The following is a 57340-nucleotide window of genomic DNA, read 5'->3' as shown; positions in this document are numbered from 1 at the left end:
GCGCGTCCAGCCAGTCGACCAGCTGACGGAACGACACGCATTCCACCTCGCTCTTCCCGCACACCGCCGCGATCGTCTGCTCAATGGCGCGCATGTACGTGCCGCCGTTCCAGGACTCGAAGTGGTTGCCGATGATCAGCGGTGCCCGGTTGCCCTGATATGCGCGCTCGAAGGCCTGGATCAGGCCGTCGCGCATCTGGTTGCCCCAGTACGCGTGCTTCGCGGGGTCACCCTTCGCGGTCCCGGACTGGTTGACCATGAAGTTGTAGTCCATAGCCAGCGTCTCGAAGGCGCGCCCGGGCACGGGGACCAACTGGAGCGAGAGGTCCCACAGGCCGAGTTCCTTCTCGGGCCAGACCTGGTTGTTGACACCACTGGTGTCGTAGCGGAAGCCCAACTCGCTCGCCGCACGTACGAAGTTCTCGCGCCCCTCCAGGCAGGGCGTGCGGGCGCCGATGAGTTCCTCGTCGTAGTCGAAGGGGAGCGGCTCCATGAAGGCCAGGTCCGCGTTGGTCTTCCAGTTCTTGACAAACGACTTGGCCTGGTGGATCTCGCTCTTCCACTCCTCGACGGACCAGGCGCCCACCCCTGTCCTGCCGCAGAAGTGGCCGTTGAAGTGCGTGCCCACCTCGTTCCCTTCGCGCCAGGCGGCACGCAGCTCACGAACGGTGTCCCTGATGCCCTCGATGTCGTTGAAGCCGATGTCGGAGCGGCCGGCCGCATGCTGCGGCGGGTTGTACATCGCCCGCTTCTCCTCGGGCAGGAGATAGACACCACTGAGGAAGTAGGTCATCGTCGCGTCGTACTTCTTGCCGACTTCGCGGAAGTGGGAGAACAGCTTCTGGCTGTCCTCACCGGCGCCGTCCCAGGAGAACACCACGAATTGCGGCGGCCTCTGACCGGGCTTCAGCCGTTGTGGCTTGAGCAGCCCCGGCTGAGCACCTGTGAACGCGGTGGAGCCGTCGCCGATGAGCCGTACCGCGCTCTTGGGGGCGGCAACGCCTTCCTTGCCGGCCGGACCGCCCGGCCCCTTGGCGCCGCCGGGGCCGGAGCACCCTGCGAGACCTGCGACCAGCGCCGTGGCGACCACGCCGACGGGGACGACCCTCTTCGTGGCGACCAACATCCGCCCACCTCATTCCTATGCCAATACGACTGTCTGACGGCGGTGCATACGGAGCCGACAAACTCGCATCGCGATGGCGGAAGAGGCCCGACGACGAGCCGTTATGAAATGACTAATCACCACATCGGGTGAAAGCCTGCCCTATTTGCCTCGAAAATAATGCCCGAGTCTTTACTCTGCATTACGATCCATTTACCGAACGTTTGAGTATCCCGCTGCTGCATGCCGTGACCTACGGCCGCGACCCCACAATCCGCGACCGCGCTGCCCCGGAGGAGACGGGAACCATGTCTTGCGTCCCCACCCGTACCGACGATGCTTCTCACCGGCCCGACAAACCCCCGAAGAACGACCCCGCCCGCTTGGCGCGACTGTCCCCCGTATCCCGATTCCAGCGTCCACACGGCCCGCCGCCCGGCGGCGACGGCCCCTTGCGCTTCCGCGGCGCCGATCTCTCCGCGTCGATCGCCGTCTTTCTGATCGCGCTGCCGCTCTCCCTCGGCATCGCCCTCGCCACCGGCGCACCGCTCCAGGCCGGTCTCGTCGCAGCGGCAGTGGGCGGCATCGTCGCCGGCCGGCTCGGCGGCTCGCCGCTGCAGGTCAGCGGGCCCGCTGCCGGACTGACCGTGGTGACCGCCGAGTTGATCCAGCAGTACGGCTGGCGCACCACCTGCGCGATCACCGTTCTCGCCGGACTGTGCCAACTGGTCCTGGCCGCCTTGCGGGTCGCCCGCTCAGCCCTTGCCGTCAGCCCGGCGATCGTGCACGGAATGCTTGCCGGCATCGGCGCCACGATCGCCCTCGCCCAACTGCACATCGTCCTCGGCGGCACACCGCAGAGCTCCGCCGTGAGCAACCTTCAGGGTCTGCCCGCCCAGTTGAGAGACCTCCACCCGGCCGCGCTCTCCGTCAGTGTCCTGACCGTCGCCGTGCTGCTGATCTGGCCGCGTGTCCCAGGCCGTGCGGGCAGCATCGTCCGGAAGGTTCCGGGCGCACTCGTTGCGGTGGCCGCAGCCACCGCGCTCGCGACGCTCGCAAACCTGCACCAACCGCTGGTCGACCTGCCGTCGTGGCGTTCGCACGCGCTGCCCGAGCTTCCCGAGGGCCCGGTCCTCGGCCTGCTGGCCGCGGTTCTCACCATCACACTCGTCGGCAGCGTGGAGTCGCTGCTGTCGGCGGTCGCCATCGACAAGCTGGCGTCGGCCCGCAAGAAGCCGGCCGTCCACCTTCCCCGTACCGATCTCGACCGCGAGCTCGCCGGTCAGGGCGCTGCGAACGTCGTGTCCGGCGCACTCGGAGGGCTGCCCATCACCGGCGTCGCCGTGCGCAGCTCGGCCAACGTGGCCGCAGGCGCGGTCAGCCGTAACTCCGCCATGCTGCACGGGCTGTGGATCGTGGTCGCGGCACTGCTGCTGGTGCCCGTCCTGGACCTGATCCCGCTGGCCGCGCTGGCCGCTCTGGTCATGGTCGTCGGCGTGCAGATGGTCAACATCACTCACCTGCGCAGTGTCAAGAAGAACCGCGAGATGCTCGTCTACGCGGCCACGCTGAGCGCGGTTGTCCTCACCGGCGTACTGGAAGGCGTCGTCATCGGCGTCGCAGTGGCTGTCGCGGTCGCGCTGCACCGGCTGACGCGGACCCGGATCACGGTGGAGGAGCATGACGGCGTCCACCGGGTCCGTGCTCGGGGCCAGCTGACGTTCCTCGCCGTGCCCCGACTGAGCCGGATGCTGAGCCATGTCCCCCCTGGTGCCGACTGTGTCGTCGAGTTGGACGGTTCCTTCATGGACCACGCGGCGTACGAGGCCCTGCACGACTGGCAGACCTCGCACACCGCCCGGGGCGGCAAGGTGGAGGTGACCGGGCGGGCCGGGGGCCGGATCAGCGAGCCCGCCGACGAGACCCATGGCTGCTGCCGCCCCTGGACGCCATGGCGCAACCACCATTGCGACGACCGGTCTCGCGAGACGGACGGGCATCATCTGGCAAGCGGGCTCAGCTCCTTCCAGCGCAACACCGCGCCGCTGGTGCGTGACGAGCTGGCGCGGCTGGCGCGCGAGGGCCAGCGTCCGTCACAGCTCTTCATCACCTGTGCGGACTCCCGGCTCGTGACCAGCATGATCACGGCAAGCGGCCCCGGCGATCTGTTCACCGTGCGCAATGTGGGCAATCTTGTGCCACTGCCCGGCGAGGAGAGCGCCGACGACTCCGTCGCAGCCGCAATCGAGTACGCGGTCGACATCCTCGGAGTGGACTCGATCACCGTCTGCGGGCACTCGGGCTGCGGAGCGATGCAGGCCCTGCTGAACAGCCCGCCGGACGACTCCCCCACACCGCTGGCACGCTGGCTGCGGCACGGCCGTCCGAGCCTGCGGCGGATGGAGAACCGGGACCGCGCCTGGGCAAGGATCTCCGGCCGTCTGCCGACCGACGCGGTGGAGCAGTTGTGCCTGACGAATGTGGTCCAGCAACTGGAGCACCTGCGGGCCCATGAGTCGGTCGCACGACGGCTCGCGGCGGGTTCCCTGCAACTGCACGGGATGTACTTCCATGTCGGCGAGGCCCAGGCGTATCTCCTCACGAGCACCGCGGAGGACGAGATCGAAGAGGTCTTCGACCGAGTGGCCCCGACCCCGTCGCCGCTGGAGAAGTCCCGGGTCTGACCACCACCGCAGCTCCCTCGCTCCGGCACGCCTGGGTCGCGCGGCTGAACCACTTGCGTCCCGGGTCCGTGAGAACGTGTGGCCCCTCGTCCCCACCGCCCGGGGACGAGGGGCACCCACAGGTCTAAACCAATATCCGGAAGGCCCTTGTCACCCGGGCCCTCTGGCTGATGAGCTATGGCCTGGGACACATACGCACAGAAGACGCCCTGGGAAAGGGAGATGTCGTGAGCAACGAAAGCCTGGCCAACCTTCTTAAGGAAGAGCGGCGGTTCCCCCCGCCGGCCGAGCTGGCAGCGAGCGCCAACGTGACGGCGGAGGCGTACGAGCAGGCCGCGGCGGACAGGCTTGGCTTCTGGGCCGAGCAGGCGCGTCGGCTCAGCTGGGCCACCGAACCGACCGAGACCCTCGACTGGACCAACCCGCCCTTCGCGAAGTGGTTCGCCGACGGCAAGCTGAACGTGGCGTACAACTGCGTGGACCGTCATGTCGAGGCCGGCCACGGCGACCGCGTAGCCATCCACTTCGAGGGCGAACCCGGCGACGGCCGCGCCATCACCTACGCGGAGCTCAAGGACGAGGTCTCCAAGGCCGCCAACGCCCTGCTCGAGCTCGGTGTCCGCAAGGGCGACCGGGTCGCCGTCTATCTGCCGATGATTCCCGAGGCCGCCTTCGCGATGCTGGCCTGCGCCCGCATCGGCGCCGCGCACTCCGTGGTCTTCGGCGGCTTCTCCGCGGACGCGGTCGCCTCCCGGATCCAGGACGCCGACGCCAAGCTGGTGATCACCTCCGACGGCGGCTACCGCCGCGGCAAGCCGAGCGCCCTCAAACCCGCGATCGACGAGGCCGTCGCCCGCTGTCCGCAGGTCGAGCACGTGCTCGTCGTACAGCGCACGGGCCAGGAGACGGCCTTCACCGAGGGCCGCGACGTCTGGTGGCACGACATCGTCGCCCGTCAGTCCGCGGAGCACACTCCCGAGGCCTTCGACGCCGAGCACCCGCTCTTCATCCTCTACACCTCCGGCACGACCGGTAAGCCGAAGGGCATCCTGCACACGTCCGGCGGCTACCTCACCCAGACGGCCTACACGCACCACGCCGTGTTCGACCTCAAGCCCGAGTCGGACGTCTACTGGTGCACGGCCGACATCGGCTGGGTGACCGGCCACTCGTACATCGTCTACGGGCCGCTGGCCAACGGTGCGACGCAGGTGATGTACGAGGGCACTCCCGACACCCCGCACCAGGGCCGCTTCTGGGAGATCGTCCAGAAGTACGGCGTCACCATCCTCTACACCGCGCCCACCGCGATCCGTACCTTCATGAAGTGGGGCGACGACATCCCCGCCAAGTTCGACCTGAGCAGCCTGCGGGTGCTCGGGTCGGTCGGCGAGCCGATCAACCCCGAGGCGTGGATCTGGTACCGGGAGAACATCGGCGCGGGCAAGACCCCGGTCGTCGACACCTGGTGGCAGACGGAGACCGGCGCGATGATGATCTCGCCGCTGCCCGGTGTCACCGCGGCCAAGCCCGGCTCGGCGCAGCGCCCGCTGCCCGGCATCTCGGCCACCGTCGTGGACGACGAGGCGAACGAGGTCCCCAACGGCGGCGGTGGCTACTTGGTCCTCACCGAGCCGTGGCCGTCGATGCTGCGCACCATCTGGGGCGACGACCAGCGCTTCCTCGACACCTACTGGTCGCGCTTCGAGGGCAAGTACTTCGCGGGCGACGGCGCCAAGAGGGACGACGACGGCGACATCTGGCTGCTCGGCCGGGTGGACGACGTGATGCTGGTCTCCGGCCACAACATCTCGACCACCGAGGTGGAGTCGGCACTGGTCTCCCACCCGAAGGTCGCGGAGGCGGCAGTCGTGGGCGCGGCGGACGAGACCACCGGACAGGCCATCGTCGCCTTCGTGATCCTGCGCGGAACGGCCAGTGAAGACGAGAACCTCGTGAACGACCTGCGCAACCACGTCGGCGCGACACTCGGCCCGATCGCGAAGCCCAAGCGGATCCTTCCGGTGGCCGAGCTGCCGAAGACCCGCTCGGGCAAGATCATGCGGCGGTTGCTCCGTGACGTGGCCGAGAACCGTGAGCTGGGAGACGTCACCACGCTGACGGACTCCTCGGTGATGGACCTCATCCAGTCGAAGCTGCCCGGCGCGCTCAGCGAGGACTGACCAGCGGCGATCACCCGTGCGCGGGGCCCTTGGGCAAGCCGGCCGGGGGCCTCGCGCGCATGCACGCGCCCCCGCCTGGCGGGCCTGTCCGGACAAGGCTTGGGTAGAGTGAAGAACGCGTCACTGACGTGATCGTGCAATCAAGGTGCGCCGGGAAGTCTGGTCGGCAAGTGTTCTGTGCTGCCCCCGACCGGAGGTTTCGCCCCGTGGCTTCGCCCAGCCCCAACCACAAGTTCCTTGGCCGCCTCCCCCTGCCCGAGCGGAACTACGTCGCGGACGCCCTGCGCACGGAGACCCTCGGCGGCGTCCTGCTCCTGCTCGCCGCAGTCGCCGCGCTGATCTGGGCGAACACGCCCCTAGGGGACAGCTACGCCTCCGTACGCGACTTCCACATCGGCCCCGCCTCACTCGGTCTCGATCTGTCGATCCAGCATTGGGCGGCCGACGGACTGCTGGCCGTCTTCTTCTTCGTCGCCGGCATAGAACTCAAACGAGAACTGGTCGCCGGTGAGCTGAGCGACTCCAAGGCTGCCGCGCTGCCCGTGATCGCCGCGCTCTGCGGCATGGTGATGCCGGCGCTCGTCTACCTGGTGGTCAACACCGCCGGTGGGGGATCCACCGCCGGGTGGGCCGTGCCGACCGCCACCGACATCGCGTTCGCGCTGGCTGTTCTCGCCGTCATCGGCACGTCGCTGCCGTCGGCGCTCCGCGCCTTTCTGCTGACCCTGGCGGTCGTCGACGACCTCTTCGCCATCCTGATCATCGCGATCTTCTTCACGAACGACCTCAACTTCGCGGCCCTCGGCGGGGCCTTGGGGGGTCTCGCCGCCTTCTGGCTGCTGCTGCACAAGGGAGTGCGCGGCTGGTACGTGTATGTGCCCCTCGGGCTGGTCATCTGGGGCCTGATGTACAACAGCGGCGTCCACGCCACCATCGCCGGTGTCGCCATGGGCCTGATGCTGCGCTGCAGCCGCCGCGAGGGCGAGGAGCAGTCACCGGGCGAGCACATCGAGCATCTCGTCCGCCCCCTCTCCGCCGGCTTCGCCGTACCGCTGTTCGCGCTGTTCTCGGCCGGCGTGGCCATCACAGGCGACTCGCTGACCGATGTGTTCACCCGGCCCGAGACGCTCGGTGTCGTCCTCGGTCTGGTGGTCGGGAAGGCCCTCGGAATCTTCGGCGGCACCTGGCTGGCGGCCCGCTTCACCAAGGCGGAGCTGAACGATGACCTGGCCTGGCCCGACGTCCTGGCGCTCGCCACGCTCGCCGGCATCGGCTTCACCGTCTCGCTGCTCATCGGCGAGCTCGCCTTCACCGGCGACCCGACACTGACGGACGAGGTCAAGGCCGCGGTCCTGATGGGCTCGCTGATCGCCGCGGTCCTCGCCGCGATCCTGCTGAAACTTCGGGTACGCACCTACCAGGCGCTGTCCGCGGAGGAGGAGCGCGACGAGGACATGTCCGGAATCCCGGACATCTACGAGCAGGACGACCCGGCGTACCACCTGAGGATGGCCGCGATCTACGAGGAGAAGGCAGCGGAGCACCGCAGAAGGGCGGAAGCGGCCGGTGCGGTGCGCAACAGCGGCGACAGTCCGGCATGATCTGACATCGGACCGTACGAACACCGGACCCGTGGAAGAGGAGAGGGAGTCAGCGATGAGCGACCCCGGCAACACCACAGCCAACGCTGTCGGCGCCGACCGCAGTCTCGGCCAGCTGGTCGCCTCGGCGACCGCCGAGATGTCCGCGCTGGTACACGACGAGATCGCACTGGCCAAGGCCCAGTTGCGGCAGGACGTGAAGAAGGCCGGGATGGGTGGGGCGGCTTTCAGCGCGGCAGGCGCGGTGCTGCTCTTCTCGCTGCCCATGCTGAGCTTCGCGCTGGCATACGGCTTCGAGGCCTGGACCGGCTGGAACCTGGCATGGTGCTTCCTGCTGTCGTTCGCGGCCAATGTCGTCCTGGCCGCTCTGCTCGGCCTCGTCGGCATGGTCTTCGCCAAGAAGGCGAAGAAGGGCAAGGGCCCGCAGAGGGCAGTCGCGTCGGCCAAGGAGACGGCCGCTTTGCTGGGCAACGCCAAGCCGCACCCACGCGGCGTGAAACTGACCAAGCCTGTCGGCAGCACGGCGTCCACCCGGGTATCGGACAAGGTTTCGGCGTGAGCCATGGCCCGGGGGTCGAGAACACGACGTCCCGGGTTGTGGCACGCTCATCAGCATGACCGTCCCTGATTCCACCCCGGGCAGCCTCGGCGCCCTCGGCAGCCCCGTACGCATCGACGGTCCCTGGACCCATCGCGACGTGGCGGCCAACGGTGCCCGCTTCCATATCGTCGAAATGGGCGACGGGCCGCTGGTGATGCTGTTGCACGGCTTCCCGCAGTTCTGGTGGACCTGGCGGCATCAGCTGACCGCGCTCGCCGACGCGGGATTCCGGGCCGTGGCGATGGACCTCCGCGGCGTGGGCGGCAGCGACCGTACGCCGCGCGGCTACGACCCCGCCAACCTGGCGCTCGACATCACCGGTGTCGTCCGGTCGCTGGGTGAGCCGGACGCTGCCCTGGTCGGGCACGACCTGGGCGGCTATCTGGCCTGGACGGCGGCCGTGATGCGGCCCAAGCTGGTGCGCCGGCTCGCCGTGTCCTCGATGCCGCACCCGCGGCGGTGGCGTTCGGCGATGCTGTCCGACTTCGCACAGAGCCGGGCCGGCTCCTATGTCTGGGGCGTCCAGCGGCCTTGGTTCCCGGAGCGGCAACTGGTCGCGGACGGTGCTGCCTTGGTGGGCGAGCTGATCGAGGGCTGGTCGGGTCCGCAGCCGCTCGACCAGGAGGCCGTCGACGTCTACCGGCGGGCGATGTTGATCCCGTCGACGGCGCACTGCTCGATCGAGCCCTATCGGTGGATGGTCCGGTCGCTGGCCCGGCCGGACGGCATCCAGTTCAACCGCCGGATGAAGCGTCCGGTGCGGGTGCCCACACTGCATCTGCACGGTTCACTCGATCCGGCGATGCGTACGCGCAGTGCGGCCGGTTCCGGTGAGTACGTCGAAGCACCGTACCGGTGGCGGCTGTTCGACGGTCTCGGTCACTTCCCCCACGAGGAGGATCCGGTGGCCTTCTCGAACGAGCTGATCAACTGGCTCAAGGACCCCGAGCCCGACCGGTAAGCCGCGGGGGCATTTCGCACACCGGAAGAACGGTTGTCCTACGAACAGCCAAGTGCCTGGCGCATAAGCCAATTGGCCGTCGCCGACACGGTTACCGACCATGGGGCCCGGGCACACGTCCGGGTATGGGCTGGACGCACGACTACGGTGATGCAGCACGCAACCGCCGCTCGGCCAGTGGGCCGATCACCCACGAGACAGGTGGCCTTCCGAGCGAGGACCACGAGCATCCGGGGCAGGGGATGGGGATTCCACTCATCCTCAGGCGCCGCGCGCGCTGGGTGTCCGCGCGCCTGCGGCATCATCCCCGGAACTGACCCACTACCGCGGCGCCCTTACAGTGCGCAGCCCTGGCTGTCGACCTGCTGGTTGGCGCTGCGGCCCAATTCGATGTCCTCGCGGATCTCGTCCGCCGTCAGGGCGTAGCCGGTGTCGGCGTCGTCCAGGGACCTGGCGAAGATGACACCGTAGACCTTGCCGTCCGTGGTGAGCAGCGGGCCGCCGGAGTTGCCCTGGCGCACGGTCGCGAACAGCGAGTAGACGTCGCGGCGGACGGTTCCCCGGTGGTAGATGTCGGGGCCGTTGGCGTCGATCCGGCCACGGACGCGGGCGGCGCGCACGTCGTACGAGCCGTTCTCCGGGAAGCCGGCGACGATGGCGCTGTCACCGCTCTCGGCGTCGCCTTCCTCGAAGTCGGTGAACTCGAGCGGGCGGGCCTTGAGGTCGGGGACGTCCAGGACGGCGACGTCGCGCTCCCAGTCGTAGAGGACGACCTTGGCGTCGTAGAGCCGGCCCTCGCCGCCTACCTGCACCGTCGGCTCATCGACGCCTCCGACGACATGGGCGTTGGTCATCACACGGCGCTCGTCGAAGACGAAGCCGGTGCCTTCGAGGACTTTGCCGCAGCTCGGGGCCGTACCGACGACCTTGACGATGGACTGCTTGGCGCGCTCGGCAACGGGACTTCCGGTGAGCGTCGGGTCAGGTGCCTGTACCTCGGTGATGGGCTCGTTGGCGAACGGGCTGAAGACCTGGGGGAAGCCGTTCTGGGCGAGTACGGACGAGAAGTCCGTGAACCAGGTGTTGGCCTGATCGGGCATCACACGGGACACACCGAGCAGCACCTTCGAACTGCGGACCTCCTTCCCCAGGGTGGGCAGCGAGGTACCGGCGAGGGCGGAGCCGATCAGCCAGGCGACCAGCAGCATCGCGACGACGTTGACCAGCGCGCCGCCCGTGGCATCCAGCGCGCGGGCGGGCGACCAGGTGATGAACCGTCGCAGTTTGTTGCCGAGATGAGTCGTGCACGCCTGGCCGACGGAGGCGCAGACGATCACGATGACGACGGCGACTATCGCGGCCGTGGTGGACACTTCGGTGTCGTCGGTCAGCGCGTTCCAGAGCACCGGAAGCAGATAGACCGCGACGAGTCCGCCGCCGATGAAACCGATCACCGACAGGATGCCGACGACGAAGCCCTGGCGATAGCCGACGATCGCGAACCACACGGCGGCGACCAGCAACAGGATGTCCAGCACGTTCACCGTCATTTGCCTCGCAGTGTCGTCGCCGGTGCTCCGTCCGGCTGGGGTGGGGCCACGGCGCGCCGCCGCGTTTCGATGCTGCGCTCCCGGCCGGGAACGCAGCTCTTGGTCAGCCTGTCATGCGTGCCAGTCCAGCGGCACCTGCTTGGTGTGGTCCCATGGTCGCTCCCAGCCTGCGAAGTGCAGGATCCGGTCGATGACTCCGGCCGTGAAACCCCAGACCAGCGCCCCTTCGACCATGAACGCGGGCCCTGCGTGACCGCGCGGGTGCACGGCCGTCGCACGGTTGGCCGGGTCCGTGAGATCTGCCACGGGCACGGTGAAGACGCGCGCGGTCTCGGCGGGATCGACCGCTCCGACCGGACTGGGGGTGCGCCACCATCCCAATACGGGCGTCACGACGAAACTGCTCACCGGGATGTAGAGCTTGGGCAGCACGCCGAAGGTCTGCACTCCCGCCGGGTCCAGACCGGTCTCTTCCCGGGCCTCGCGCAGCGCGGCCCGCAGCGGGCCGGTCGTCGCAGGGTCGCCGTCCTCCGGGTCGAGCGCGCCGCCGGGGAAGGAGGGCTGGCCCGCGTGCGAGCGCAGGGTGCCGGCGCGCTCCATGAGCAGCAGTTCGGGCCCCTTGGCCCCCTCGCCGAAGAGAACGAGGACGGCGGACTGGCGGCCGTGTCCGCTCGCGGGCGGCAGGAAGCGGCTGAGCTGGTGCGGCTCCACGGTCTCGACGGCGCTCACCACGGGCTCGAGCCACTCGGGCAGTCCCTCGGTGGTGACGACCACGTCACCGTCGACGACCACCTCGCCGTCGCCGTGCTGTTCGAATCGCTGGTACGTCTCTTCTCCTGTGCGTGTCATCGGCACCCCCTCACCACAACGTCACAAGGGGCTTCGATCGTTCCGCAGGCGGGGAGCGTCACTCGATCGCGCCCAGGGCCGGGGCCGGTTTTCCCGGGTAGTCCGGGGGTGGCTTGAGACGCTGGCCGGGCTGGCCGCCCTTCTCGTACTTCAGGAGCTTCCTGGCCTTCTCGGGGTCGGTCTCGCCCTCCCCGTACGCAGGGCAGAGGTGCGTGATCGGGCAGGCGCCGCAGGCGGGCCTGCGCGCGTGGCAGATCCGGCGACCGTGGAAGATGACTCGGTGCGAGAGCATGGTCCACTCGCTCTTGGGGAAGATCGTGGCGATCTCGGCCTCGATCTTCACCGGGTCGTCCTGGTCGGTCCACTTCCAGCGGCGGGCCAGCCGCATGAAGTGTGTGTCCACGGTGATGCCGGGGACACCGAAGGCATTGCCCAGTACGACGAACGCGGTCTTGCGGCCCACACCGGGCAGCGTCACCAGGTCCTTCAGCCGACCGGGGACCTCGCCGCCGAAGTCGTCACGGATGGCGGCGGACAGCCCCATGATCGACCTGGTCTTGGCGCGGAAGAACCCGGTCGGGCGGATGATCTCCTCGACCGCCTCCGGCTCCGCCGCCGCCAGGTCCTCGGGGGTGGGGTACTTGGCGAAGAGAGCGGGCGTCGTCTGGTTGACCCGGAGGTCGGTGGTCTGCGCGGACAGGACCGTCGCGATCAGCAGCTGGAAGGCGTTCTCGAAGTCGAGCTCCGGATGGGCGTACGGATACGCGTCGGCGAGTTCGCGATTGATGCGGCGGGCACGCCGGACCATGGCCAGCCGTGATTCCGGTTTGGGCGTTTTGTTCCTTTTGCCCGAGGTGGGCGACAGCTGTTCGCCCAGAGCGGAATTCTGCTTACCGGACACGCTCCCAGCCCCCTCGGCCTGTGTTCTCACCGGCGAATTGGACACCCGGCCAGCCTAAAGGCCACCACCGACATCCGCCCCGGTCGCCCGGAATCAGGACCCGATCGGGCCCCTGCCGTAGGGAGACACGCGTCAGTGCGTCAAACTTGTTGTGATTGATCGCACGATTGTTTACCACCGGGGTCCCTGCCCCGGCGGAGCCCCACGGGGCACAGTGTCCCCAGGCCGGCACAGCACAGTCCGGCATCATGGGACCAACGTCCCCTGAGCAGGTCGACAAGGAGAGAACTCGTGGACGACGTTCTGCGGCGCGCCCCGCTCTTCGCGGCGCTCGATGACGAGCAGGCCGCGGAGCTCCGCGCCTCGATGAGTGAAGCGACGCTCGCCCGCGGCGACGCGCTCTTCCACGAGGGCGAACCGGGCGACCGCCTCTACGTGGTCACCGAAGGCAAGGTCAAGCTCCACCGCACCTCCCCCGACGGCCGCGAGAACATGCTGGCGGTCCTCGGCCCCGGCGAGCTGATCGGCGAGCTGTCCCTCTTCGACCCGGGCCCGCGCACCGCGACCGCCACCGCGCTGACCGAGGTCAAGCTGCTCGGGCTCGGCCACGGTGACCTCCAGCCCTGGCTGAACGTCCGGCCCGAGGTCGCCACGGCGCTGCTGCGCGCGGTCGCACGCCGGCTCCGCAAGACCAACGACCAGATGTCCGACCTGGTCTTCTCCGACGTCCCGGGCCGTGTCGCCCGTGCGCTCCTCGACCTGTCGCGCCGTTTCGGTGTGCAGTCCGAGGAGGGCATCCACGTCGTCCACGACCTCACCCAGGAAGAGCTGGCCCAGTTGGTCGGCGCCTCCCGCGAGACCGTGAACAAGGCGCTGGCCGACTTCGCGCAGCGCGGCTGGCTGCGGCTCGAGGCGCGTGCGGTGATCCTGCTGGACGTGGAGCGTCTGGCCAAGCGTTCCCGCTGACGCCACAGGCCCACACGGCCTGTACGACGCCGAGAGCCGCCCGCACGATGCGGGCGGCCCCACGTCATGCCACGTGTCCGTGACGGCCGGACGGGCCTAGCCAGGACCGATGAGTCCGTGTTCCCGCAGGTATTCGAGCTGGGCCCGTACGGAGAGCTCGGCGGCCGGCCACAGGGACCGGTCCACCTCCGCGTACACCTTCGCCACGACCTCGGAGGCCGTGGTGCAGCCGTTCTCGACCGCCGTCTCCACCTGCGCCAGGCGGCTCGCGCGGTGCGCGAGGTAGAACTCGACGGCGCCCTGGGCGTCGTCGAGCACCGGTCCGTGGCCCGGCAGCACGACGTGGATGCCGTCGTCGACGGTGAGCGAGCGCAGCCGCCGGAGCGAGTCGAGGTAATCGCCGAGCCGTCCGTCGGGGTGCGCGACGACGGTCGTGCCGCGGCCGAGAATCGTGTCGCCCGTGAGCACGGCCCGGTCCGCGGGCAGGTGAAAGCTGAGCGAGTCCCCGGTGTGGCCGGGCGTGGCGACGACCCGCATCTCGAGACCGCCCGTGGTGATCACGTCGCCGGGGGCGAGCCCCTCGTCGCCGAGCCGCAGCGCCGGGTCGAGTGCCCGGACGTTCGTACGGGTCAGCTCGGCGAGACGCGACGCGCCTTCGGCGTGGTCGGGGTGGCCATGGGTGAGCAGGGTGAGGGCGATCCGTTTGCCCGCCCGTTCCGCTGTGTCGATCACGGCACGCAGGTGGCCGTCGTCGAGCGGCCCGGGGTCGATGACGACCGCGAGGTCGGAGTCCGGCTCGGAGACGATCCAGGTGTTGGTGCCGTCGAGGGTCATCGCGGACGGGTTGGGGGCGAGGACGTTCACGGCGCGGGCGGTGGCGGGCCCCGACAGCGCACCGCCGCGGGGCTGTCCCGGCAGAGTGGCGGCGTCGGTCATCGCGGGCCTCCGGTGGGGACGTGCTTGGTGAACTCGTCGTGGCCCGGCCAGCTCAGGACGATCTCCTCGTTCTCCAGCCGGGCCTCGGCCAGGACCGGGGTGAGGTCCTGGCCCGCCGCCGCCTCCAGGACCTGCGCAGCCGTCGCGTACGGCTGGAGAGTGCGGAGCGTCGCGACGGTCGGCGGCATCATCAGCAGGTCGCCCTTGTCGTACCCGGCCACGGCGTCGGCGGGGCTGGTCCAGACGGTGGTCTCGGCCTCTGTGGAGACGTTGCGGGTGCGCTGGCCCTCGGGGAGGGCAGCCACGAAGAACCAGGTGTCGTACCGGCGCGGCTCGAACTCCGGCGTGATCCAGCGCGCCCACGCGCCCAGCAGGTCGGAACGGAGCGCCAGCCCCCTGCGGTCCAGGAAGTCGGCGAACGACAGGCCCCTGTCGACCAAGGCCTGACGGTCGGCCTCCCAGTCGTCGCCCGTCGTGTCGCCGACGACCGTGTCATGGGTGGGGCCGGCCAGCAGGACACCGGCCTCCTCGAACGTCTCGCGTACGGCCGCGCACACGATGGCCTGGGCGGACGCGGTGTCGTCGACGCCGAGGCGCTCCGCCCAGGTGTCCAGCGAGGGGCCCGCCCAGCGCACCGGCCGGTCGTCGCGGGGGTCCACACCACCGCCCGGGTACGCGTACGCGCCTCCGGCGAAGGCCATGGAGGCGCGTCGGCGCAGCATGTGGACGACGGTGCCGTGGGTGGTGTCGCGCAGCAGCATCACCGTGGCGGCACGCCTGGGGGCCACGGCGGTGAGCTCACCGCTCGCCAGGGCGCGGATGCGGTCGGGCCATTCCGGCGGGTACCACTGACCATTGGACATGGGGCGGATGCTATGCGCTTCCGCGCCGATGTTCGAGAGCCGCCTTTCCGGTGCCGGGCCTCGACGGCAACGGCCCCGTGCCCGCCGGGAAGCCGACGGGCACGGGGCCGTGGAGACGTGGACGGGCGCTCGGTCAGCTTCCGTCCTGGACGAGTTCCACCTGGATCTCGATCTCGACCGGAGCGTCCAGCGGCAGCACCGCGACACCGACCGCGCTGCGCGCGTGCACTCCCTTGTCACCGAGCAGCTCACCGAGCAGTTCACTCGCACCGTTGAGGACCGCGGGCTGGCCGGTGAAGTCGGAGGCGGACGCCACGAATCCGACGACCTTCACCACACGTGCGATACGGTCCAGGTCGCCGGCGACCGACTTCACGGCCGCCAGGGCGTTCAGCGCGCAGGTGCGGGCGAGCTCTTTGGCCTCCTCGGGGGTGACCTCGGCCCCGACCTTGCCGGTCACCGGAAGCTTGCCCTCCACCATCGGGAGCTGGCCCGCTGTGTACACGTACGCGCCGGAGACCACCGCCGGCTGGTAGGCGGCCAGCGGCGGCACGACCTCGGGAAGCCGCAGGCCGAGTTCGGCGAGCTTGCCCTCGATGGCGCCGCTCACTGCTTCTCCCGCTTCAGGTAGGCCACCAACTGCTCGGGGTTGTTGGGCCCGGGCACGACCTGGACGAGCTCCCAGCCGTCCTCGCCCCAGGTGTCCAGAATCTGCTTCGTCGCGTGCACGAGAAGGGGCACGGTCGCGTATTCCCACTTGGTCATGGAGCCGACTGTAGCCGCAGCCCCGGCATGCTTCGTGACCCAGCCCGACGCATACGTGACGCAGCCCGCAGGCAGCCTCGTGCGTAGGGCGGGGTGCGACTGGTTAGGCTCGAATACGTGAGCAGGCTCCAGGTCGTCAGCGGCAAGGGCGGGACCGGTAAGACCACGGTTGCCGCCGCACTCGCGCTCGCCCTCGCGACCGAGGGAAAGCGGACTCTTCTCGTCGAGGTCGAGGGCAGGCAGGGCATCGCCCAGCTTTTCGAGACGGAGGCTCTTCCTTACGAGGAGCGCAAGATCGCCGTCTCCTCCGGCGGTGGCGAGGTGTTCGCACTGGCCATCGACGCCGAGCGGGCCCTCCTCGACTATCTCCAGATGTTCTACAAGCTCGGCGGCGCCGGCCGCGCCCTGAAGAAGATCGGTGCCATCGACTTCGCGACGACGATCGCGCCGGGCGTCCGTGACGTGCTGTTGACCGGCAAGGCTTGCGAGGCCGTCCGCCGCCGGGACAAACAAGGGCGGTTCGTCTACGACTACGTGGTCATGGACGCCCCGCCCACCGGCCGCATCACCCGCTTCCTGAACGTCAACGACGAGGTGGCGGGCCTGGCGAGGATCGGTCCGATACACAATCAGGCGCAGGCGGTGATGCGGGTGCTCAAGTCCCCGGAGACGGCCGTCCACCTGGTGACCCTGCTGGAGGAGATGCCGGTCCAGGAGACCGCGGACGGCGTCGCCGAACTGCGTGCCGCGGGCCTCCCGGTGGGCAATGCCATCGTGAACATGGTCCGCCCGCACCTCCTCGACGAGGACGCGGTGCGCGACGCGGAGAACGGCCGGCGGGAGGCCATCACCAAGGCCCTCACGGCGGCCGGTGTGTCCGGTGGGGCAGCGCTCGTCACACCGCTGCTGGAACAGGCGGCCGAGCACGCGCAGCGTGTGGAGCTGGAACGGGAGCAGCGCAGGGCGCTGAACGTCCTGGAGCTGGGCGCGTACGAACTCCCCATGCTGACCGAGGGCGTGGACCTGTCGGGCCTCTACCAACTGGCCAAGGAACTGCGTAAGCAAGGGGCGGGCTCATGACCCTGGACTCGTCGGCCCGGCTCGAGGTCGACCCGCTCATCGAGGACCCGGCCACGCGCATCATCGTGTGCTGCGGCGCCGGGGGCGTCGGCAAGACGACCACGGCCGCGGCCCTCGGCGTACGGGCGGCAGAGCGCGGACGCAAGGTGGTCGTCCTCACCATCGACCCGGCCCGGCGGCTCGCGCAGTCCATGGGCATCGACTCCCTGGACAACACCCCGCGCAGGGTCGAGGGAATCAAGGGCGACGGCCAACTGCACGCCATGATGCTCGACATGAAGCGGACCTTCGACGAGATCGTCGAGGCGCACGCGGACGCGGAGCGTGCCCGCGCCATCCTGGGGAACCCCTTCTACCAGTCCCTGTCCGCCGGCTTCGCGGGCACGCAGGAGTACATGGCCATGGAGAAGCTGGGCCAGCTGCGGGCGCGGGACGAGTGGGACCTGATCGTCGTCGACACCCCGCCGTCGCGCTCGGCGCTGGACTTCCTGGACGCGCCGAAGCGCCTGGGCTCGTTCCTCGACGGCAAGTTCATCAAGCTGCTGATGACCCCGGCGAAGATGGGCGGCCGGGCGGGGATGAAGTTCCTCAACGTCGGCATGTCGATGATGACGGGCACGCTGGGCAAGCTCCTGGGCGGCCAACTGCTGCGTGATGTACAGACGTTCGTTGCCGCGATGGACACCATGTTCGGCGGGTTCCGTACCCGGGCGGACGCGACGTACCGGCTGCTGCAGGCCCCGGGGACGGCGTTCTTGGTGGTCGCGGCGCCAGAGCGCGACGCGTTGCGGGAGGCGGCGTACTTCGTGGAGCGGCTGGCGGCGGAGGACATGCCGCTGGCCGGTCTGGTGCTCAACCGTGTGCACGGCAGCGGGGCGGCGCGGCTGTCCGCGGAGCGGGCGCTGGCAGCCGCGGAAAATCTTGACGAAGCCGGCATTGTGGATCAGTGGCCCGGGAAGACTGGTGTTCGTGACACCGCGGCCGTCTCTCCCGAATCGCCGTCCGCGGGTCGCTCCCCCGAAGCTCGACCGGCAGCCGACCGACCCGCGGCCGGCGCGCCGGAAGTGGTAACGCAAGTCCCCGAGGCATCCGCAGAGCAGCAGAGCGTCGCAGCCGCGGGACAGACCACGCAGCAGATGACCGCGGGTCTGCTGCGTCTGCATGCCGAACGGATGCAGGTACTCGCACGCGAGCAGCGCACCCGTGACCGTTTCACCGCCCTCCACCCGGAAGTGGCGGTGGCCGAAGTGCCCGCACTCCCCGGCGATGTGCACGACCTCACCGGCCTGCGCACCATCGGCGACCGCCTCGCGACGGGCGGGAGCGCGCGGGCCGGGGCGGCTTAGCCGCACCAGCGACGTCGAAGGCGCGCGCCTGCTGGGGCGCGACCCGACGTCGTACACGCGCCCCGTACGCACGGGCGCGGACGGTCGTCAGGCGTGCCTCGCCCACCCGGGGCGCACGCCGTTGCGACCGCTCGCCGCCCTGGGCCCTCGAGTCGAGGGCGACCCCGACCCGGACCGGGACTCGCCGGGCGACGTCAGCCGACTGCCGCGTACGCCTCGTAGGTCTCGTCGTCGTCGAGGGCGACGGGAAGGATTCCCGCGCTGCGCTCGTATTCCGTGCGTGCGGTCTCAAGCAGACGGCGCCAGGAGGTGACGGTGGGGCGCCTGCGCAGCAGTGCGCGCCGCTCCCGCTCGGTCATCCCGCCCCATACGCCGAACTCGACGCGGTTGTCGAGCGCGTCGGCCAGGCACTCGGTACGCACCGGGCATCCCGTGCACACCGCCTTGGCCCTGTTCTGCGCTGCCCCTTGTACGAACAGTTCATCCGGATCCGTCGTGCGGCAGGCTGCCTGCGCACTCCAGTCGGTTACCCAGCCCATGCCGGCGCCGTCCTCTCCCGAATCGAGGCTCCCCCACGGCGGCAGCGGCATATTCACCGCTGCCAGTTGAGGACGTTACGGAAGGTGGGCACAGCGCAACACCCCCTTGGGGCCCAATCTTGAATGGCCCGAACGGACTATGCGTACGCGGCAGATCACCCAGGGGAGTGACCTGAGGGCATAGCGAACAAGTCCGACAAAGCGGGGTAGTTCAGTTGGACCACAAGGGGCGTACCGCAACACACGCCCCGGATTCGGACACGATCGACGGGCACGACTCCGCCGGATTCGGGTACAGCAGGAGTCGTGTCAAGTGCTTGATGCAGAACCGCACTGCTGTGACAGTTGTGAGCAGCTTAGGCCAAGGCCTTTACGCCTGTCCGGCAAATGAGAACGTAGGCTGCCCTCATGCCAAAGACGCGCTCGGGCGGTGGTCTGACCGGGACCCAGCAGGCCGCCAAGTTCCTCGGTGTCAGCGTGCTCTCCGGAGCAGTGCTGGCAGGCATCGCCCTGCCCGCCTTCGGTGCGCTGGGGCTGGCGGCAAAGGGGACGGTCGAGGGGTTCGACACCATCCCCGCCAACCTCAAGACGCCGCCGCTGAGCCAGCGCACCACGATCCTCGACTCCGAGGGCGGGCAGATCGCCACCGTCTACTCCCGTGACCGCACGGTGGTGTCCCTCAAGGAGATCTCGCCCTTCATGCAGAAGGCGATCGTCGCGATCGAGGACGCCCGCTTCTACGAGCACGGCGCGATCGACCTCAAGGGTGTGCTGCGCGCACTGAACAAGAACGCGCAGACGGGCGGCGTCTCGGAAGGCGCCTCCACGCTGACCCAGCAGTACGTGAAGAACGTGTTCGTCGAGGAAGCGGGCGACGACCCCGACAAGGTCGCCCAGGCCACCCAGCAGACCCTCGGCCGCAAGATCCGCGAACTCAAGTACGCGATCCAGGTCGAGGAGGAGCTCGGCAAGAAGAAGATCCTCGAGAACTACCTCAACATCACGTTCTTCGGCCAGCAGGCGTACGGCGTCGAGGCCGCGTCCCAGCGTTACTTCTCCAAGCACGCAAAGGACCTGAAGCTGGAGGAGGCCGCACTGCTCGCCGGCGTCGTCCAGTCGCCGAGCCGCTTCGACCCCCTCAACGACTCGGAAGAGGCGACCAAGCGCCGCAACATCGTGCTGCAGCGCATGGCCGACGTCGGCGACATCTCGCGGGCCGAGGCGGACAGGGCCCAGGCCGCCCCGATCGAACTGAAGGTGAGCAAGCCCAAGAACGGCTGCATCACCGCCGTCGACGGCGCGGGCTTCTTCTGCGACTACGTGCGCCAGGTGTTCCTGACCGACCCGGTCTTCGGCAAGACCAGGGAGGACCGGGTCAAGGTCTGGAACCAGGGCGGCCTGACGATCAAGACCACACTGGACCCGCAGGCCCAGAAAGCCGCGCAGCAGTCGATGAAGGACCACGTCTACCAGACGGACAAGGTCGCCACCGCGGTGACGCTGGTCCAGCCGGGGACGGGCAAGATCGTGGCCATGGGGCAGTCGAAGCCGTACGGCTTCGGCAAGAACGAGACCCAGATCAACTACTCCGTCAACAAGGGGATGGGCGGCTCGAACTACGGCTTCCCGGTCGGTTCGACCTTCAAGCCGTTCGTGGCCACGGCGGCCCTTGAGCAGGGCAAGCCGCCGACACAGGTCTACCCGTCGCCGTACAAGATGCCGTATCCGCAGTCCGTGTCCTCCTGCAGCGGAAAGCCGTGGGTGAACACCGACGGCGCGGTGCTCGAGAACGAGAACACCTCCGAGGTCGGCCCGTACGCGCTCAAGGAGGCGATGGCGAAGTCGGTCAACACCTACTTCGTGCAGATGATCTCCGAGATCGGCATGTGCCCCATCCTCGAGACGGCCGACAAGCTCGGCGTGGTGCAGGGCAGCGGCAAGCAGCTGCCCGAAGTCCCCTCCGCACTGACCCTCGGCTCCACCGGCATAGCGCCGCTGAACATGGCCGGCGCCTACGCGACCTTCGCCAACCGCGGCACCTACTGCACGCCGACGGCCATCGAGTCGATCACGACGGCGGACGGCAAGGGCCTGACCGTCCCGCAGACGCAGTGCACGAGGGCGATGTCGGAGAAGACCGCCGACACCATCAACACGCTGCTGCGCGGAGTGGTCGACTCCGGTACCGGTCGGCAGGCCGGCCTGCAGAGCCGTGACAGCGCGGGCAAGACCGGTACGACGGACGAGCGGCGCAACGCCTGGTTCGTGGGTTACACCCCGAACATGTCGGGCGCGGTCTGGGTCGGCAGCGCCAGCCAGCAGGTGAAGATGGAGAACATCACCATCGGCGGCCAGTACCACCCCAAGGTCTTCGGCGGCGGTGTCCCGGGTCCGATCTGGAAGGACGCGATGACAGGGGCGCTGGCCGGCCAGCCGGCCCCGCCGTTCAACAGCGTGTACATCCCGGACCCGCAGAAGGACAAGGGCAAGGAGAAGGACAAGGAGAAGCCCGGCAAGCCCGGTGACGTGGAGCCGTGGCCCGGCATCTCCATCCCGCCGGACCTGATCGGCGGTGGCAACAACCGCGGCCAGGGCAACGGCGGCACCACCGGCGGCACCTGGCCGTAGAAGTCGGCCGGTGCAAAGGGGGCGCCCCGGGTCCTGTGGACCGGGGCGCCCCCTTCTGCTTCCGGCGTCAGCCTGCGAGCAACTGCTTCACCGTGGCGGCCACCCGTCCGCCCTCGGCGCGGCCGGCCACCTTAGGATTCACGATCTTCATCACGGCGCCCATCGCCCGCGGGCCCTCGGCACCCGCGGCCATCGCCTCCTCGACCGCCTGCGCCACGATCTGGCGCAGCTCGTCGTCCGTCAGCTGCTGCGGCAGGTACGCGTCGAGGATCACGCCCTCCGCCTTCTCGCGCTCGGCCTGCTCGGCGCGACCTCCCTGGGCGAACGCGTCGGCGGCCTCGCGGCGCTTCTTCGCCTCCTTCGCGATCACCTTCTGCACCTCGTCGTCGGAGAGCTCACGGGCGCTCTTGCCCGAGACCTCCTCCTTGGTGATCGCGGCGAGGGTCAGCCGGAGCGTGGCGGAGCGCAGTTCGTCGCGCGCCCTGATCGCCTCGGTGAGGTCTTCCTGCAGCTTGGACTTGAGCGTAGTCATGACTTCTTCATAGCCTTTTCTCATGGACCCGGTCAACGAGGATTCGCAGGTCAACAATGACTCGGAACGGCTCCGCAGACTGGCCCGGATTGCCGGGTCTCAGCGGGACAAGCGCAGTCGTACCGACTGGACAGGGGAACCGGCGGCGATCTACTGCCGGATATCGCACGTGAACGACGACGATCAAACCGGTGTCGACCGACAAGAGCGTATCTGCCGTGACATCGCGCAGCGGCTCGGTGTGACGGTGAATCAGCACCTGGTCTTCGTGGACAACAACCGATCGGCGTGGCAGCGCAACCGGAAGCGGAAGGGGTGGGATGCCCTACTCGATGCCGCACGGTCCAGAGGCATCCGGCACATCCTCACCTACCACCCGGACCGGCTGATGAGGCAGCCGCGCGACCTTGAGGAGCTTCTTCAGATCGCGGACGACCACAGCATCACCCTGCACGGTCAGGCGAACCAACGGGATCTTGCCGACCCCGACGACCGGTTCTTCCTGCGCATCGAAGTGGCGCACGCTTGCAGATCCAGCGACGACACCTCCCGACGACTCAAAGACGCACTGATCGACCGCGCCCAGGACGGCAAGCCGCACACCGGCAAGCGGCGGTACGGCTACGACAGGAGCGGCACGGCCATCATTGCCGCAGAGGCCGAGATCGTGCGCGAGATTTTCTCCCGCTACCTCGACGGGGAGACGACCACAGCCATAGCCGTGGATCTCAACCGGCGCGAGGAACGGACCGCACTCGGCAGGGGATGGAACAGTTTCAACGTGCGAGCGATCCTGGACAGCCGCCATGTGGCGGGCATCCGGGTGTTTCGAGGGGAGGAGCTCGGCCAGGGGGAATGGCCGGCGATCATCCCCCGCGGCACATGGGACGAGGCGCAGGAGCGCCGCAGCTACCGCACCGCAGCAAGCTGGGGCCAGCGCGCGCCCAAGCATCCGTACATCCTTCGGGGACTGGTCGTCTGCAAGGGGTGCGGCAACCGCATGGGCGGCAGCGGCGGCAAGTACATGTGCAATCGCGCTGCACGTTCCGACACCCTGCGCTGCTACCGGACTGCCAGCAGTGCACCGCTGGAGCAGTTCGTGACCGATGCTGCGCTCAAACTGCTCGAACGCCTGGACGTGACCGGCCAGGAAGAAGCCGCCGTACTGTCACCGGAGGACCAGGCGGCCATCCACGCCGACCGCGAAGAGCTGGCTGAGCTCAAGGACATGTGGAACAGCCGCGAGCTGAAGACCCAGGAATACCGCGCCATGAAGAAGACGGTCGAGGAGCGCATCGCGAAGGTCGAGCGCAAGCTGGTCGTCCGCCCGGCCGTCGAGGTTCTCCGGGGGCTGGTCGGCCAGGACGCCCGGAAGAACTGGGCGAAGCTGGTGGAGGCCAAGGAGTACGACCGCATGAACGCCGTGCTGCGGTTCCTGTTCAACGCTGTGATCATCGACGAGCCGAGCACGAAGGGCAGGTACTTCGACTTCGGGCGAGTGGACATCGAGCCGAACCCGCTCTGACGACCGGCGAGACGACAGCATGGGGCCCGCGATCAAGCGGGCCCCATCTTGCTATCGGGTCTGTTCATCGCTGGGAGGTCTGAGAAGACGAGCCAGCCGCCGAGCGCTGTCCGAGCTTATTTTCCTCGGGAAACGGGAGCAGACGCGCTCCAGGTGTCGCTCTCGCTCCCCCGCCATGTCACGTCGTGATGTGCTCAGTTCCCCACCTCCCAGTGCGCTTCAGCTCGGCGGATGCAATCTCGCGGTTCAGCGCGAGGTCCTCTGCGATCCCGGCAGCGATGAGGGCTGCCCCAGGCGTGTGGCCGGAGCCGACGTAACGCCAGTAGGCGTCGGTGGTCGTGCCGGAGTCGTCGGGCAGATCGATCCCAGCGGCAGTTCGTTCGTGCGCGGCACGTTCAGCGCGCAGGGTCGCGTAGGTGGTGGAGTAGGCGCGGGATTTGGTGAGGATGTGGCCCCGGTAGCCGAGGGTGTGAGCCCAGGCCCGAAGCCGCAGAGGCGCGAACTCCGGAAGGCCGCCAAGACGCCAGCAGGCACGCATGAGAGACCGCACGTGCGGAGAGACCACCGCGGTCTCGATGTCGTCGGGACAGGTGAGCCGGTGGTCAGTGCCGGCGGCCGTGTCAGACGCTCCCTTGGTGACGTACTTCGCCACGTACGCGGCGACCGCGTCGTCTGCGGGTCCTTCATCGCCGGCGGAGGAACGCAACGGGCGGACGTCGAGCTGGGCGCCCCACCGCATGGCCCGTTCACCGGTCGCCGGGCTGTAGGGGCTGTGGATCGTGGCTGCCTGCGCCGCAGCGCGTACGGAAGCGGTAACAGCGTCGGCGGTTGCCCATGGTGGGGGCGAGTCATTGGGACCGGCCGGGCCGTCCAGGCGCACGACGGCATGGACATGGATGGCGGCCCGTCGTTGGTACTCGGCGACCTTGGCGAAGGAGAGGCGCGCATGCTCGGGGAACTCCGCTTGTACGAGCCCGGCAGCCGAAGCCAGAGCGCGTCGGACGCCGCGGGCGAAGCGCGCCCAAAGCTCCCCTGTGTGGGCATGCCACAAGACGTGCCCCGAGTAGTCGTAACAGTCGGAGCACAGCGGCAGGCCGACGAGGGGATCTGCCGCAGTGTGGCGGGCATGGCAGCGCGTAGGGCGACCGTGCCCGCAAGGCGCGGCGTACCGCCGAGGGCGGCAGCGTTCTGTCTCAGCGGTGATGCGGTGCACAGGGCCGAAGCTTGGGGCGGTGAGAGTGACGAAGAGCCGCGGATGTTTGCGTACCTCGGTGGGAACGGCCTTGCCCCCTACGAGCCCTGCGCGCACGAGTTGGAAGGTGTCTCCGGCGTGGAGGCGGGAGCACGGCGCGCATACGGTGGCCCGCCGGTTGCGGCAGCGGACGAGGAGCCGTTCGCCAGGCTCTGCACTCGTACCGTAGTGATGCAGGATCTCGCCGCTGTGGGTGTCCCGGACGGTTGTCGAGCCTGTGAGATGGATCGGGTGAGCACAGCCTCCCGTAGCGCCGATCTGCTCCAGCCAGCGGGCGAACTCGGGAGCATGCGCACGGCGGATGACGTCTCGGTCGACTTCGGTGAGCTGACGCAGGCGCGCCGCACGGTCGAGCACGGCGCGCCTGTCAGCCGAGGTGATGTCGGCGGTGATGGTGGGGACCTCCCCGGTCGGGCCGCCGAAGCGGCACGGATGGATGATGGGTGGGCTCGATCCACGTCGATCTCCTGTCGGTCGTTTCTCGCTGGTCAGATCAGCGGATGGTTCCGGTGCCCCGGCAGCAGCGGCACCGCCGCCGGTGCCCGGTCCGGGTCCTGCGGTAGCGCTCGCCCTTGCAGACGGGGCAGCGCACGCGGCGCATCGGCATACAGCTCCCTGTCAGGTGTGGGTGAATCCGGAGAAGAACCAGGTGACGATGCCGTCCACGGTGAAGATGACCGGGGTCTGTCCGAGGTAGAGGCCGAACAGGCAGATCATCACGGCCTCCCACGTCTTCACGTCGCGTGAGCGCACCAGCAGGACGGTGATGATCCCGAAGACCAGCGCGAAGGGAACCGCGGCTTCCTCGGTCATGCGCTGTCACCCCCAGCCGGCGCCTTCAGGGCACGGTTCACACCGGGCAGTTCGGGCGTCATGCCCGCGTAGGCAGAGGCGGTCTTGCGTGCTTCCTCGGTCGTGGTCAGGTAGGAGCGGGCCCGGTCCCAGCCGCCCTCCGTCCCGGTGCACACGGCCACGCCCTTCTCCTGGGAGGTGATGGACTGGGCGACGGCGACGGCGTCCTTGTTGAGGTCGCCCAGGGTCATCTCGGCGGTGCCGGGGTCGTTGACGCGGTGGCAGATCCGTCCGGCCAGCTGAGCGCGCAGCGCGGTCACACCAGGCCCGAGGTCGGAGCCGACGCGCTGCCCGGCGACCACGAGATGCACGCCGAGGGCAGCGCCGAGCTGCCCGAGGCGCAGAAGGTAGGTGGAGCACTGCTCGGCTTCCGCCTTGCCCTGGCGGGTGCCGTCCGTCAGGTAAAGCTCGGCGAGCTCGTCCACGATGACGACGACAGGCATCGGCCGGACGGTGTGGGGCAGTTCCCAGATCGAGCGGGCCCCCGCCGCACGGCAGGCGCGCATCCGGTCCTGTATCTCGACCACGAGCGCGCCGAGTACGGCCACCGCCTCTCGCCGGCTGGTGGTCAGCGCGGTGAGGCGATCGCCGAACAGACCGAGTTCCATGCCGCCCTTGCAGTCGATGCCCACCAGGGCAACCGGTTGCGGGGCGAGTTGGCACACGAGCCGGGCCAGGAGCGTGGATTTTCCCGACTGGGTCGCTCCGGTGATGAGCCAGTGGGGAATCTGCCGGAGATCCATCACCCACGCTCCGCCGGACTCCAGCGCGCCGACAAGTGCGCAGAGGAGTTCGGCCGGGGCAGAGGCCAGGCCGGGCCGCTCCAGCGGATCCCGGGCGGTCGCCGTGATCAGCACGGTTCCCCGCTCCGGTGAGGTCACCCGCGCCCCGTGCACACGCCACGCGTGCGTGAGCGCGTCGGCCGCGGCGATGAACGGGCCCGGCGTCTGCCCCGGATGCAACCGCACCACCAGAGACAGACCCGTCGGCGTGGCGCGGGGGAAGGAGATGCGCGGGGCCCGGGGGCGCACCGGCTCGCCCCGTACTTCCAGGTCGCCCACGATCCGGCGGGCCGGTTTGTGGGTGATGGTGAGGCCGTTGAACTGCGCGACCCTGCGCCAGGTGACGAGCACCCGCACCGTGGTGACCGGGTAGCCGGTCAGGTACCAGAACCACACGGGGTGCCGCTCCCTGAGCGCGGACCCGGCAACCAGTAACCAGGCGAGCGCTGCGAGGGCGAACGCGAGCAGGATCGGGCCCATCACGCGCCCCCCGCCTTGCTGGCAGCGGCGGTTGTGCTTCCGCCCGCGGCCGGTACGGGGGTGATGGCAGCGGCGCGGAAGCTGATCCCGTGCCGGTCGCCCATCGCCCAGGCGAATGCCTCCAGGCCCGTGACCCTGACCTCGGTGCCCTCCGTGACGCCCTTGGGCTCCCCGGTGACCGAAATCTCGATCACCGATACCCGGCGCCCCTCCTGACGGACCATGACCGCCACGGTGTAGATCGTGTTGCCGTCCCGGTCCTTCTTCACCTCCTTGGTCTCGAAGTTGCTGACCTTCGCTTCCGGCCCGACAGCGCAGCGCAGTACGCCGAGCCGGGATGTGTCCACAGGTATGGACTGCATAGGTAGTTGGCCTCCTCGGCCGCTCAGACGTCAGGGCGGACCTGACGTCACTCGTCCTTACGAGCTGCCACCATGCCTGGCTTGACGCAAGAAGGCAAGCACTTATGCTGACGAGTGACGTAACACGCCGGGCGTCATCCGCCCGTTTCCCAGCGCGCGCCCATGAGCGGAGGCCACAGACATGGCAGGCATCGAGCGCCCCGGACCCCTGTATCAGCAGGTGGCCGCCGCCATCAGGCAAGGCATCGCAGAGGGCGAATTCCCGCCCGGCACCCCGCTCCCCTCAGAGGCACAGCTCATCGAGCGCTACGAAGTCAGCCGGCCAACAGTGCGCAATGCGATCGCGGCACTGCGATCCGAAGGACTCATCGAAGTACGGCACGGCAAGGGCAGCTTCGTGAAGGGCGCGCCCACGCCGCCGCTGACGATCGAGCGGACGATCACCCGCGCCGGGAAGACCTTCACACTCGGTCACACCCCGTGGGAGCAGCTGCACAAGCCGACCGTCTACCGGACGGAAACCACCAGCACGACAGGCCCGCTGCTCGAACTCGGCGAGGGTGAAGCACTCTTCGGCGTCGACCGCGTCCTGATCGACCCAGCCACCGGCGCCCGCCTGCTGCACCGCCTGCTGATCCCGTTCACCACCGCCGAGAGCGCACCGCCGCTCGCCGACGCCCCCGACACCGCGATAGAGGAGATCTACGCCGCCCTCACCGCGGCTGGCCACAAGCTCACTTGGTCCGAGACCGTACGCGCCCGCATGCCGCAGGCCGACGAGCGCAGCGCCCTGGAGCTCCCCGACGCCACACCGGTCATCCACACGATGCGCGTCACCCACGGCACCGACCACCAGCCCCTCATCCTCGAAGAACTGCGAGCCAGCGGCCACCAGGCACAGCTTTCCTACCGGATCACCGCCGAAAGCCCCCGCGCGCTCCGCGCCGTCCACAGCTGACAGGCAGGGATCGGTCCAAACCCTCTTCACTTACTCAAGGCACCCGCCGCGCACGGCGCGGCGCGCGCGGCCCGTCGCCCGGGCCTGCGCTCCTGTCTGACGCCCCGCTCCAGCCCGGGCGCCGTCCGCACGCCTAACAGCTTGGGTTGATGGGTGGCGAACCCCGAGGTAGCAGAGGCGAGTACACGAGGTGCAGGCCAGGACGATGCCTCCGGCGGGGGCGCTCAGGCTCCGGGATGGAGGGGCCCGTGGGCGTCTGCCGGCGGCGTCGTGGTGGAGGTGAGGGCTCCCATCCCGCCTGCCATCGACCCAGGCAGAGCCGAGCAGACACGGGCCCTGGCGTCCAGGTCGTTCGTACAGTGGCGCGCTCCACCTGGACGCCAGGACCCGCGCCCGCTCCACGTACGTGTGGGTCGACGGCAGACGGGATGGGAGCTGGGACAGTTGCTGCCCGCCGACGTCATCACGTCACGGGAAACTAATGCTTCCGCAGTTGCAATGAAAGATGTTCCCGTGTTTCCCGATCGTCTGTCGACAGGGTTTACACCACACCTTCTCCCACAGCTCCAGCACGGCGTCACCGAAATTCCGTGCATCAACAACAGACAGTCCTGTGGCCCATTCATTGTAATGGGCGCCGTGAATATTGCGCAGCCACATGTATTCGTTGACGCGATCGGTTTCGCTCTTTAGGCCAATTTCCCTCAGCTTCTTGGCCACGCTCGGCCATGTATCACCGAGTGTGTACTTATCGCCGTGCCTTCGAGTTACAGAAGTCTGGAGGCTCTTGCTCATCCAGTCGGCCAGCACTTCCAACAGATAACCCGCATTTCCGCAAATCAATCTAGGGTCATCGCCTGCGACTACATCCCTCAAGGCGCCTGAGGCGTCCCTGCGGGTCTCAATTACCCTTGGCCCAGTTGAAAACCCCCAGTCGTGAACCTCTCTCTCCACGAACTGATGCTTCGCCGCGAAGACTGCGGAGAACTGTTCCTTCCAGAGCCGGTCATGGAACGTCACCAAGAATTGCCAACCCTTGAATTCCTCAAGAAGATACCGTGCGACCTTCACGCGAATGGCGGCGTCGACGCTCTGAAGAACATCGTCGAGCACCATGATTTTTGGCTGCCCGTGATCACTTGCGAACTTCATGAGCGAGAGGAATAGAAGCAATGCCAGTAGATCCAGATTTGCCTCACTGAAATAACCTTCCGCGCGCACGACCGCACCGTTGGAGAGCGTGGCCATGAGTGAAATTTCTGCGCTCTCCGAGGCTAGCTCCAGACTCACTGAAGTAACAGACTCGGCGGTAGGGGAAATTCTTCTAAAGCTGTCGGTCAGAGTCTGAGCAACCTCGCCGAGAAGAGAAAAAAGTGGCGCATTGTTCGCAGCCCTTTTCGCTTTCGTGACCTCATCGCTAGCGGCACGGACGACGCCAATGTTCTTCCTAACTGTGGCCGCTTGAGCGTAGATTCCTCTCTGTTGGGCGGTTAGCCCACCCTTGCGCGTATCCTGATTCTTCGAATATCCCTGGGATGTAAACCAGGCATTGAATGAAGTCACGTCGTGCAGCTTGCGCTTCAGTCCAGCAAAAGAAGTTCGAGAGCTCTTCGCTAGAACCCTTGCTGATTTATCTCGCGCGACTATTGCTTCATCTCTGAGTGACTCTGCCTGACTAATGGAATCGAAATACTCTTGCGGAATATCCGAGGCGGAGGCGGCATTTCTCATGAATTCGGCAAAAACGCCATGGCGCGCCCTCGGAGCGCTCCTGAGGAAGCTGATGATCTCCTCTCTATGCAGGGCCAAGCCGCTGCCCTGGAAAGCGGGGTGCGGAGCTCGGGGGACGCTATCCAAAGCGCCTTCTGACTCGACCACAGAGCGCTTAAATGTAGATCCATCCGCGAAGGTGACCTCAACCTCGGTGGCTTGGTCCGGGCTGGCTACATTGCGAAGTCGATCAAGTGAATGATGCTTTGATTCACTGGCGAATCGTGGGTACCTGCCCGATATGCAGAACTCAAGGGCATCGACAAAGGTTGACTTACCTGAGCCATTCTCTCCAACCAAGAGGCACGACATGGGGTCCGAGCTATCGGAATTCGAGAAATTCAAGGTCATCTGATGAGGAATTCCCCTAAATCCCTTCACTCGCACACTCCGGATTCGCAACCTTACTCCTCGCTTAACTAGATTTCGGTTGTGCACGGTGGACTGATCACGCTGTCCCGCCACCACTGTCTTCCGTCGACAAAGGATCTCAGTCGTCTTCTCGTCGTCGTGCAGGCTAATCTCTGTTGTCACGACGCGTGATGTTGGGACGTCCCTCTGTCCAGCGGAGGAATACGCAACGGGCGTCTTATCGGGCTGGCTACTCGTGCGCGGCCCGTCCGTGATCGGAAGGGTCGTACTGAGCCTCCACCATCCCGCAGCCAGTAGTACGGAGGACACACAAGGCTTTCGGATCCGTGTGTAGGCCCGAGAGACCAGACTGTCCGCCCTGGCCGGCACGCCGGGCATACGAGGGCAACCTTCGAGCTATGCAGGCGGCACCCCCAGGCGACCACCTCTGTTATTCCACCACTGGAACTTTTCATCCGTCGTAACGAAATTTTGGAATGCTCTGAGAGTTTTCGGCGCGGCTCGGTGGAGTAGATCGAGGCCTATATAAGCCAAGATGTGAAGGCTGATGGAAGACCCAACAGACTCGACCGCGGATCGGTCGAAGTCGACTTCGATGTTGTGGCGTGACCCAGGCCAACGAAGTTCCACGGCCATGACCCTGGCGTACTCGCCTAGTGCTTCCGAAAGCGCCTGCATGTCCATCGATTCACGCAGTCCCTCGGTGGTGCTACTACGAATGCGAGCTTTGCTGCCCGGAGAGGTGAATTCGATGCCTTCAACTCCGTAGCGCTCAAGACGGCGATCAATCTCATACCAGCGCGGAGTGATCCCGAGCTCAGTTCTGTGGACGATTTTTCGTCGGTCATCGACGAACTTGAAATCTACGTCACCGCATCGGAGATGTAGGTGGGAATCTACAACCTCCCAGTAAGGTGGCCCATCTAGGTCGTCGAACAAGTTTGGTTGAACTCGGTCGACAGTAGCAGCGCGGGCATTTAGGCGGTCCAAATTTGCATTGACCAGAAGATCGAGGTTCCTGCTGTGCTGCCAATGCGACAGCTCCTGAAGGTGCCCTAGAGCAAGATTTTCCCCAAGATTCCGCCAGAAGTCCTCGTTGGTCACGTCTTCTAGCGAAAGGAGGAAGGGAAGGATTTGCTCCAATTCCCCTGAAGAAAGAGAAGTCACCGTTTCATGGATTCCAGGGAAGTTATTGGCGTCGCCGCCCTGGCTGACCCATATTACTTGCATAACGCGTTCGATGCGAGAAGAGAAAGCAGGTGAAAGATGGGCGTTCACTGCTCTGATGCTCGCGGCTACCTCTGGCTCGCTTAGCCTCGAAAGAGCTGAGTCTGCTGATGAGACAGCCCTTTGAACTTCTGTAGCGGACTCACCGACCAGGTACCCCTTTCCACCCTGAAGCAGAGACGCCTTGAGCATCTGCGTCACCGGTGTGCGCGAGTCTTCCCTCGAAATTGATTCAAGCGTAGAAGTGCTTGACAGCAGGCAATCGTCATACCCGTGAGCGGCATATTCTGGTGCCCTCGTTGATTCCCTCCCGCTGGCAATGGCGATGAAGGCGGGGGAATCTCCATGAAGACTTTTCAAGTCTCTCTGAATCAAGGGTGCGTCAACGCTGAACCTCAGATAAACGTCTCGGCTGGGCCGGTTCCCTCCCGAGCCCCAACTCAATACGAAGTCTGGGATGAACGTGTGGTTGAAGTAATCTGTGGCCTTGATCTCGGTCTTTGGGTCAAGGGACTGGAGCTCGCGGGCGACGGCATGCTTAACGTCCCGGATGGCTGCTTCAGGGGAACTCTGATGTAGGGCGTTCTGAATTTGGGCGTCGATCGTCTGCATTGCTTTACGCCCCCCTCGTGATGAAAGAGCGAATGTGCCCCAGGTACTCGCGTTTCATCATCAGCTCTTCTTGGCGCTCGGATAAGACAATGAGCCACAGCCTATCAGCGAGCAGCTTCCCAATTTCGGGATCGTAGTCTTCCTGGCCGAGTTTGTGGGGGTACTCCCTGACAGCCTGATGAATGGTCGCTTCGTCGCACAACTTAGTCCATGCGCCCATTGCGAATGGGTGCCATGTTATCCACATGAACTCGCATTCTCGATCGACTCCGTCTTTGATCATGCGTGCCGTTGCGGAGTAGCAGTCAGTCAGGTACTCCCGGTACTTGGGCCCTTGGTTGTCGCTCGAGTAGGCCTTAATTTCGGCGTAGAAGAGGTTCTTCTTTTCGTTCTCAAAATAGCCTGCTACATCCCAGGACTCGTGCTTCCCGTTTAGTAGCGTCAGGGTCGTCATCTGTGGCGCTTCGTAAACAATCCACGGAGCAGAAACGCGTGTCGTACTCTCTAGCCACGCTTGCGCGAAGTAGGCGCCCTCACGGCCCTGTTCCTGCTGCTGTTCACCTGCCGCCATGGGGCAAGTATGGCGACGATGCCACCGTTGTCACCAGGGTGATCTCTGGAGTCACTGATAGTGATGCTATGGCCAACGCTTGTGTCATTGAGCGCCCGAGTCTGGCCCGGCCACGCTGCGAGGCGCTTCGCCCGCGCTCCAGGTAGTGACTGTGTGGGGGCAGTCACGAATCACACAGGCGGTAGAGAGCCTCGGCATGGCGTTCCGCGAAGCCAACGATCTCCGGGACGGGACGGGGCTCAGCTCCTCGGCGAGGCGTTGGCAGTTCGCGTGTGTGGCGGCGCCGTCCAAGGTGGCTATCAGTGCCCAGAAGTCGCCCAAGGCATTCTCATGGGCGCAGGATGTCAGGGTGGTTGACATCCAAAACTGACTGTGAGGATGTCGGTGGTGCCGCCCTGGGGGCCTGACTCTCCGTCTGACCGACGCCGTCCGGCTGTCCTGTTGATGATTTGTCGGCCGTCCTGGGCGGTGCCGCCCCGTGCGCGGCCGGTCGGGCGTCTGTGACCTCATAGGAGCCCGGCCAAAGGTCCCATCACAGTCTTGTCCTGCCGCCCGACCGGCGCGCGCGGTCCCTCACGCGTCGCACGGAAGGACAGCAGCAACCAGGATGGCAGACCAAATAGCGGTGGTCGGCGGCGTCGACACCCACACTGACTTCCACCAGGCGGCCGTGATCGACTCCATCGGCCGGCACCTGGCCACCCAGTCTTTCCCCACCACCCCCGACGGCTACCGTCGGCTGCTCAACTGGCTGCGCTCACACGGCGAGGTCATCGCCGTCGGCGTCGAGGGCACCGGCGCCTACGGCTCGCAGCTCACCCGCGTCCTGCGAACAAACCAGGTCACCGTCATCGAGGTGGACCGGCCCGACCGGCGGGCCCGCAGGGCCAACGGAAAGTCCGACCCCGTCGACGCCTACGCCGCCGCCACCGCCGTGCTCTCCGGCCGGGCCAGCGGGACACCGAAGACCCGCGACGGCATCGTGGAGGCCATCCGAGCCCTACGGGTGGTCCGCCGCTCCGCGGTCAAGGCCCGCACCCAGACCCTCAACCAGATCCGCACCCTCATCGTCACCGCACCCGGCCCCGTCCGCGAACGACTGCGCACCCTGCACACCGCCGAGCTGATCAGGCACCTGGCCCGTTCCCGCCCCGGCGCGGACCCCAGCGACCCGGCCTGCGCGTTCCGCACCGCCCTGCGACGCCTGGCCCGCCGCTACCTGCACCTCACCGAGGAGATCGCCGACGCCGACGCCGAACTGGAGCCCCTGGTCACCCAGGCCGCCCCCACGCTGGTCGCCCTGCCCGGGGTGGGCACCGAAACAGCCGCCCAGCTGCTGATCACCGCAGGCGACAACCCCGACCGGCTGAAATCGGAGTCGTCCTTCGCGCACCTGTGCGCGGCCGCACCCGTCCCCGCCAGCTCGGGCCGCACCCACCGGCACCGCCTCAACCGCGGCGGCGACCGACGGGCCAACCACGCCCTCCACATGATCGCCCTGGTCCGCATGCGCTATGACAACCGCACCAAGGCATACGTCGCCCGCCGCACCGCCGAAGGGATGTCGAAGAAGGACATCCTGCGCTGCCTCAAACGCTTCATCGCCCGCGAGGTCTACCAGCACCTCGCCCGCCCAATGCCCATGCCCAACAAGCTCCTTCAGACCGCTTGACGGTCTATAGGAGCTTCATCAACGACGCCGGATGACAGCGGTCGTATGCGGCTTGCCGTGGCAGGGGAGAGCAGCAGCATCCGCCTGGTTGACCCATCCCGCACGAGCTTACAAGGCACGTGTCGACGCGATCGGTCTGAGGGCAGCAGGTGAGCTTCAAGACGCGATGCTGTAGTCGTGTCAGTCGTCTCCTGTACGGTCCGCGTCATGGCAGAGCGACCGACAACGAGCTGGCGTGAGGGAATAGCTGAGGAAGAGCGGGAGCTCGCTGCCGGCTCGCTGGATCCTGAGTGTGCCTGTATGGCTGTGCTCTTCCCCGAAGCACTCCTGATGGCGACAGATGAGGTGCTGGATGCGTTCGAGCAAGCCCTGCCCGGTATCTCTGAGGTTGCGGACGAGCGCGTCTTTGCTGCGGTCGAGCGTGTGGTCTTGGCACTGAACGCTGTGAACGAGGCGAACGGCGGCGCAGCGTTCGAGACTGATGAGCGGGAGACGCTGTGCGCCTACATCGACGAGGCCTTGACCGAGCATGGGGTAGATGTCGTAGCTCTGACGGCTCGCCACGGTCTAGGGCAGTACCAACTGACCGACCGCTGGCGTGACTGGTGACCGCTCGGTCGGGAGCGCGCGTGCCACTGTCGTGCCAGATTGAGCGGTCAGCCACGGTCATTTGAGGAACGCCAGGGCGTCCACAGCTTGTGACAACCGCCGGAGGGCACAGACAGGCTGGGCTGGGAAGAAGGCCGAGATGACGCTGCCAGGCTTACAAGGAAGTGATCAACGGCGCCCCAGATCCCAGAAAGGACGAGCCGACAACCAACAGCCCGGCAGATGATGCCTGCACGAACTGGGCGGGGACCGGCCACGCCGGAGTCGGATCCTGTTGCCGGCAGCCGTTCCCCCGGCCTCGGCTAATCTCTGCCCCGCAGTTCCTTCACGCCGACCAAGACCACCGCCGGGCGGGTCACCGAGGCGAAGGTCGGTTCATCCCGTTGCTGATGTCGTCTGTCGCCTCCGCTACCCACGCCGAAGCAACTTCCCCGGTTGCCTTCTTCCAAGCCTGGCGGGGTATCCGGCGGACGTACGTGTGGGATGGGCGCGAGGGGCATCCACTCAGCACGCCACCTGACCAGTCGAAACGGCTAGGAACCTCTCTCGTGCTCGTCCACGCCCCGCCACAGTTCCGTTTGATCACTCTGCAGGTAGCACCACCCTTGGACCTGGCATCAGCCTCGAGGAACGTTCTTGCAGTTGATGCGTCACGTCACCCGTAGGAGTGAATTAGGGCCGCCCGCGTGCCCAACGGCAGGCCCACACGTTGAACTGGATGCACAATCACCCGCAATCACACCCCTAGCCCGCCACCTTGCAAGGCAGCGGGCTGGACTCTTCCTAGAGAGTGGAGGCTAAGTGCCGATCACGTTGCGAAGCTTGGCCTTCATCCACAGCAGGATGGCCGGAGCATCTAGGGCAACCTTCAGCCCGGCTACCAACCCGGTGGCAGGTCCAATCGCAAGGAACGGATCCATCTCCTCAAGAGCGACTAGCTCGAAGAAGGAGAGGCCTCCCACCACCCCAAGTGCCGCATCCGCGGCGGGGCGATGAGCACGATCGTTCTGCATAGGGCGATCGTGGCCAGTCGGTTCTTCCGACTGGCCAGCGGAGGGGGTTTCCATAGGGTCCTCTCTGCGGGCGGCACCCCCTCGTGATCTCACTTCTTGGCCGGAGGGGGACTCCGAAGGGGTGCCGCGGTGGTCGAGACCGATGAACGTCTCGACAGACCAACGCCCGCACGGCGGAGGAAGTATGGCGTGGCGACACGAAAGCACTCTAACGGGTGAATTACACCACTCCAGGTGCACGGTGGCGCCTACGAGACCGACGAGTATGAGCGGTTGTGCGACTGCATCGACCAAGCTTTCAACAAGCAGGGTGTCGATGTCGTTGCCTTGACACCGCGACACGGGCTGGGCCGTAACCAACTTACGGACAAGTGGCGGTGTTTGATCGAACTCCTAAAGCGGTGCTCAGCATCGTGCCCGATGCGTGCCCGACAGGTCGGTAAGCCACGGTCAACAGCGGGTGCCAGGAAGAGCCCAAGGCGTCGCGCTGGCACCCGTTGCCGCTGGTCAGGTGGCCAACTACGCCCAGAGGCACGGTGATTCCCAAGCTCAGGGCGCTCATCCCGTTTGCAAGCACGTGGCCTCGTCCACCGGTCGGGCGTCACCCCGTTCCGGCACGTTCCTTCGCTGATGCTTGCCGGGGCGTCGGGCGGTCCAGGTGGACTACCACGGTGGTGTAGAAGCGGTGCACGGCGTCGTCGACGCTGCGGATAAAGCCGGATTCGGCGTTCCCACGACTGCTTCCCATGCTTTTGAACAAGGACAGGCGGAAGCCGGTGATGTGGGTGTCGTTGCTCTTCGGGAGCATGTCCGCCGGCTCCGGGCGGAGCCGTTCCAGCGTGCCCCGTGGTCCCCCGGTCTCTCCTTCGATCAGGGTTTCGATGTGGAGGTCTGCCGGTGCCTCGGCCAGGCGGCGGATGAGGCGTTTGGCCCAGGTCAACGGGTAACCCTGCTCGGGTGCGGGGATCTCGATGGAGTTGCGGAGCTTGCCGGTGCGCAGGTCGGCGCTGATCGCCAGAATTCCGGGTGCGCCCTCGATCCGGAGCTCTGCCTGGAGCCTGCCGTCGACGCAAAGCTGATCGGCCAGGAGGCTGCGGCGGGTTCTCGGATCAGCTCCACGCTTGGCTCGCTGAACGGGCAGTACCTTCTGTCCGAGTTCGCCACCGAGGCTGAGGCACATCTGACGGATGAGCCGTTCCCAGCTCTCGACCACGTCGAGGGCACGCGGATCGCCCTGACACAGGGTCTCGTCATCGATTCCGTTGCGTACGGGGACCCAGGCCGCCCCCATGTTCTGGAAGCCGTGGCAGCCGGAGTTCTCATGCCTCAGGTAGTACAGCAGTTCCTGGAGCAGCCAGGCATGTGCCTTGTCTCCGACGCCCTCGTGCCGGATCAGCATCTGTGCCTGGTGGGTGACTTCGGCCCAGGACAGGTGCCAGAGAGCCACCTTGTGCTTGCGCCGTCCGTCGATCTTGACGTCGACGAGCGGGCTGCCTTCCAGCGCGACGTCGTTCGACAGCGTGATCACGGCCTCGTAGCCACGGCGTGCGGCGATGTCCGCGTATGCCTGCACCTGCTCAGGCTTAAGGGCGTTGCCGTTGGTCTTGGTCTCCACCAGCGCGGTCCACAGTTTGCCGGCCCGCTCGACGCGGACCACCCCGTCGGGGCGTCGCGGTGTATCACCGTGCGGCAGGGAGACCTCGGTGAACGTCTCCATACGGCCCGACGGTGCTCCGAACGCCGCCGTGAGTCTCCGGCCGAACTCCGGCACCTGCGCCATCACCGACAGCAGTACCGACGTAGCGCGCATTTCCCGGTCCCGGTCGCTCTTGAGTACCGACACCGGAAAGAGTCTGGCCTGCTTCCAGGACTCATTGTCCGCCAGCGACTTCCTGGCCACCCTGGGCACAGTGACCTTCTTCTTCGCAGTGCGAGGCCGTGCTGCCTTCCTTGGCCCCGCCTCGTCGCCAGGCGGGCGGGGAGCCGGAACCAAGCCTGGCGTCACCTGCTGTTCCTGCTCAACGGCCGGAGCCCGAACAGCCGTATCAGCCTGCTCGCTGCTCTCTGTACTGCTCAGCGCTTCCTCTGCGCCCGCGTCATCATCGATGTCGACACCGAAGTCCGCCGCCAGACCGGCCAGGCCGGTGTCGTAGCCCTGTCCCACAGCACGGAACTTCCACTCTTCCCCACGCCGGTACAACTCGCCGAAGATGATCGCGCTCACCGTGCCGGCGTCATCGATGGCGAACCCGAGAAGGCTCTCCCCGCCCCCATCGGCCAGTGTCATCTTCAGGTCTTCCAACTCCCCGAAGCCAGCGCCCTCGTAGCGGCTCGCCGCCACGACGATCCGGTCGATGCCGGACGGGACCGCGGTCAGGTCGAAGCTGATCCGGTCCTCGTCGCCGCTCTCCGTCGGCGTCTTCCCCAGCAGTTGCACACTCCCGTCAGCGGCAACCGGGTTGTTGTAGAAGTAGAAGTCACTGTCACTGCGCACCTTGCCGTTGGCATCCAGCAGCAGGACGGACACGTCCGCATCGCCTTCACCGGTCGGGCTGACCCAACGCAAACCCACAATCACCGACCCGGCGTTCTCGCTCAGCGCCGCCAGCGCCACGTTCGAACCCTTGACCATCTCATGCATGAAGCCCCCCAAATCTCCCAACTCGGGCACCTGGCTGCCCCACCCAAGCCACCCACTCCACACCGCCGTCATGTGACGTACGGCACAACGAAAGACTGTAGTGCCCGATAACGAGACCGTGGGGGCGTCCGGAAATAACAAGCAGCGAGAACCCCGGGGCAACAGAGGGGCTCCACAAGCCCCGTTGGCTCCGTTAGCTCCGTTATCTCCGATCGAGGGAACACACCTCGGACGCGGATCAAGGAGCACCGCTCAGGAACCTGCCGACGCAGCCCCGCCGTCTCACTTTCCGTCTCATTCACCTGCGTTCACGACCGTTCAGACGAGACCCGAAACCGTCCCAGTGCCGACGGCCAGCCGCCCATGAACCCAGGTGAACGCCCCCGAACGACGCTCGCCACCCCATCAGCACAGTTGGAAAGCGTGTTGGTACCGGCGTGCTAACGCGTTTCCGGTTGCCGCTTAGCTGCTTGGCCGTCGCGATGTTCCGCCGAGAAGCATCAGGGCCGAGCGTTCGGCAGTCAGCTCGCCTTGCCCAGCCGAGCGACCGCCCGCACCAGCGCCGCCACGTCATTGGCCGCTGCTGCCGAGAGCACCAAGCGCACCCTTCCAGCTCCGTCTGCATCTGTCCTGGCTTGCCATTCGAGTCCCGCCGTGTCGAATCCTGCGCTCGTCAACGCCTCCGCCAACTGCCCTCCAGCGTCCGTCGCATCACGCCAGCCCGCCACATAGTCGACCCCACGCACCCACACCACGTCGTCCGGGTCGAACGGATCGCTCTCGAAACCCGCGTCCTCTGGGTCGTACATCCGCTTGCAGTCCCTTCCGCCGTCGCTGGCTCAACTCCGAATATCGGAAGGGTCATCGATCATGGACACGGCGATGACCCCGGTACCATCGGCACCGGGGTGGCATCTGCGCCCCAAACCGGACCGCCCCCGAATGCTTCCAGGCGAAGGGGGCGGTCCGGCCTGCGTCTGGACTACGTCGGCCAGACGCTCAAAGGCTCACGAGTAAGGGCCACTGATCACCGCCAACGGCACGTAGACGGCGACCCAGAAGACGACGATCCCCAAGGCGCATAATCGCTGCCTCATGAGTCCGCACCACCACTTCGCCTGTTGAGCAGAGCGGCACGGAAGAACGCTGTAGTGATCCCTCGGAAACCGGTGTGCCCGAGCGCACCTGCGTGCCGCAAGCACCACAGCTCAGGCTCGTCCTTACTTTCCGTCGCGTCGGAGGACTCGCCGCACGTCGTGCACTCGGCCTCGTAGACCGGTCCGCTGCCTTGCTTGTCCGTGCTCAACGTCCAGTCCGCGAACCGCATCACTGCGTGAGGTGTCACCGACCGGCAGTCCGATGCACCGGGGCCTGTTGATCTCTGAGGGCCGTCCATCAACTGTCTCCGTCCTGAGGCGACACCGACATGAGAGCCCATACGGACTTTCCGACGCCGCATTCGCTGACGCCCCACTGGTCCGCGAACACGCCGACCAGGAGGAGCCCTCGGCCACACTCGGAGTCACTGGCAGCGGCATACTTGTGAGGCCGGACGTCTGAGCTGTCATGGACCTCGATGCGAAGGTCACCGCCGGCGTATTGGAAGCGGGTTTCGATCGCCCGATCCGGCGAAACGTGCGTATGCCGGACGGCGTTGGTGACGAGTTCCGAGAGCACGACCAGAGCCGTGTCCTCCATCTCTGCCAGGCCCCAGGCGGCAAGCGCTTTGCGTAGCTCGACGCGGGCCAGGCCGACGCAGCGAGGGTGGCGAGCCCATCGGCACACCCTCTCCCGGCCGTTCAGCGCATCCTGTCGCTCCTGCATGCCTCAGAGGATGGAGACCTCAACGCCCTTTCGATTCCAGGCGATGGGGGTACCCATGATGGGTACACTCCGCGCGGAGAATCACTGATATTCCTTGTGCCCAGGCAGATTCGGGGAAGCGCGTGTCAGGAGACCTCTCACCAACGGCCTTACCGGCCTATGTCCTTGGCCGAGCCGACGTGCAGGCCGCACTGAAGCGGCACGACTTCGGACAGGTCTTCAAGCTGGCCCGGCAATGGGGCGGAATCAGCTTCCTGAAAATCGCCGACGCGTGCGACATCAAGCCGGAGCGAGTGGGGAAGCTGGCCCGAGGCGACGGAGCGATCACCACCTACGAGAAGATCGCTTACATCGCCGATGCCCTGGGCATCCCCGGTCACATGATCGGGATGGCACCGCGCCCGTGGGAACGGGCATCAACGCCCACGGCTACAAGCCGCCCGGAGCTGATCTCTCCCCTCGCGACTGTCGCCCCAGGAATTGCGAACGTTCCCGAGTCCAATGATCTGGGAACGGTCGATCTCGAAGGAGACGAAGTGCAGCGCAGGAGGTTCCTCGCAGCTTCCATCGGCATCGCCACCGGTGCGACCATGACGCCTGGAGCCACGGCGGGCCGCATCGGGCCCCGTCAGGTGCAGCACCTTCAGCGGCGGACCACCCGTCTGCGAAGCCTCGATGACGTACTCGGCGGAGCCGACACCCGGCACATCTACCGCGCCGAGCTCGGTACCACGCTGAACCTGCTGCGCAGCGCCTCGTACACGGAGACCACCGGTCGGCAGCTCCTCAGTCTGGTGGCCGAGCAAGCACAGCAAGCCGGCTGGGCTGCATTCGACGCAGGACGACAGACCGAGGCATCTGCCCTCTACGAGAAGGCCTTTCAGGCAGCTACCGAGGCGCAAGACGCGGCGCTGGCGGGCAACTCCCTCGCGTTTCTCGCCTACCAGCAGGTCAGCACCGGCACCTCTGGCGTAGCGACCGCCGCCGCATCCTGTGAGACCGCCAGCGCGGACGCACCCGCGACTGTCCGGGCTCTCCTCTTTGAACGCCGCGCCTGGGCCCATGCCAAAGCAGGCCAGGCCAAGGAGACCGAGCAGGCGCTCGGCCAGGCTGAAGAGGCATTGACAGGAATCGGCAGTGATCGCCCCGGGCCCGACTGGTCGTCGTGGGTCGACACCCGCGAACTCCAGATCATGAAGGGCCGCTGCTGGACCGAGCTGCACCGGCCGCTGCGGGCCGTTCCCGCCCTCGAAGCAGCCCTGGCCGACTTCAACGATGCCCACGCGCGCGACAAGTCTCTATACCTCACCTGGCTCGCGCACGCGTACCTGGACGCCGGAGAAGTCGAGCAGTCGGCAGCAGTGATCACCAGGGCCATGGATCTGTCAGCCGGAATCGGCTCCGTCCGGCCACAGCAGCGCGCGAACGAATTCCTGGTGAGGCTTCAGCCGCACCGTACGATCGCGCCGGTCGCGGAACTCCTCGACCGCGCGGCTATGTGATCACTTAGCAACGCTGCGGGCGATCCAGTCCAGACCGGCCGCAGAGCCCGACACGATGGGCACCGCATTGATCTCGGGGTTGTCCCACGGGTGGTGCTCCAGCAGATGCGCTTCAAGATCGGGGTACCGTGCCGCCGTCGTCTTGAAGATCACCTGCCACTCCTCGCCCTCACCGAACTCGCCCAGGTGCCAGAAGAGCGAGGTGACAGGGCCGATCACCTGCGCACCCGCGGCCAGACTTACCTCTGTCGCGCCCTTGGCCAGTGCTACCGCCGACTCACGGCTTTCCGTCGCTGTGTACACCTGCACGCACTCAGTCATGGACGAGAGCCTAGAGCGGACCGTGACCCGCCAACCAGGGGCCGCAATGTGTCCAGCTCAGAACCCCGCGCGGCAGCATCCGACCAAAGAGGCTATTAAGAAGCCTTGACTGTGGTCATGCGGCCAAGTCTGTCAGGTGCGCGACGGCACGCGCCCGCGCATTTCGCGGCGGGCCGCGGGGAACCCACCGGCCGGCCTTCACCGAAGGCCGACGCGGACCCGCCCCATGAGGGCGGACCCGTCCCGTAAGGCCGTCGACACACGACCGACGCCCGCGGGCGACCGGGACGTCGTCTGTCGGACACCGGCCGTTGACAGCCTGCGCGGGTGCCGTCCCTCCGTCTCCTCGTCGGCCGGGCCGTCGACCGGGGCGTCGACCGGGTCCTCGGCCGCGCCGTCGACATCCGCCAATGCCAAATACTCGGTCTCACAGGCTCGACGGCCCTTGCGGCAGGTGGCGTGAGCGCAGGAGCTCTGCCGGTACGGGAGATGCTCGCCCCGGGCTCCGGGCGCGCCGCGCTCGGGCTCGTCGGCGCGTACTTCGGGCTCGTCGTCCTGATAGCGGCCTGGGCACTGGTGGGCAGAGCGGTGCGCGGCCCACGCCCGCCCGGGCGCCGCGAACTGCTGATGACGCTCATGCTCTGGGCGGCGCCGCTGGTGGTGGCGCCGCCCTTGTTCAGCCGCGATGTCTACAGCTACCTGGCGCAGGGCGCCATGGTCGACGCCCAGCTCGACGTCTACGCCCACGGCCCCTCCCACCTCGGCGGACCGCTGACGGCGGAGGTCGCACCGCTGTGGCGGGACACCCCCGCCCCGTACGGCCCGGTCTTCCTGGCCCTCGCCGCGGCGGTGGCCCGCTCGCCCGACCTGTCCGCGTTCTCCACGGAGCAGATCACCACGGGAGTGCTCGGCATGCGTCTGGTCGCGCTGCTCGGCGTGGCGGCCATGGCGCTCTGCCTACCCAGGCTGGCCCGGTACTGCGGTACGGACCCGTCCATGGCGCTGTGGCTCGGGGCGCTCAACCCTCTGGTTCTGCTGCACCTCGTCAGCGGCGCGCACAACGACGCGGCCATGCTGGGGCTGTTGGGCGTCGGCCTGGTCGCGGCGCTCGGCGGCAGGCCGGTCGTGGCCGTCACGCTGATCACACTGGCCGCCCTGGTCAAGGCTCCGGCGGCACTGGGGCTCGTCGCCGTCGTCGTGCTGTGGGCGCGGCAGGCAACCTCCGCACGGGCGCCCCGGTTGTCCGCGGGGCGGCGGGCCGGGCCGTGGTGGGCGCCGCGGTTGTCCGCCGTGCGGCGGACCGGGCCGCGGCAGTCGGCGCGGGCGCCACGGTTGTCCGCCGGGTTCGCCGTTCTCGGCGTCCTCGCCGTCTGCGCGGCCACCACCGCGGTGACCACCGCCGTCGTGGGCACCGGATACGGATGGCTCACCGCGCTCGACACCCCCGTGTCCCCCGAGAACTGGTCCCTGACCTCCACTCTCGGGCGGATGACCGGCGCCCTGCTCAGCGGTGCCGGCGACACACTCGCTGCCGGCGCCCGGTTCGCCGCTCCGGCCTGGCATCTGTTCGGCCTTGCCGCAACCGCCGTTGCCGTACTGCTCGCCTGGCGCCGCCACCATGTGTTGCGGCCGGTCCATGCGCTCGGGCTCAGCCTGACGGCAGTGGCACTGCTCGGACCGGCGATCCGCCCCTGGTACGTGCTGTGGGGGCTGTTCCTGATCGCCGCCGCGGGGCCGGGGAGATCCCTGCGCCGGATGTTCGCCACAATGAGCGGGATCTTCGCCCTGGCGGTACTGCCGAGCGGATTCGCCCCCGACGCCGCGCAGTTGATGCTGGCCGTCAGCGGCGGACTGCTCGCGCTGACAGCCCTGTGGGGCGCACATCGCTTCGCACACCGGCCGGTTGGGAGTACCGCATGACACAGCTGGACACGACCGAGGCCACATGGCGGTGGCCCACGACCACTCGCGGACGGCTTCTCCTGGTCGTCGCACTGGCCGCCGCCGTCGTGCTGTTCCTCGCGACGGTTCCGCTGCACCGCGGCTGGTTCGACCTCGGCGTCTACTACGGGACCGTCCACCACTGGGCGGGCGGCGGCGCGCTCTACGACTACGTCGTGCCGGGCAGCCACTACGGCTTCACCTATCCGCCGTTCGCCGCCCTGTGCATGCTGCCGATGCGGCTGATCGACTGGCAGAGCGCCGTCGCGTTCAGTGTGCTGTTCAACGTCGCCGCGGCTGCCGTGATCCTCCGCTGGACCGCAGGCCCGGTCGTGCGACGACAGGGCTGGACGCCCTGGTACGCCCTCGCCCTGACCGGGTGCGCCTTCGCCCTGCTCGAACCGGTCCGCGACACCGTCAGCTTCGGCCAGGTCAATCTGCTGCTGCTGGCGCTCGTCCTCGCCGACGCCCGGCTGCTGGCCGGCGGCAGGGCGTCCCGGTACGCAGGCATCGGCATCGGTCTCGCGGCCGCGATCAAGCTCACGCCGGCCGTGTTCATCGGCCACCTGCTCATCACCGGGCGTCCACGCGCCGCCGCGACAGCCACCGCCGTCGCGCTCGGCGCCACGGGCCTGGCCGCATGGATCGCCCCGGACGCCTCGCGGGCCTACTGGACCGAGGCGTTGTGGGACACCGACCGGGTCGGCTCGCTCGCCTACGTCTCCAACCAGTCCTGGCAGGGGCTGCTGGCCCGGCTCTCGGAGCCGTACGAGCCGAGCCGCGGGATCTGGGCGGTCGGCGTGATCGTCCTGCTCGCCGTATGGGCCGCACGGGTCCGCCGCGCGACCGCGGCCGGCGACCACGCCGCCGGCTTCGCGCTGACCGGCATCCTCGCCTGCCTGATCAGTCCGGTCACCTGGGTGCACCACCTGGTCTGGCTGGTGCCGGCACTCGTGGTGCTCGCCGACGCCGCACTTCGCGCACCAGACGGGCCGGACCGCCGCAGGCAGCTGACCTGGGCGGTCGCGCTGCCCGTCGTACTGTGCAGCAGCATTGTGTGGCTGTGGAGCAAGGACTCGTCCGGCATCGACGGGTTCCTCGGCGGCAACACCTACCTCTGGATCGCACTGGGCCTCTTCCTCGCACTGCCCTTGCGCAATGCCCGAACGCAAGCCCTCGCACTGCCGTCCCGCCCCTGACAGGTCTGCGACGATGGACACATGCGTGCACGCTACGGGCTCCCCCTGAAGATCACGGCAGGAATCACGGCGGCCGGAGCCGCCGGCCTCGTCTACGCAGCGGGCATCGAGGCCCGCTCGTACCGGCTGCGACGGGTGACCGTGCCGGTGCTGCCGCGCGGGATGCGGCCCTTGCGGGTGCTCCAGGTCTCCGACATCCACATGGTGGGCGGCCAGCGCAAGAAGCGGGCCTGGCTCCAGTCGCTGGCCGGCCTGCGCCCCGACTTCGTCGTCAACACGGGCGACAACCTCTCCGACCCGAAGGGCGTGCCGGAGGTCCTGGACGCGCTCGGCCCGCTGATGGAGATCCCCGGCGTCTACGTCTTCGGCTCCAACGACTACTACGGACCCAAGCTCCGCAACCCTGCCCGCTACCTCCTCGAAAAGGCCCAGGGCCGGCACGGCCTCAACGGCAACGCCCCGGCCGTCGGCGCCGTCCACAACCCGTGGGAAGGCATGCGCGACGCGTTCGACGCCGCCGGATGGCTGGACCTGACGAACACCCGCGGCCGGCTCAAGCTCGACGGCTACGAGATCGCGTTCACCGGCCTCGACGACCCGCACATCAAACGAGATCGCTACGACAAGGTCCTCGGCGGCCCCGAGAAGGACGCGGACCTCTCCCTGGCCGTGGTCCACGCCCCCTACCTGCGCAGCCTCGACGCCTTCACCGCCGACGGCTACCCCCTGATCCTCGCGGGACACACCCACGGCGGCCAGCTCTGCATCCCCTTCTACGGTGCCCTGGTCACCAACTGCGACCTGGACACGGACCGGGTCAAGGGCCTCTCCACCCACCGGGCCGAGGGGAACGTCTCCTACCTCCACGTCTCCGCCGGCTGCGGCACCAACCGCTACACCCCGGTCCGCTTCGCCTGCCCACCGGAGGCGACCCTCCTCACCCTGGCCCCGCGCGACTGACCAAGCCTCATGCGGCTGTGGGGCCGGTCGGCCTGGCAGAAACCGGATTTCGTCTCCGGCCGCGGGTGGGCTAAAGTAATCGATGTCGCCGGGACACCGGCGACATCGGGGTGTAGCGCAGCTTGGCAGCGCGCTTCGTTCGGGACGAAGAGGTCGTGGGTTCAAATCCCGCCACCCCGACAGCTGAAACACCAGGTCAAGGGCTTGGTCCTCACTGAGGATCAAGCCCTTGAGTGGTTTCTGGAGCCCTCCCGGGAGAAATTTGGGAGAAGATCTTGAGATTCCGCTCCCAGACGACGCTCCACCGGCGCACTCTCAACCACTCTTGCTACGCCGACGCCCATATAGGTAGATGGCCCGAGGGTCATGGGTCGAGCACTCGAAGCACGCCGGCCCCTGCCACACCCAGCGCCCCTGACCCTGATCCAACTGGACGGAACCTGTCGGCGCACCGGCGGCTACCGGCGAAGCGGGGAACCTCGCAGGTCCCGCGAAAATTCGACAAGACGCGGCTTTGCCTCAGCTGGCGGGTCGGGGCTGCGACGGTACGGCGGCGGGTGCTGTCCCGGACGAGGCTCCCGCTGCCGTGCCACCTGTGCGCTGTACGGTGCGCCGCCACAGCCGTCCCACGGCGCGGTAGAAGCGGTCCGGCAGGAACACGGCGTCCGCGACGATCATCGCGCCGGAGAAGATCGGCAGTCCCATGACCACCGCGATATTCACGTGCATGCCCAGCAACAGGACCAGGACCGGGTATTTGAGCCTGCCGAACAGGACAAACGGAAAGGCGACCTGCACCAGCACCGTCAGATAGCCAACGACTGCAATCAGCACGTGATGGCCGTCGATCATCTGGGACAACTCAGGCCAGGGCCGGAACAGGTCGATGTTCAGGATGTAGTGGAGGGCGGTGCCATCGCCCCACTTGACGCCCTGCACCTTGTACAGGCCCGCGCATCCGTAGAGGAAGCAGACCTGGGCGGCGATGACGAACATGCCGCAGTTGTGCAGCACAGTGATCAAGATGATACGGGCGTCATCGAGCTGGTGCCGGAGACCGCCGCCGAGCCGGCCTGCCGTCTTGCCCGCCGACGCCTGGAGCCGGGTCCTTCGCGCGTCGAGGGACCAGCGCCGGCCGCACGCGGTGAAGACGAGGTAGACGGCCATGAGGACCATGAGATTGTCCCCGCCGTCCGCCATGAAGATCGCCCTGGCGTGGAACGACACCACCACGACCGCGAACAGCACGGACATCGCCCGGGTACGCCAGCCCAACAGGAACAGCGCACACGTGACGAGAGCGACGGCGTAGCAGACCTCGAAGTACACCCGGCTGTCGGACAGGGTGAGGACGCTGACCCACCCGCTCTGGTCGAACATCTGCCTGGCCAGCGCGGGCGTCCACGGTGAACCGGGGCCCCAGATCTCGTCGCGGTGTGGAAACTCGCGGAGCAGGAAAACGAGATAGAGCAGCCCGTACCCGATGCGCAGCATCGCCGCCGCATACAAGGAGACCGGCCGCTCGGTCAGGAGGACGAGGAACGCATGGACCTGGTCGAGCACGCGCTGCGACATCCGCACGGCCGCCGGTTCGGTGGTGCGTGGGGGCGGTGTGGGCGCTGGGACCGGTGCCTGCTCAGTCCGTTCCATGCGACGACACCTTCCACCAAGGCAGATACCGGGTTTCAGCACGCGTCGATGCCGCAGCGGCCGGCCGGAAACCGCCCGCTGCGCGGGGCGCGGGGATGGGCTGCGTGATGACCCGCAATTGGATGGAGTCGAAGGTGCCGCCACGTTGGGCGGCGACACGGTCCGCTGCGATGTTGCGCAGATACTTCTCGATCATCACAGCACGGTGGGAGCGCGGCTCGTCGTTGCCGCCGTGCGTCTTGAGGTAGGCATTCCAAGCCTGGCGCAGCATGTTCTGTGCCGTATGGCTCGGGAAGACGTTGTGCTTGACGGCGGAATTGTCCCTGACGGTCAGATCGATCCAACCGCTCACCCGTGTGGTGCCGTCCGGCGCTGTCCGCTTGGTCCTCGCCGAAATCTGCCGGTTGACCCACTGCGGATTCGGGGCGAAGAGCCGCCAGTTCTGCTCGAACACGGGCCGGACCCAGGCGTCGATCTGTCGGCTGTACGCCTTCGAGATGGCATTCGGAGGCGCCACGTGCAGAAACACCAGGAGCACATGGGCCAGAGCCACTGCAAGGCAGAGGGCCACCGCGGCCCCCGTTCCCGCGGTCAGCAGGCGGGGTGGCCCAGAAATGTCATGAGTCATACGCGGTCCCCCGCCACCGTCCTGTGCTGCCGGCTCAGCGTCGGTCCGCTGCGATTCCTTCACATTCATCGATTCAACGCCGCCCAACACGGACCCACCCGGCCCTTCCCATCCCGACTGCTCGCATCTACTTCTCCTGCTTCCGCGGGCGGGCGCGCGACGGAATCGACGACGATCCGACGCGCGCCAGTCGACCCCACTCGTGTGTGGGGTCGACTACCCGTGCGCGCACTCCGCCGAGTGAGCCCACGCGGGACCCACTGGTCCCGCCGATAGGCGGGGGAACAACTCGCTCAGCGTTGAACGGGCATTTGTGCACCCTGCGCTTTCCCTCGCGCTTGCCGGGATTCCCGGGCTTCTCGCCGTATCGCCGTCGTGGTACCCGCCGTCGTGGTACCCGCCGTCGTGGTACCCGCCGTGGTCGTATCCGCCGTCGTGGTATCCGCCGTCGTGGTATCCGCCGTCGTGGTATCCGCCGTCGTGGTATCCGCCGTCGTGGTATCCGCCGTCGTGGTATCCGCCGTCGTCACCGGTCGCAGCGTCACCGGTTGCGGCATCACCGGTCGCAGCGTCACCGGTTGCGGCATCACCGGTCGCAGCGTCACCGGTTGCGGCATCACCGGTCGCAGCGTCACCGGTTGCGGCATCACCGGTCGCAGCGTCACCGGTCGCGGCATCACCGGTCGCGGCATCACCGGTCGCAGCGTCACCGGTCGCGGCATCACCGGTCGCAGCGTCACCGGTCGCGGCATCACCGGTCGCGGCATCACCGGTCGCAGCGTCACCGGTGGTTGTGGTCGTGCTGCCCGCACACTCCGGCCTGGTGATCCGGTTGGTGTCCAGCGTCACGGCCTCGACCTCGGCCAGCGCGCGGCCGTCGATGGTCGCTCCCGTCGTTACGGTGATCGCTGCCTTGGCCATGATCGTGCCCACGAAGGTGGTGCCGGTGCCAAGGGTGGCCGAGCTGCCGATCTGCCAGAACACATTGCACGGCGATGCGCCGTTGATGAGGGACACGCTGCTGTTGCTCGCCGTCGTCAGCGTCGAACCGACCTGGAACACCCACACTGCGTTCGGGTCGCCCTGGGCATCCAGGGTGAGGGTGCCGGTGAGCCCGAGACTTGAAGAGGCGGTGTAGACGCCCGGAACCAGCGTCAAGCCACCGGCATCCGGAGGAAGGGCGCCATTTGATGCCTGCCCGGCGGCGTCGTTGTAGGCCGCGACCAGGTCGGTCTTGGCTTGTTCAGCCACAGTATCCCCGGAGTGCAAAGTCCCGTTGACCGTACCGGGCGGGAATCCGGAGATGGACGTCCCCGGATGCACTCCGACGTCTCCAGTGACCACTGAGGGCCCGGTGTTGGTGACCTCCGCGCCGGCCAGTACCGCGAAGCTATCCGCGGTACCCAGATCTACAGGTGTTGCTGCATTCGCCCGTGTAGGCGTCAGTGCGACCACGGCAAAGGCGACCAGCAGGGTGAGTACCCCCGCGATCCAAGCCGTCATTGTGCGCCGATGCGGCGCATCGGAAATATTCAGTGTCATCGAGGAGTCAACTCCTGTGGGGGTGGTGACGTCCGGACGTTCCTCGTCGAACGGAATCGCTTCGCCTGTCGGCGGCATATTAAGCAGACCCCCAACCCCCGTTGCGATTCACCCAGGTGATGTCGCCGGAATCAATCAATATGCATCAAAGAATGCAAGAAAAAATGTTGAGCTGACTGGCCGTCACTCATCCGTGCGACGAGCCGGAAGGCGCTTACCACGGAATTGGGCAAGCTGACAGCAGCTGTCCCCCGAATGGGCGCAGGTACGAGGCCACCCTCGCCCAATGCGAGCAGGTCCTCGGCACACCCACCCCGACACCCTGATCAGCCGCGACAACCTCGCCGCGGCCCACCAAGCCGCCCAGGATGTACAGCAGCGAAGTACAGCAACCACAGCAAGCGTCGCCGACCCACACCCCCAGCGACCCAGCCCGTCCGGCCGGTCCGCCCCGTGACGAGGGGCCGCGCTCGAACGTGCACGCGGGACACTTCGTCCATCGCCAAAAGCCCGTCCAGGGTAGTGGCCTCGGGATCCCCGGCGACGTGGACTCCACGACTTTCTGGCATGAGCGGGCCACCTTCGGTTGAGGGAGCCGGCCGCGACCCGGCCTTCCCCCTCGGGACACCATGCAGGAGACCGGGCCGGCGCCCGAACTGCCTCTGAGCCCATGAGCATGAGGCTCACGGGGGATCTTGCCGACGAGGAGGGGGGTTCCGCCGATGAGCGGGACGGTAACGGCGGTCAGCAGCAACAGGGAATACTCGTTCACCAAGGGCAACCGGGACCGCATCACATTGCTCGCCGGGCTCGGTGTGGAGGGGGATGTACACGCCGGGGTCACGGTCAAGCACCGCTCGCGGGTGGTTCAGGACCCCACGCAGCCCAATCTGCGTCAGGTGCACCTCATACACGAGGAGCTGTTCGCCGAGGTCGGTGCGGAGGGGTTCGAGGTGAAGCCCGGTGACCTCGGGGAGAACGTCACCACCCGCGGCATGGACCTGCTCGGTCTGCCCGTCGGGACACGGCTGCACATCGGCGACGAGGCGGTCGTGGAAGTCACGGGTCGGCGCAATCCCTGTCTGCAGATCGACATCTTCCAGGCCGGGCTGCTGAAGCAGGTCGTCGGCCGCGACGAGGCCGGGAACCTCGTGCGGAAGGCCGGGATCATGAGCGTCGTCGTCGAAGGCGGCGTGGTGCTGCCCGGCGACACGATCACGGTGCGCCTGCCGGCAGAGCCGCACCGGCCGCTCGACAGGGTCTGAGCCTCCGTCCCGCCGAAGATACGCAACGGGGCGGCGAGGAGTTCGCCGAGTTTCTCGTGGAGCTCGTGGAGCTCGTGGAGTACGACAACCTCTTTTGTGACGAGGAGGGCACGACCGGCCCGTTCGTGAACCGTGGGCGGGACGACTCCCCTGTCGGGCGACCGCGACCGCCGTTCTGACCGGTGATTCGACGGGCGGGGAACCGAAATGGGGGCAGCGTCGTTGTCCGGTCGGGCAAAGAAATCGTCAAGTGGCGTGGCCCGCGCCGGATTGCGCAGGGGATTTCCATGGGTGTCAGCCTTTCCAAGGGCGGCAACGTCTCGCTCAGCAAGGAGGCCCCGGGCCTTTCCGCGGTCGTCGTGGGCCTCGGCTGGGACGTCCGCAGCACCACCGGGACGGACTTCGACCTGGACGCCAGCGCCCTGCTGGTGGACGCGAACGGAAAGGTCCTGACCGACCAGCACTTCGTGTTCTTCAACAACCTCAAGAGCCCCGACGGCTCCGTCGAGCACACCGGTGACAACCTCACCGGTGAGGGCGAGGGCGACGACGAGCAGATCAAGGTCAATCTGGCCTCGGTCCCGACCGACGTCGACAAGATCGTCTTCCCGGTCTCGATCCACGAGGGCGAGAGCCGCGGCCAGTCCTTCGGCCAGGTGCGCAACGCGTTCATCCGCGTCGTCAACCAGGCCGACAACAACGAGCTCGCTCGCTACGACCTGAGCGAGGACGCCTCGACCGAGACCGCCATGGTCTTCGGCGAGCTGTACCGCAACGGCGCGGAGTGGAAGTTCCGTGCCGTCGGCCAGGGTTACGCCTCGGGCCTGCGCGGCATCGCGCAGGACTTCGGCGTCAACATCTGACGAGTGCCGTCCCCGGTGTCCGGGCCCGTACCGCGGGCCGGACACCGGGGACGGCGGCATCCTCCCTCGCCCCGTCACCAGGTGCGCCGCCACAACCTGCCCGCCTTCACCGTCTGTTCCCCAGCACCGAACGGCCCTCGGCCGCGTCATGCGGCCGCGCATCCGCCATGGGAGAGCCGCGTTCCTTCGGTCAGCGCGGAGGGGCGGCCGGCGCCGGACGGCCGGACCGTTGCGGTGACCCGGCGAGTGTGATCCACCCGGTTGCGACCGGCCGGTGAGCAGGCATGTGGACAAGTTATCCACAGGAGGCGGAGGGTGTCGGCGCCATCCGCTTTGATGGAGGGCATGAACGACGCACAGATCATGGCCGACATGCCCGACTGGGAGAAGCGCTTCCGGGCGCCGCGCGTCTCCCTGCCCGACTGGGCGGAGGACGCTCCGGACCGGTCCCTGTTCGTTTCCAACGCGACGGGGACCTACGAGCTGTACGCCTGGGACCGGGCGACGGGCACCCAGCGCCAGGTCACCGACCGGCCGAACGGCACGTCGGACGGGATACTCACCCCCGACGGCGAGGCCGTGTGGTGGTTCTCGGACACCGACGGGGACGAGTTCGGCATCTGGATGCGGCAGCCGTTCCACGGCGGCGACGACGTACCCGCCGCACCCGGCCTCGAGCCGTCGTATCCGGCGGGAGTGGCCATCGGCCGTGACGGCACCACCGCGGTCATCGGCCGCTCCACCGACGAGGACGGCACGACGATCCATGTCGTACGGGCGGGGGCGGCGCCCGTCGAGATCTACCGGCACCGGGAGTCGGCCGGGGTCGGCGACCTCTCGCACGACGGATCGCTGCTCGCCGTCGAGCACACCGAGCACGGGGACGCCATGCACTCCGCGCTGCGGGTGACCCGCCTCGACGGCACGACGGTGGCCGAGCTGGACGACACGGCGGGCGGCACGGTGGAGCTCGGCCTGGAGGTCCTCGGCTTCGCCCCGGTCGACGGCGACACCCGCCTGCTCGTCGGACATCAGCGGCGCGGCCGCTGGGAGCCGATGATCTGGGACGTCGCCTCGGGCGAGGAGACCGACCTCGGCATCGAGCTGCCGGGCGATGTGAACGCCGAGTGGTATCCGGACGGCTCCGCGCTGCTGATCGCGCACAGCTTCGAGGCGCGCGGCGAGCTGTGGCGCTACGACCTGGCGACGCGCGCGCTGACGCAGCTGGACACACCGGCCGGTTCGGTCTCCGGCGCCACGGCCCGCCCGGACGGCAGCGTCGAGTACCTGTGGTCGTCCGCGGCGCAGCCGCCGCGCGTCCGGTCCACCGCCGGCGGGGCGGTCCTCGACCCTCCGGGCCTGACGGCGCCCGCCTCCGTGCCGGTCGAGGACGTATGGGTGGAGGGCCCCGGGGGCCGTATCCATGCCCTTGTGCAGAAGCCTGCGGGCGCCAGTGGTCCACTGCCGACCGTGTTCGAGATCCACGGCGGTCCGGCCTGGCACGACAGTGACGCCTTCGCCGCGGGCCCGGCGGCCTGGATCGACCATGGTTATGCGGTCGTCCGGGTCAACTACCGGGGGTCCACGGGCTACGGCCGCGAGTGGACGGACGCACTCAAGCACCGGGTCGGTCTGATCGAGCTGGAGGATGTCACGGCGGTCCGTGAGTGGGCGGTCTCCTCGGGACTCGCCGACCCGGCGAAGCTGGTCCTGGCGGGCGGCTCCTGGGGTGGCTATCTGACCCTGATGGGCCTCGGGACGCAGCCGCGGGAGTGGGCCGTGGGCATCGCCGCGGTGCCGGTCGCCGACTTCGTCACGTCGTACCACGACGAGATGGAGAACCTGAAGGCGCTGGACCGCACGCTGTTCGGCGGCAGCCCGGAGGAGGTGCCCGAGCGCTACGAGGCCTCGTCGCCCCTGACGTACGTCGACGCGGTCCGGGCCCCCGTCTACATCTCCGCCGGGGTCAACGACCCGCGCTGCCCGATACGGCAGATCGACAACTACGTGGACAGGCTCGTGGCACGCGGTGCGGTCCACGAGGTGTACCGGTACGACGCCGGTCACGGCTCCCTCGTGGTGGAGGAGCGGATCAAGCAGGTGCGACTCGAGATCGGATTCGCCGACCGGCATCTGAAGGAAGCCGCGATACAGCCGTGAACCCTCGGCGCTGCCTCCCCCACAGCCGTCGGCGTGGGAGCCCCGGGGCGGCCGTCGTGGCGGCCCCGACACGAGGAACGGCTCACGCGTTCCGTACCGTGGAGGGGTGTACCGATTCCTGCTGACGCCCCGCTGGTGGGGGATCAACGTCTTCATCCTGCTGGCGATCCCGTTCTGCATCTTCATGGGCTCGTGGCAGCTGGGTAGGTTCGAGGACCGTGTCGACACCCATCGTGAGGCGGAGCGCGAGCCGGGCCCGGAGCAGCAGGAGGCGGCGCCGCTCGAGGAGCTGCTGCCCGTCGACAAGGAGACGTCGGGCCGGCCGGCCACGGCGTCCGGCCGGTACGGCGAGCAGTTCGTGGTCCCGCAGCGCGAACTCGACGGCAAGCGCGGCTCGTACGTACTGACGCTGCTGAAGACGGACAGCGGGCGCGTGCTGCCCGTGGTCCGTGGCTGGATGCCCGAGGGCGGCCGGGCGCCGGCCGCCCCGACCGGCGAGGTCACGGTCACCGGCGCGCTGCAGGCCTCCGAGTCGACGGGTACGGACGGCGTGCACGCGGCGGGCGGTCTGCCGAGCGGACAACTGGGCATGATCAGCGCGGCGTCGCTGGTGAACCTGGTGCCGGACGATGTGTACGACGCGTGGGTCACGCTGTCGAAGGCCGACAGCGGTCTGACGGCCGTGCCGGCGGCGGCCCCGGAGAACAGCGGTCTGGACCTCAAGGCGTTCCAGAACCTCGGCTACACGGGCGAGTGGTTCGTCTTCGCGGGCTTCGTGCTCTTCATGTGGTTCCGCCTGGTCCGCCGCGAGGCGGAAGCGGCGCGGGACCGGGCCTTGGGGCTGGAGCCGGAGACCGTCTGAGACACGGGCGCCGTGGTATCCGTCCCGTACGAACCCGCCCACACCCGGACGGGCGGCATCGCCCGGCCGGCGTTTGACCGACTGACGCACCCGGTCGAAGCCCACCGGCGCGTCGGCCTCCTGCCCCGGCCGGCCTCGCCCCGGCGGGCCGGCCGAGCCGGACCGGAGACGGTCAATGGGCGTTTGCACCGTCTGACGGGCGCACGACCGGGCGGGCGTCTCCGGGGCGGGGCCGCGGCAGCCGTAGGGACCGCGTCGCCACGGCCCAGGGCGACCGCTGCTCGCGGCGCGCTGCGGACCGGCCGCCGGCGAGGCGCTGCGACCGCTCGGACTGCGTCACTGCCCTGCCAGCGCGCCGGTGTAGTAGATCGTGCCGGCGCAGGCGTCGGGGACGTTCGTCTGGCCGCTGACCGCGCCGCTCAGCAGCGAGTAGGTAACGGTCACGCTGCCGTCCTTCGTGCCGCCCTCGGTCAGCAACTGCGGCTCGACGGCGTCCCCCTCGGACGTACCGGTGCCGCCCTGGCCACCGGCACCGCCCGCGCCGGCTGTGGAGCCGCCGGAGGCGTCACCGTCGGTGGGCGACGGATCGGGCGACGGTTCCTCGGTCGGGCATGTGTCGGACGGCACCCAGGCGAACTTCACCTCGTACGCCCCGCCTGCCGGCGCGACCGCCGCGTCCGTCTCCGTCGACGTCGAGGGCAGGCCGCTCGCCGCGTCACCCGCGGTGTGGCGGGCCACGCCGATCCGGGCCGGGTCGGCGGCGCCCAGCGCCTGGAAGCCCACGGCGGAGCTGCCGGCGGAGCAGTCGGTCTCGGAGATGTTGGTGATGCGGAAAGTGCCGTACGTCTTGCCGTCGGCGTCCGGTGCGCCCAGCTCCGTGGACATCGCCAACTGCCCCGGCTCGCAGGCCTGGACCTCTCCGGCGGGTGACTGGACCGCGCCGGAGGCGCCGTCCCCTCCCCCGGTCGGCTCGTCGGCAGACCGTCCCGGCCCGGTGCTCCGGCCGGGCACGACGGCGTCCCCGGTGCCCGGAGTGGGTCCCTTGACGCCGTTGTCGCCGCCGGTGACGCCCGGATCGTTGCCCGTACCGCCCTGTGCCTGTTGATCGTGACCGGCGTTCACTGGGTTGGCGCTGTCGCCGCCGCCGGAATTCGCCACATGGACGAAGGCGGGGACGGCGGTGCCGATCAGCAGGGCCGCGGCGGCCATGCCGACCAGAGCCTGCCTCTTGCGGGCCCGTCGCGCCGGAACCGCCCGGCGCAGATGGTCCAGTGCGTCGGGGGCGGGCTGGATGTCCTGGACAGCACCCTGCAGCAGACGCCGCAGCGCGTCCTCGTCCCCCCCGAGGTCGTTGATCGGAAAATCCCTCGGCCCGTCGGTCGGCCCGTTGTTCACAGTCTCGTTCCCAGTCCGGTCGTCAGACGGCCCGTCCGGCCCGTAATGCTCAGAATGCTCAGAATGTTCGGAATGCTCGGAATGCCCGAAGCTGTTGTCGCGGCCGCTCATTTCGTAGCCTCCATGGCGACACGGAGCGCCGCGATACCCCGTGAACCGTAGGCCTTGACCGAGCCGAGGGACACCCCCAGGGTCTCGGCCACCTGCGCTTCGGTCATGTCGGCGAAGTACCGCAGCACCAGCACCTCGCGCTGACGCCGCTGGAGCCCCCGCATCGCCTTGATGAGCGCATCCCGCTCCAACCGGTCGTAGGCGCCTTCCTCCGCGCTCGCCATGTCCGGCATCGGCTTGGAGAGCAGCTTGAGACCGAGGATGCGCCTGCGGAGCGCGGAACGGGAGAGGTTGACCACGGTCTGCCGCAGGTAGGCGAGGGTCTTCTC

General features: G+C 67.8%; 50 protein-coding genes and 1 tRNA gene (2 of these 51 only partly in view). 23 read left to right on the top strand and 28 right to left on the bottom strand.

Annotated features, from left to right (window positions below):
* Positions 1–1126: the 5' portion of a polysaccharide deacetylase family protein gene (locus IE198_RS22675; RefSeq protein WP_189889461.1), read on the bottom strand. The gene continues 179 nt to the left of window position 1, outside the view; the window shows 1126 of its 1305 coding nt (coding positions 1–1126); its start codon is at positions 1124–1126; its stop codon lies beyond the left edge, outside the window.
* A gap of 287 nt (positions 1127–1413) precedes the next feature.
* Between IE198_RS22675 and IE198_RS22670 the strand changes: the two genes are divergently transcribed.
* From IE198_RS22670 to IE198_RS35475, 6 genes are all read left to right on the top strand, one after another.
* The gene (locus IE198_RS22670) at positions 1414–3789 is read left to right on the top strand and encodes a SulP family inorganic anion transporter (RefSeq protein WP_189889459.1); all 2376 of its coding nucleotides are present in this window, start codon (positions 1414–1416) and stop codon (positions 3787–3789) included.
* Positions 3790–4016: 227 nt separating this feature from the next.
* Positions 4017–5972, top strand: coding sequence for an acetate--CoA ligase (gene acs, locus IE198_RS22665; protein ID WP_189889457.1), 1956 nt, complete (start codon positions 4017–4019; stop codon positions 5970–5972).
* Between the two features lie 206 nt (positions 5973–6178).
* Positions 6179–7573 carry a Na+/H+ antiporter NhaA gene (nhaA, locus tag IE198_RS22660; protein WP_189889455.1) on the top strand — a complete coding sequence of 465 codons (1395 nt, stop codon included), beginning with the start codon at positions 6179–6181 and terminating at the stop codon, positions 7571–7573.
* A 55-nt stretch (positions 7574–7628) separates the two neighbouring features.
* Positions 7629–8132, top strand: coding sequence for a phage holin family protein (locus IE198_RS22655; protein WP_189889453.1), 504 nt, complete (start codon positions 7629–7631; stop codon positions 8130–8132).
* A gap of 55 nt (positions 8133–8187) precedes the next feature.
* On the top strand, positions 8188–9135 hold the full coding sequence (locus tag IE198_RS22650; protein ID WP_189889451.1) for an alpha/beta fold hydrolase: 948 nt from the start codon (positions 8188–8190) through the stop codon (positions 9133–9135).
* 125 nt (positions 9136–9260) lie between these two features.
* Positions 9261–9452, top strand: a complete 192-nt coding sequence (locus tag IE198_RS35475) for a hypothetical protein (RefSeq protein ID WP_229834236.1) — start codon at positions 9261–9263, stop codon at positions 9450–9452.
* An 18-nt stretch (positions 9453–9470) separates the two neighbouring features.
* On the opposite strand, the gene IE198_RS22645 is transcribed toward IE198_RS35475, so the two are convergent.
* The 3 genes from IE198_RS22645 to nth form a co-directional block, all read right to left on the bottom strand.
* Positions 9471–10679: a MarP family serine protease gene (locus tag IE198_RS22645; RefSeq protein WP_189889568.1), complete on the bottom strand. Its 1209-nt coding sequence runs from the start codon at positions 10677–10679 to the stop codon at positions 9471–9473.
* A gap of 117 nt (positions 10680–10796) precedes the next feature.
* Entirely contained in the window at positions 10797–11534 is a 738-nt protein-coding gene (locus IE198_RS22640; RefSeq protein WP_373299932.1) for an NUDIX hydrolase, read from the bottom strand.
* Between the two features lie 58 nt (positions 11535–11592).
* On the bottom strand, positions 11593–12435 hold the full coding sequence (gene nth / locus IE198_RS22635; protein ID WP_189889449.1) for an endonuclease III: 843 nt from the start codon (positions 12433–12435) through the stop codon (positions 11593–11595).
* A gap of 291 nt (positions 12436–12726) precedes the next feature.
* On the opposite strand from nth, the gene IE198_RS22630 reads away from it, so the two are divergent.
* Entirely contained in the window at positions 12727–13401 is a 675-nt protein-coding gene (locus IE198_RS22630; RefSeq protein ID WP_005314425.1) for a Crp/Fnr family transcriptional regulator, read from the top strand.
* 96 nt (positions 13402–13497) lie between these two features.
* On the opposite strand, the gene IE198_RS22625 is transcribed toward IE198_RS22630, so the two are convergent.
* The 4 genes from IE198_RS22625 to sp36 all read right to left on the bottom strand — a co-directional run bounded on the left by IE198_RS22625 (position 13498) and on the right by sp36 (position 15965).
* Positions 13498–14337, bottom strand: coding sequence for an MBL fold metallo-hydrolase (locus tag IE198_RS22625; protein WP_189889448.1), 840 nt, complete (start codon positions 14335–14337; stop codon positions 13498–13500).
* Positions 14334–15200, bottom strand: a complete 867-nt coding sequence (locus IE198_RS22620) for an NUDIX hydrolase (protein ID WP_189889446.1) — start codon at positions 15198–15200, stop codon at positions 14334–14336. Before IE198_RS22620 ends, IE198_RS22625 begins: the two co-directional genes overlap by 4 nt.
* A 133-nt stretch (positions 15201–15333) precedes the next feature.
* On the bottom strand, positions 15334–15810 hold the full coding sequence (locus IE198_RS22615) for a RidA family protein (protein ID WP_189889444.1): 477 nt from the start codon (positions 15808–15810) through the stop codon (positions 15334–15336).
* Positions 15807–15965: a Sp36 family protein gene (sp36, locus tag IE198_RS22610; protein WP_003991873.1), complete on the bottom strand. Its 159-nt coding sequence runs from the start codon at positions 15963–15965 to the stop codon at positions 15807–15809. The genes IE198_RS22615 and sp36 overlap by 4 nt, the downstream gene beginning before the upstream one ends.
* Positions 15966–16082: 117 nt before the next feature.
* Between sp36 and bagA the strand changes: the two genes are divergently transcribed.
* The gene (bagA, locus tag IE198_RS22605) at positions 16083–17045 is read left to right on the top strand and encodes an ATPase BagA (RefSeq protein WP_189889442.1); all 963 of its coding nucleotides are present in this window, start codon (positions 16083–16085) and stop codon (positions 17043–17045) included.
* The gene (bagB, locus tag IE198_RS22600) at positions 17042–18391 is read left to right on the top strand and encodes an ATPase BagB (RefSeq protein ID WP_189889440.1); all 1350 of its coding nucleotides are present in this window, start codon (positions 17042–17044) and stop codon (positions 18389–18391) included. The genes bagA and bagB overlap by 4 nt, the downstream gene beginning before the upstream one ends.
* Positions 18392–18585: 194 nt before the next feature.
* Here the strand turns inward: bagB and IE198_RS22595 are convergent, their stop codons facing one another.
* Positions 18586–18930, bottom strand: coding sequence for a WhiB family transcriptional regulator (locus IE198_RS22595; RefSeq protein WP_050791514.1), 345 nt, complete (start codon positions 18928–18930; stop codon positions 18586–18588).
* A gap of 408 nt (positions 18931–19338) precedes the next feature.
* Between IE198_RS22595 and IE198_RS22590 the strand changes: the two genes are divergently transcribed.
* Positions 19339–21558 (top strand): transglycosylase domain-containing protein, encoded by a 2220-nt coding sequence (locus tag IE198_RS22590; protein ID WP_189889438.1) that lies wholly within the window; start codon positions 19339–19341, stop codon positions 21556–21558.
* 67 nt (positions 21559–21625) lie between these two features.
* Here IE198_RS22590 and IE198_RS22585 read toward each other — a convergent pair whose 3' ends face one another.
* Positions 21626–22090 (bottom strand): GatB/YqeY domain-containing protein, encoded by a 465-nt coding sequence (locus IE198_RS22585; RefSeq protein WP_189889436.1) that lies wholly within the window; start codon positions 22088–22090, stop codon positions 21626–21628.
* A gap of 22 nt (positions 22091–22112) precedes the next feature.
* Between IE198_RS22585 and IE198_RS22580 the strand changes: the two genes are divergently transcribed.
* Complete coding sequence (locus IE198_RS22580) at positions 22113–23615, top strand: recombinase family protein (RefSeq protein ID WP_189889434.1); 1503 nt, start codon at positions 22113–22115, stop codon at positions 23613–23615.
* Positions 23616–23793: 178 nt separating this feature from the next.
* On the opposite strand, the gene IE198_RS22575 is transcribed toward IE198_RS22580, so the two are convergent.
* The 4 genes from IE198_RS22575 to IE198_RS22560 all read right to left on the bottom strand — a co-directional run bounded on the left by IE198_RS22575 (position 23794) and on the right by IE198_RS22560 (position 27343).
* Positions 23794–25224 (bottom strand): replication initiator, encoded by a 1431-nt coding sequence (locus tag IE198_RS22575; RefSeq protein ID WP_189889432.1) that lies wholly within the window; start codon positions 25222–25224, stop codon positions 23794–23796.
* 261 nt (positions 25225–25485) lie between these two features.
* Complete coding sequence (locus tag IE198_RS22570) at positions 25486–25680, bottom strand: hypothetical protein (RefSeq protein WP_189889430.1); 195 nt, start codon at positions 25678–25680, stop codon at positions 25486–25488.
* The gene (locus tag IE198_RS22565) at positions 25677–26981 is read right to left on the bottom strand and encodes an FtsK/SpoIIIE domain-containing protein (RefSeq protein WP_189889564.1); all 1305 of its coding nucleotides are present in this window, start codon (positions 26979–26981) and stop codon (positions 25677–25679) included. The genes IE198_RS22570 and IE198_RS22565 overlap by 4 nt, the downstream gene beginning before the upstream one ends.
* Positions 26981–27343 (bottom strand): SCO3933 family regulatory protein, encoded by a 363-nt coding sequence (locus IE198_RS22560; RefSeq protein ID WP_189889429.1) that lies wholly within the window; start codon positions 27341–27343, stop codon positions 26981–26983. The genes IE198_RS22565 and IE198_RS22560 overlap by 1 nt, the downstream gene beginning before the upstream one ends.
* A 181-nt stretch (positions 27344–27524) precedes the next feature.
* Here IE198_RS22560 and IE198_RS22555 point away from each other — a divergent pair, with 181 nt between their 5' ends.
* Positions 27525–28301 carry a GntR family transcriptional regulator gene (locus tag IE198_RS22555; protein WP_189889427.1) on the top strand — a complete coding sequence of 259 codons (777 nt, stop codon included), beginning with the start codon at positions 27525–27527 and terminating at the stop codon, positions 28299–28301.
* Between the two features lie 468 nt (positions 28302–28769).
* Here IE198_RS22555 and IE198_RS22550 read toward each other — a convergent pair whose 3' ends face one another.
* From IE198_RS22550 to IE198_RS22540, 3 genes are read right to left on the bottom strand one after another with little or no spacing between them, the layout of a single operon-like run.
* Positions 28770–30821, bottom strand: coding sequence for an AAA family ATPase (locus tag IE198_RS22550; RefSeq protein WP_268246492.1), 2052 nt, complete (start codon positions 30819–30821; stop codon positions 28770–28772).
* 18 nt (positions 30822–30839) lie between these two features.
* A complete protein-coding gene (locus IE198_RS22545) occupies positions 30840–32282 on the bottom strand; it encodes a hypothetical protein (RefSeq protein WP_189889423.1) in 1443 nt (480 codons plus the stop codon).
* A gap of 4 nt (positions 32283–32286) precedes the next feature.
* Positions 32287–32853, bottom strand: a complete 567-nt coding sequence (locus IE198_RS22540) for a hypothetical protein (protein ID WP_189889421.1) — start codon at positions 32851–32853, stop codon at positions 32287–32289.
* A gap of 607 nt (positions 32854–33460) precedes the next feature.
* Between IE198_RS22540 and IE198_RS22535 the strand changes: the two genes are divergently transcribed.
* Complete coding sequence (locus IE198_RS22535) at positions 33461–34525, top strand: IS110 family RNA-guided transposase (protein ID WP_189889419.1); 1065 nt, start codon at positions 33461–33463, stop codon at positions 34523–34525.
* Between the two features lie 207 nt (positions 34526–34732).
* Positions 34733–35134, top strand: a complete 402-nt coding sequence (locus IE198_RS22530; protein WP_189889417.1) for a hypothetical protein — start codon at positions 34733–34735, stop codon at positions 35132–35134.
* 797 nt (positions 35135–35931) lie between these two features.
* Here the strand turns inward: IE198_RS22530 and IE198_RS22525 are convergent.
* From IE198_RS22525 to IE198_RS22510, 5 genes are all read right to left on the bottom strand, one after another.
* A complete protein-coding gene (locus IE198_RS22525) occupies positions 35932–36147 on the bottom strand; it encodes a hypothetical protein (protein WP_189889415.1) in 216 nt (71 codons plus the stop codon).
* Positions 36148–36748: 601 nt separating this feature from the next.
* Positions 36749–38788: a TerD family protein gene (locus IE198_RS22520; protein ID WP_189889562.1), complete on the bottom strand. Its 2040-nt coding sequence runs from the start codon at positions 38786–38788 to the stop codon at positions 36749–36751.
* Positions 38789–39309: 521 nt separating this feature from the next.
* Positions 39310–39597: a hypothetical protein gene (locus IE198_RS22515; RefSeq protein WP_189889413.1), complete on the bottom strand. Its 288-nt coding sequence runs from the start codon at positions 39595–39597 to the stop codon at positions 39310–39312.
* A gap of 284 nt (positions 39598–39881) precedes the next feature.
* Positions 39882–40115, bottom strand: coding sequence for a DUF7848 domain-containing protein (locus IE198_RS36935; RefSeq protein ID WP_444545427.1), 234 nt, complete (start codon positions 40113–40115; stop codon positions 39882–39884).
* 68 nt (positions 40116–40183) lie between these two features.
* Positions 40184–40612 (bottom strand): ATP-binding protein, encoded by a 429-nt coding sequence (locus IE198_RS22510; RefSeq protein WP_189889411.1) that lies wholly within the window; start codon positions 40610–40612, stop codon positions 40184–40186.
* A gap of 179 nt (positions 40613–40791) precedes the next feature.
* Here IE198_RS22510 and IE198_RS22505 point away from each other — a divergent pair, with 179 nt between their 5' ends.
* Positions 40792–42114 carry an NsdA family TPR-like regulatory protein gene (locus IE198_RS22505; RefSeq protein WP_229834232.1) on the top strand — a complete coding sequence of 441 codons (1323 nt, stop codon included), beginning with the start codon at positions 40792–40794 and terminating at the stop codon, positions 42112–42114.
* Here IE198_RS22505 and cutA read toward each other — a convergent pair whose 3' ends face one another.
* Positions 42115–42435 (bottom strand): divalent-cation tolerance protein CutA, encoded by a 321-nt coding sequence (cutA, locus tag IE198_RS22500; protein ID WP_189889408.1) that lies wholly within the window; start codon positions 42433–42435, stop codon positions 42115–42117.
* A gap of 402 nt (positions 42436–42837) precedes the next feature.
* On the opposite strand from cutA, the gene mptB reads away from it, so the two are divergent.
* The 4 genes from mptB (at position 42838) to IE198_RS22480 (ending at position 46715) form a co-directional block, all read left to right on the top strand.
* Positions 42838–44355: a polyprenol phosphomannose-dependent alpha 1,6 mannosyltransferase MptB gene (gene mptB / locus IE198_RS22495; RefSeq protein ID WP_373299941.1), complete on the top strand. Its 1518-nt coding sequence runs from the start codon at positions 42838–42840 to the stop codon at positions 44353–44355.
* The gene (locus tag IE198_RS22490; RefSeq protein ID WP_189889404.1) at positions 44352–45575 is read left to right on the top strand and encodes a glycosyltransferase 87 family protein; all 1224 of its coding nucleotides are present in this window, start codon (positions 44352–44354) and stop codon (positions 45573–45575) included. The genes mptB and IE198_RS22490 overlap by 4 nt, the downstream gene beginning before the upstream one ends.
* Before the next feature lie 21 nt (positions 45576–45596).
* Complete coding sequence (locus tag IE198_RS22485; RefSeq protein WP_189889402.1) at positions 45597–46535, top strand: metallophosphoesterase; 939 nt, start codon at positions 45597–45599, stop codon at positions 46533–46535.
* A gap of 106 nt (positions 46536–46641) precedes the next feature.
* Positions 46642–46715: transfer RNA gene (locus tag IE198_RS22480), tRNA-Pro, on the top strand.
* A gap of 339 nt (positions 46716–47054) precedes the next feature.
* On the opposite strand, the gene IE198_RS22475 is transcribed toward IE198_RS22480, so the two are convergent.
* From IE198_RS22475 to IE198_RS22465, 3 genes are all read right to left on the bottom strand, one after another.
* Positions 47055–48110, bottom strand: coding sequence for an HTTM domain-containing protein (locus IE198_RS22475; protein ID WP_229834250.1), 1056 nt, complete (start codon positions 48108–48110; stop codon positions 47055–47057).
* Between the two features lie 61 nt (positions 48111–48171).
* Positions 48172–48903: a DUF5819 family protein gene (locus IE198_RS22470; protein ID WP_308426840.1), complete on the bottom strand. Its 732-nt coding sequence runs from the start codon at positions 48901–48903 to the stop codon at positions 48172–48174.
* A gap of 126 nt (positions 48904–49029) precedes the next feature.
* A complete protein-coding gene (locus tag IE198_RS22465) occupies positions 49030–50433 on the bottom strand; it encodes an ice-binding family protein (RefSeq protein ID WP_229834228.1) in 1404 nt (467 codons plus the stop codon).
* Positions 50434–51077: 644 nt separating this feature from the next.
* Between IE198_RS22465 and IE198_RS22460 the strand changes: the two genes are divergently transcribed.
* From IE198_RS22460 to IE198_RS22445, 4 genes are all read left to right on the top strand, one after another.
* Positions 51078–51620 (top strand): MOSC domain-containing protein, encoded by a 543-nt coding sequence (locus IE198_RS22460; protein ID WP_189889398.1) that lies wholly within the window; start codon positions 51078–51080, stop codon positions 51618–51620.
* A gap of 287 nt (positions 51621–51907) precedes the next feature.
* Positions 51908–52483 (top strand): TerD family protein, encoded by a 576-nt coding sequence (locus tag IE198_RS22455; RefSeq protein ID WP_189889396.1) that lies wholly within the window; start codon positions 51908–51910, stop codon positions 52481–52483.
* A gap of 336 nt (positions 52484–52819) precedes the next feature.
* Positions 52820–54643, top strand: coding sequence for a S9 family peptidase (locus tag IE198_RS22450; RefSeq protein ID WP_189889556.1), 1824 nt, complete (start codon positions 52820–52822; stop codon positions 54641–54643).
* Between the two features lie 106 nt (positions 54644–54749).
* Positions 54750–55505, top strand: coding sequence for an SURF1 family protein (locus tag IE198_RS22445; RefSeq protein ID WP_189889394.1), 756 nt, complete (start codon positions 54750–54752; stop codon positions 55503–55505).
* Positions 55506–55841: 336 nt separating this feature from the next.
* Here IE198_RS22445 and IE198_RS22440 read toward each other — a convergent pair whose 3' ends face one another.
* Positions 55842–56900, bottom strand: coding sequence for a hypothetical protein (locus IE198_RS22440; RefSeq protein WP_229834226.1), 1059 nt, complete (start codon positions 56898–56900; stop codon positions 55842–55844).
* Positions 56901–57007: 107 nt separating this feature from the next.
* Positions 57008–57340 carry the 3' portion of a SigE family RNA polymerase sigma factor gene (locus IE198_RS22435; RefSeq protein WP_189889392.1) on the bottom strand. It continues 330 nt past the right edge of the window, so the window shows 333 of its 663 coding nt (coding positions 331–663); the start codon falls outside the window, past its right edge; its stop codon occupies positions 57008–57010.

The organism is Streptomyces xantholiticus (assembly GCF_014651015.1).
Lineage (GTDB): Bacteria > Actinomycetota > Actinomycetes > Streptomycetales > Streptomycetaceae > Streptomyces > Streptomyces xantholiticus.
Note: the sequence above shows the minus strand (reverse complement) of the source record. Positions and strands in the feature narration are given on the sequence as shown.

Excerpts from the sequence above, each read along its gene's own strand:
- IE198_RS22670 (WP_189889459.1), top strand. The coding sequence starts at position 1,414 with ATGTCTTGCGTCCCCACCCGTACCGACGATGCTTCTCACCGGCCCGAC.
- IE198_RS22655 (WP_189889453.1), top strand. The coding sequence starts at position 7,629 with ATGAGCGACCCCGGCAACACCACAGCCAACGCTGTCGGCGCCGACCGC.
- IE198_RS22650 (WP_189889451.1), top strand. The coding sequence starts at position 8,188 with ATGACCGTCCCTGATTCCACCCCGGGCAGCCTCGGCGCCCTCGGCAGC.
- IE198_RS35475 (WP_229834236.1), top strand. The coding sequence starts at position 9,261 with ATGGGCTGGACGCACGACTACGGTGATGCAGCACGCAACCGCCGCTCG.
- IE198_RS22640 (WP_373299932.1), bottom strand. The coding sequence starts at position 11,534 with ATGACACGCACAGGAGAAGAGACGTACCAGCGATTCGAACAGCACGGC.
- IE198_RS22625 (WP_189889448.1), bottom strand. The coding sequence starts at position 14,337 with ATGACCGACGCCGCCACTCTGCCGGGACAGCCCCGCGGCGGTGCGCTG.
- IE198_RS22620 (WP_189889446.1), bottom strand. The coding sequence starts at position 15,200 with ATGTCCAATGGTCAGTGGTACCCGCCGGAATGGCCCGACCGCATCCGC.
- sp36 (WP_003991873.1), bottom strand. The coding sequence starts at position 15,965 with ATGACCAAGTGGGAATACGCGACCGTGCCCCTTCTCGTGCACGCGACG.
- bagB (WP_189889440.1), top strand. The coding sequence starts at position 17,042 with ATGACCCTGGACTCGTCGGCCCGGCTCGAGGTCGACCCGCTCATCGAG.
- IE198_RS22595 (WP_050791514.1), bottom strand. The coding sequence starts at position 18,930 with ATGGGCTGGGTAACCGACTGGAGTGCGCAGGCAGCCTGCCGCACGACG.
- IE198_RS22590 (WP_189889438.1), top strand. The coding sequence starts at position 19,339 with ATGCCAAAGACGCGCTCGGGCGGTGGTCTGACCGGGACCCAGCAGGCC.
- IE198_RS22585 (WP_189889436.1), bottom strand. The coding sequence starts at position 22,090 with ATGACTACGCTCAAGTCCAAGCTGCAGGAAGACCTCACCGAGGCGATC.
- IE198_RS22580 (WP_189889434.1), top strand. The coding sequence starts at position 22,113 with ATGGACCCGGTCAACGAGGATTCGCAGGTCAACAATGACTCGGAACGG.
- IE198_RS22570 (WP_189889430.1), bottom strand. The coding sequence starts at position 25,680 with ATGACCGAGGAAGCCGCGGTTCCCTTCGCGCTGGTCTTCGGGATCATC.
- IE198_RS22565 (WP_189889564.1), bottom strand. The coding sequence starts at position 26,981 with ATGGGCCCGATCCTGCTCGCGTTCGCCCTCGCAGCGCTCGCCTGGTTA.
- IE198_RS22560 (WP_189889429.1), bottom strand. The coding sequence starts at position 27,343 with ATGCAGTCCATACCTGTGGACACATCCCGGCTCGGCGTACTGCGCTGC.
- IE198_RS22555 (WP_189889427.1), top strand. The coding sequence starts at position 27,525 with ATGGCAGGCATCGAGCGCCCCGGACCCCTGTATCAGCAGGTGGCCGCC.
- IE198_RS22550 (WP_268246492.1), bottom strand. The coding sequence starts at position 30,821 with ATGCCCGGCGTGCCGGCCAGGGCGGACAGTCTGGTCTCTCGGGCCTAC.
- IE198_RS22545 (WP_189889423.1), bottom strand. The coding sequence starts at position 32,282 with ATGCAGACGATCGACGCCCAAATTCAGAACGCCCTACATCAGAGTTCC.
- IE198_RS22540 (WP_189889421.1), bottom strand. The coding sequence starts at position 32,853 with ATGGCGGCAGGTGAACAGCAGCAGGAACAGGGCCGTGAGGGCGCCTAC.
- IE198_RS22535 (WP_189889419.1), top strand. The coding sequence starts at position 33,461 with ATGGCAGACCAAATAGCGGTGGTCGGCGGCGTCGACACCCACACTGAC.
- IE198_RS22530 (WP_189889417.1), top strand. The coding sequence starts at position 34,733 with ATGGCAGAGCGACCGACAACGAGCTGGCGTGAGGGAATAGCTGAGGAA.
- IE198_RS22525 (WP_189889415.1), bottom strand. The coding sequence starts at position 36,147 with ATGCAGAACGATCGTGCTCATCGCCCCGCCGCGGATGCGGCACTTGGG.
- IE198_RS22520 (WP_189889562.1), bottom strand. The coding sequence starts at position 38,788 with ATGCATGAGATGGTCAAGGGTTCGAACGTGGCGCTGGCGGCGCTGAGC.
- IE198_RS22515 (WP_189889413.1), bottom strand. The coding sequence starts at position 39,597 with ATGTACGACCCAGAGGACGCGGGTTTCGAGAGCGATCCGTTCGACCCG.
- IE198_RS36935 (WP_444545427.1), bottom strand. The coding sequence starts at position 40,115 with ATGCGGTTCGCGGACTGGACGTTGAGCACGGACAAGCAAGGCAGCGGA.
- IE198_RS22510 (WP_189889411.1), bottom strand. The coding sequence starts at position 40,612 with ATGCAGGAGCGACAGGATGCGCTGAACGGCCGGGAGAGGGTGTGCCGA.
- cutA (WP_189889408.1), bottom strand. The coding sequence starts at position 42,435 with ATGACTGAGTGCGTGCAGGTGTACACAGCGACGGAAAGCCGTGAGTCG.
- IE198_RS22490 (WP_189889404.1), top strand. The coding sequence starts at position 44,352 with ATGACACAGCTGGACACGACCGAGGCCACATGGCGGTGGCCCACGACC.
- IE198_RS22485 (WP_189889402.1), top strand. The coding sequence starts at position 45,597 with ATGCGTGCACGCTACGGGCTCCCCCTGAAGATCACGGCAGGAATCACG.
- IE198_RS22475 (WP_229834250.1), bottom strand. The coding sequence starts at position 48,110 with ATGTCGCAGCGCGTGCTCGACCAGGTCCATGCGTTCCTCGTCCTCCTG.
- IE198_RS22465 (WP_229834228.1), bottom strand. The coding sequence starts at position 50,433 with ATGCCGCCGACAGGCGAAGCGATTCCGTTCGACGAGGAACGTCCGGAC.
- IE198_RS22460 (WP_189889398.1), top strand. The coding sequence starts at position 51,078 with ATGAGCGGGACGGTAACGGCGGTCAGCAGCAACAGGGAATACTCGTTC.
- IE198_RS22455 (WP_189889396.1), top strand. The coding sequence starts at position 51,908 with ATGGGTGTCAGCCTTTCCAAGGGCGGCAACGTCTCGCTCAGCAAGGAG.
- IE198_RS22450 (WP_189889556.1), top strand. The coding sequence starts at position 52,820 with ATGGAGGGCATGAACGACGCACAGATCATGGCCGACATGCCCGACTGG.